This is a genomic window from Micromonospora sp. NPDC049836 (genome assembly GCF_044465125.1).
Taxonomy (GTDB): domain Bacteria; phylum Actinomycetota; class Actinomycetes; order Mycobacteriales; family Micromonosporaceae; genus Micromonospora.
Map to the genome: position 1 here is coordinate 133807 of NZ_JBITLH010000003.1, position 57671 is coordinate 191477.

At 74.3% G+C, this 57671-nt stretch carries 48 protein-coding genes and 1 tRNA gene (2 of these 49 only partly in view); 16 read left to right on the forward strand and 33 right to left on the reverse strand.

Translation table 11 applies throughout. The features are described from left to right. Positions 1-765, forward strand: the 3' portion of a protein-coding gene (locus ACIBPB_RS08545) for an NlpC/P60 family protein (RefSeq protein ID WP_396838941.1). Its footprint begins 159 nt before the window's first position; 765 of the gene's 924 nt are visible here — the last part of the coding sequence; its start codon lies off the left edge, out of view; the stop codon is at positions 763-765. Between the two features lie 237 nt (positions 766-1002). Here the strand turns inward: ACIBPB_RS08545 and ACIBPB_RS08550 are convergent, their stop codons facing one another. The 3 genes from ACIBPB_RS08550 to pnuC all read right to left on the reverse strand — a co-directional run bounded on the left by ACIBPB_RS08550 (position 1003) and on the right by pnuC (position 4101). Continuing rightward, positions 1003-2001: a TerC family protein gene (locus ACIBPB_RS08550; protein ID WP_396838942.1), complete on the reverse strand. Its 999-nt coding sequence runs from the start codon at positions 1999-2001 to the stop codon at positions 1003-1005. 331 nt (positions 2002-2332) lie between these two features. After that, positions 2333-3451 carry an AAA family ATPase gene (locus ACIBPB_RS08555; protein WP_396838943.1) on the reverse strand — a complete coding sequence of 373 codons (1119 nt, stop codon included), beginning with the start codon at positions 3449-3451 and terminating at the stop codon, positions 2333-2335. Beyond that, positions 3448-4101, reverse strand: coding sequence for a nicotinamide riboside transporter PnuC (pnuC, locus tag ACIBPB_RS08560; protein ID WP_396838944.1), 654 nt, complete (start codon positions 4099-4101; stop codon positions 3448-3450). Before pnuC ends, ACIBPB_RS08555 begins: the two co-directional genes overlap by 4 nt. Before the next feature lie 102 nt (positions 4102-4203). Here pnuC and ACIBPB_RS08565 point away from each other — a divergent pair, with 102 nt between their 5' ends. Next, entirely contained in the window at positions 4204-4497 is a 294-nt protein-coding gene (locus ACIBPB_RS08565; RefSeq protein WP_396838945.1) for an antibiotic biosynthesis monooxygenase family protein, read from the forward strand. 406 nt (positions 4498-4903) lie between these two features. On the opposite strand, the gene ACIBPB_RS08570 is transcribed toward ACIBPB_RS08565, so the two are convergent. The 4 genes from ACIBPB_RS08570 to uvrB all read right to left on the reverse strand — a co-directional run bounded on the left by ACIBPB_RS08570 (position 4904) and on the right by uvrB (position 9341). Further along, complete coding sequence (locus tag ACIBPB_RS08570; protein ID WP_396838946.1) at positions 4904-5818, reverse strand: helix-turn-helix domain-containing protein; 915 nt, start codon at positions 5816-5818, stop codon at positions 4904-4906. Between the two features lie 143 nt (positions 5819-5961). Further along, positions 5962-6330, reverse strand: a complete 369-nt coding sequence (locus ACIBPB_RS08575) for a VOC family protein (protein WP_396838947.1) — start codon at positions 6328-6330, stop codon at positions 5962-5964. A gap of 24 nt (positions 6331-6354) precedes the next feature. Further along, complete coding sequence (locus tag ACIBPB_RS08580) at positions 6355-7230, reverse strand: AraC family transcriptional regulator (RefSeq protein ID WP_396838949.1); 876 nt, start codon at positions 7228-7230, stop codon at positions 6355-6357. Continuing rightward, positions 7230-9341 carry an excinuclease ABC subunit UvrB gene (gene uvrB, locus ACIBPB_RS08585; protein ID WP_396838950.1) on the reverse strand — a complete coding sequence of 704 codons (2112 nt, stop codon included), beginning with the start codon at positions 9339-9341 and terminating at the stop codon, positions 7230-7232. The genes ACIBPB_RS08580 and uvrB overlap by 1 nt, the downstream gene beginning before the upstream one ends. A 445-nt stretch (positions 9342-9786) precedes the next feature. Here uvrB and ACIBPB_RS08590 point away from each other — a divergent pair, with 445 nt between their 5' ends. Further along, positions 9787-11412, forward strand: a complete 1626-nt coding sequence (locus ACIBPB_RS08590; RefSeq protein ID WP_396838951.1) for a hypothetical protein — start codon at positions 9787-9789, stop codon at positions 11410-11412. Positions 11413-11483: 71 nt separating this feature from the next. Here ACIBPB_RS08590 and coaE read toward each other — a convergent pair whose 3' ends face one another. Together coaE and rpsA are read right to left on the reverse strand one after the other, a co-directional pair. After that, positions 11484-12662: a dephospho-CoA kinase gene (gene coaE / locus ACIBPB_RS08595; RefSeq protein ID WP_396838952.1), complete on the reverse strand. Its 1179-nt coding sequence runs from the start codon at positions 12660-12662 to the stop codon at positions 11484-11486. Between the two features lie 490 nt (positions 12663-13152). Continuing rightward, positions 13153-14637 (reverse strand): 30S ribosomal protein S1, encoded by a 1485-nt coding sequence (rpsA, locus tag ACIBPB_RS08600; RefSeq protein ID WP_396838953.1) that lies wholly within the window; start codon positions 14635-14637, stop codon positions 13153-13155. A 380-nt stretch (positions 14638-15017) separates the two neighbouring features. Here rpsA and ACIBPB_RS08605 point away from each other — a divergent pair, with 380 nt between their 5' ends. From ACIBPB_RS08605 to ACIBPB_RS08625, 5 genes are all read left to right on the forward strand, one after another. Beyond that, on the forward strand, positions 15018-15821 hold the full coding sequence (locus tag ACIBPB_RS08605; protein WP_396838955.1) for a class I SAM-dependent methyltransferase: 804 nt from the start codon (positions 15018-15020) through the stop codon (positions 15819-15821). A 62-nt stretch (positions 15822-15883) separates the two neighbouring features. After that, positions 15884-16102: a DUF2945 domain-containing protein gene (locus ACIBPB_RS08610; protein WP_396838956.1), complete on the forward strand. Its 219-nt coding sequence runs from the start codon at positions 15884-15886 to the stop codon at positions 16100-16102. Further along, complete coding sequence (locus ACIBPB_RS08615) at positions 16089-16520, forward strand: DUF3140 domain-containing protein (RefSeq protein ID WP_396838957.1); 432 nt, start codon at positions 16089-16091, stop codon at positions 16518-16520. Before ACIBPB_RS08610 ends, ACIBPB_RS08615 begins: the two co-directional genes overlap by 14 nt. Positions 16521-16569: 49 nt before the next feature. Beyond that, positions 16570-17319: an SDR family NAD(P)-dependent oxidoreductase gene (locus tag ACIBPB_RS08620; RefSeq protein WP_396838958.1), complete on the forward strand. Its 750-nt coding sequence runs from the start codon at positions 16570-16572 to the stop codon at positions 17317-17319. 160 nt (positions 17320-17479) lie between these two features. Continuing rightward, positions 17480-17842 carry a MerR family transcriptional regulator gene (locus tag ACIBPB_RS08625; RefSeq protein WP_396838959.1) on the forward strand — a complete coding sequence of 121 codons (363 nt, stop codon included), beginning with the start codon at positions 17480-17482 and terminating at the stop codon, positions 17840-17842. A 15-nt stretch (positions 17843-17857) separates the two neighbouring features. On the opposite strand, the gene polA is transcribed toward ACIBPB_RS08625, so the two are convergent. The 8 genes from polA to ACIBPB_RS08665 all read right to left on the reverse strand — a co-directional run bounded on the left by polA (position 17858) and on the right by ACIBPB_RS08665 (position 27936). After that, the gene (gene polA, locus ACIBPB_RS08630) at positions 17858-20557 is read right to left on the reverse strand and encodes a DNA polymerase I (protein ID WP_396838960.1); all 2700 of its coding nucleotides are present in this window, start codon (positions 20555-20557) and stop codon (positions 17858-17860) included. A 107-nt stretch (positions 20558-20664) separates the two neighbouring features. After that, positions 20665-21375, reverse strand: coding sequence for an ABC transporter ATP-binding protein (locus ACIBPB_RS08635; protein WP_396838962.1), 711 nt, complete (start codon positions 21373-21375; stop codon positions 20665-20667). Then, complete coding sequence (locus ACIBPB_RS08640) at positions 21365-22285, reverse strand: ABC transporter ATP-binding protein (RefSeq protein WP_357329201.1); 921 nt, start codon at positions 22283-22285, stop codon at positions 21365-21367. Before ACIBPB_RS08640 ends, ACIBPB_RS08635 begins: the two co-directional genes overlap by 11 nt. After that, the gene (locus ACIBPB_RS08645) at positions 22278-23435 is read right to left on the reverse strand and encodes a branched-chain amino acid ABC transporter permease (protein WP_396838963.1); all 1158 of its coding nucleotides are present in this window, start codon (positions 23433-23435) and stop codon (positions 22278-22280) included. The genes ACIBPB_RS08640 and ACIBPB_RS08645 overlap by 8 nt, the downstream gene beginning before the upstream one ends. Then, positions 23432-24382 (reverse strand): branched-chain amino acid ABC transporter permease, encoded by a 951-nt coding sequence (locus tag ACIBPB_RS08650; RefSeq protein WP_396838964.1) that lies wholly within the window; start codon positions 24380-24382, stop codon positions 23432-23434. Before ACIBPB_RS08650 ends, ACIBPB_RS08645 begins: the two co-directional genes overlap by 4 nt. 93 nt (positions 24383-24475) lie before the next feature. After that, complete coding sequence (locus tag ACIBPB_RS08655; RefSeq protein WP_396838965.1) at positions 24476-25642, reverse strand: branched-chain amino acid ABC transporter substrate-binding protein; 1167 nt, start codon at positions 25640-25642, stop codon at positions 24476-24478. A 256-nt stretch (positions 25643-25898) separates the two neighbouring features. Then, positions 25899-27074, reverse strand: a complete 1176-nt coding sequence (locus ACIBPB_RS08660) for a hypothetical protein (protein ID WP_396838966.1) — start codon at positions 27072-27074, stop codon at positions 25899-25901. Positions 27075-27315: 241 nt separating this feature from the next. Beyond that, positions 27316-27936, reverse strand: coding sequence for an ANTAR domain-containing response regulator (locus ACIBPB_RS08665; protein WP_396838967.1), 621 nt, complete (start codon positions 27934-27936; stop codon positions 27316-27318). Positions 27937-28040: 104 nt separating this feature from the next. Here ACIBPB_RS08665 and ACIBPB_RS08670 point away from each other — a divergent pair. Next, positions 28041-28114, forward strand: a tRNA-Leu gene (locus tag ACIBPB_RS08670). Positions 28115-28332: 218 nt separating this feature from the next. Next, on the forward strand, positions 28333-28899 hold the full coding sequence (locus ACIBPB_RS08675; protein WP_396838968.1) for a transcriptional regulator: 567 nt from the start codon (positions 28333-28335) through the stop codon (positions 28897-28899). A gap of 34 nt (positions 28900-28933) precedes the next feature. Here ACIBPB_RS08675 and ACIBPB_RS08680 read toward each other — a convergent pair whose 3' ends face one another. Beyond that, positions 28934-30091: a trans-sulfuration enzyme family protein gene (locus ACIBPB_RS08680; RefSeq protein ID WP_396838969.1), complete on the reverse strand. Its 1158-nt coding sequence runs from the start codon at positions 30089-30091 to the stop codon at positions 28934-28936. Positions 30092-30193: 102 nt separating this feature from the next. Between ACIBPB_RS08680 and ACIBPB_RS08685 the strand changes: the two genes are divergently transcribed. Then, positions 30194-30676, forward strand: a complete 483-nt coding sequence (locus tag ACIBPB_RS08685) for an Lrp/AsnC family transcriptional regulator (protein ID WP_046569320.1) — start codon at positions 30194-30196, stop codon at positions 30674-30676. A 46-nt stretch (positions 30677-30722) separates the two neighbouring features. After that, positions 30723-31733, forward strand: a complete 1011-nt coding sequence (locus tag ACIBPB_RS08690) for an LLM class flavin-dependent oxidoreductase (RefSeq protein WP_396838970.1) — start codon at positions 30723-30725, stop codon at positions 31731-31733. 253 nt (positions 31734-31986) lie between these two features. On the opposite strand, the gene ACIBPB_RS08695 is transcribed toward ACIBPB_RS08690, so the two are convergent. Next, the gene (locus tag ACIBPB_RS08695) at positions 31987-34272 is read right to left on the reverse strand and encodes a cellulose binding domain-containing protein (protein WP_396838971.1); all 2286 of its coding nucleotides are present in this window, start codon (positions 34270-34272) and stop codon (positions 31987-31989) included. 436 nt (positions 34273-34708) lie between these two features. Here ACIBPB_RS08695 and ACIBPB_RS08700 point away from each other — a divergent pair, with 436 nt between their 5' ends. Beyond that, a complete protein-coding gene (locus ACIBPB_RS08700) occupies positions 34709-35113 on the forward strand; it encodes a hypothetical protein (RefSeq protein WP_396838972.1) in 405 nt (134 codons plus the stop codon). A gap of 16 nt (positions 35114-35129) precedes the next feature. Here the strand turns inward: ACIBPB_RS08700 and ACIBPB_RS08705 are convergent, their stop codons facing one another. From ACIBPB_RS08705 to ACIBPB_RS08755, 11 genes are all read right to left on the reverse strand, one after another. Further along, positions 35130-36164 (reverse strand): sulfite exporter TauE/SafE family protein, encoded by a 1035-nt coding sequence (locus ACIBPB_RS08705; RefSeq protein WP_396838973.1) that lies wholly within the window; start codon positions 36162-36164, stop codon positions 35130-35132. 101 nt (positions 36165-36265) lie between these two features. Continuing rightward, on the reverse strand, positions 36266-36736 hold the full coding sequence (locus ACIBPB_RS08710) for an Rrf2 family transcriptional regulator (protein WP_357326924.1): 471 nt from the start codon (positions 36734-36736) through the stop codon (positions 36266-36268). An 81-nt stretch (positions 36737-36817) separates the two neighbouring features. Continuing rightward, a complete protein-coding gene (locus ACIBPB_RS08715) occupies positions 36818-37687 on the reverse strand; it encodes an acyl-CoA thioesterase (protein WP_396839477.1) in 870 nt (289 codons plus the stop codon). Positions 37688-37757: 70 nt separating this feature from the next. After that, complete coding sequence (gene pyk, locus ACIBPB_RS08720; protein ID WP_357326918.1) at positions 37758-39206, reverse strand: pyruvate kinase; 1449 nt, start codon at positions 39204-39206, stop codon at positions 37758-37760. A 417-nt stretch (positions 39207-39623) separates the two neighbouring features. Beyond that, positions 39624-39989: a YciI family protein gene (locus tag ACIBPB_RS08725; protein ID WP_046569310.1), complete on the reverse strand. Its 366-nt coding sequence runs from the start codon at positions 39987-39989 to the stop codon at positions 39624-39626. A gap of 235 nt (positions 39990-40224) precedes the next feature. Next, the gene (locus ACIBPB_RS08730; protein ID WP_396838974.1) at positions 40225-41064 is read right to left on the reverse strand and encodes a lipase family alpha/beta hydrolase; all 840 of its coding nucleotides are present in this window, start codon (positions 41062-41064) and stop codon (positions 40225-40227) included. A gap of 221 nt (positions 41065-41285) precedes the next feature. Further along, the gene (locus ACIBPB_RS08735) at positions 41286-41681 is read right to left on the reverse strand and encodes a hypothetical protein (RefSeq protein WP_357326911.1); all 396 of its coding nucleotides are present in this window, start codon (positions 41679-41681) and stop codon (positions 41286-41288) included. A 17-nt stretch (positions 41682-41698) separates the two neighbouring features. Next, positions 41699-43912 (reverse strand): M48 family metalloprotease, encoded by a 2214-nt coding sequence (locus ACIBPB_RS08740; protein WP_396838975.1) that lies wholly within the window; start codon positions 43910-43912, stop codon positions 41699-41701. 271 nt (positions 43913-44183) lie between these two features. Continuing rightward, positions 44184-44447, reverse strand: coding sequence for a DUF6244 family protein (locus ACIBPB_RS08745; protein WP_046569305.1), 264 nt, complete (start codon positions 44445-44447; stop codon positions 44184-44186). Positions 44448-44525: 78 nt separating this feature from the next. Then, the gene (locus ACIBPB_RS08750) at positions 44526-45329 is read right to left on the reverse strand and encodes a hypothetical protein (protein ID WP_396838977.1); all 804 of its coding nucleotides are present in this window, start codon (positions 45327-45329) and stop codon (positions 44526-44528) included. Further along, positions 45326-48034 (reverse strand): FtsK/SpoIIIE domain-containing protein, encoded by a 2709-nt coding sequence (locus ACIBPB_RS08755; protein WP_396838978.1) that lies wholly within the window; start codon positions 48032-48034, stop codon positions 45326-45328. Before ACIBPB_RS08755 ends, ACIBPB_RS08750 begins: the two co-directional genes overlap by 4 nt. A 193-nt stretch (positions 48035-48227) precedes the next feature. On the opposite strand from ACIBPB_RS08755, the gene ACIBPB_RS08760 reads away from it, so the two are divergent. After that, complete coding sequence (locus ACIBPB_RS08760; protein WP_396838979.1) at positions 48228-49640, forward strand: alkaline phosphatase PhoX; 1413 nt, start codon at positions 48228-48230, stop codon at positions 49638-49640. Between the two features lie 240 nt (positions 49641-49880). On the opposite strand, the gene ACIBPB_RS08765 is transcribed toward ACIBPB_RS08760, so the two are convergent. Beyond that, on the reverse strand, positions 49881-52562 hold the full coding sequence (locus ACIBPB_RS08765) for a hypothetical protein (protein ID WP_396838980.1): 2682 nt from the start codon (positions 52560-52562) through the stop codon (positions 49881-49883). 438 nt (positions 52563-53000) lie between these two features. Further along, positions 53001-53594, reverse strand: coding sequence for a TetR/AcrR family transcriptional regulator (locus ACIBPB_RS08770; protein ID WP_396838981.1), 594 nt, complete (start codon positions 53592-53594; stop codon positions 53001-53003). A 381-nt stretch (positions 53595-53975) separates the two neighbouring features. Here ACIBPB_RS08770 and ACIBPB_RS08775 point away from each other — a divergent pair, with 381 nt between their 5' ends. After that, positions 53976-55433, forward strand: a complete 1458-nt coding sequence (locus tag ACIBPB_RS08775) for an MFS transporter (RefSeq protein WP_396838982.1) — start codon at positions 53976-53978, stop codon at positions 55431-55433. A 173-nt stretch (positions 55434-55606) separates the two neighbouring features. On the opposite strand, the gene ACIBPB_RS08780 is transcribed toward ACIBPB_RS08775, so the two are convergent. Beyond that, positions 55607-56392 (reverse strand): SGNH/GDSL hydrolase family protein, encoded by a 786-nt coding sequence (locus tag ACIBPB_RS08780; RefSeq protein WP_396838983.1) that lies wholly within the window; start codon positions 56390-56392, stop codon positions 55607-55609. A 200-nt stretch (positions 56393-56592) separates the two neighbouring features. Between ACIBPB_RS08780 and ACIBPB_RS08785 the strand changes: the two genes are divergently transcribed. Beyond that, positions 56593-57671, forward strand: the 5' portion of a protein-coding gene (locus ACIBPB_RS08785; protein WP_396838985.1) for a M1 family metallopeptidase. 457 nt of this gene lie beyond the right edge of the window; the window shows 1079 of its 1536 coding nt (coding positions 1-1079); its start codon is at positions 56593-56595; its stop codon lies beyond the right edge, outside the window.

A 57671-nucleotide genomic window follows, 5' to 3' on the forward strand; every position in this document is an offset into this window, starting at 1 on the left:
GTCGGCGACTGCGTGCTCAGCCAGCTGCTGCTCGGCGAGCGGGTGCTCGTCACCGAGCTGCGCGCCGACGGCTGGGCACACGTGGTCGCCGCCGAGCAGCCCGCCGCCAAGCTCGACCGTCGCGGCTACCCCGGCTGGCTGCCCGTCGGGCAGCTGAGCGCGCCGGCTCCGGCGGCGCCCTCGGGCGTACCGCTGGTGGTCGACGCCACCCGCACCGCGCTGCGCGCCGCCCCCGAGGGCGCGGTGGTGCTGCGCGACGTCGTGCTCGGCACCCGCCTCGCCCCGGCCGGACGGCCGGCGGACGGCTGGCGTCCGGTCCACGTGCCCGGTCGTCCCGAGCCGCTCTGGGCGCCCGAGGGGGACCTGGTCCCGCTGCCCACCGAGCGGCCGGAGGCCAAGGAGGTCCTGGCCGTCGCGGAGCGGCTGCGCGACCTCCGCTACGTCTGGGGCGGGCTCTCCCCGGACGGCATCGACTGCTCCGGCCTGGTCAACCTCGCCTGGCGGCGGTACGGGGTGACGCTGCCCCGCGACGCCGACGACCAGGCCGAGGCGACCACGCCGCTGGCGCTGGACGAGGAGCGCCCCGGCGACCTCTACTTCTTCGCCCGGCCCGGCCGGCGGATCCACCACGTCGGGATCGTCACCGCCGAGCCGCACGGCGACCGCCGGCGCATGCTGCACGCCTGCTACCGGCAGCGCCGGGTCCTCGAGGAGCAACTCCCCGAGGACCGGCTCGCCACCCTGGTCGGCGCGCACCGGGTCTGACCCCCTGGCCGCACGCTCCCCGTCCCGTCACGGCCCTGCCGGCCGGTCCGCCCTTCCGGTCGACCGGCGCTGAGGGCCGACCCACCCGACCGGCGCTGCCCGCCCGACCCGCGCCACCCGGCAGACCGGTGCCGCCCGCCCGACCCGCGCCGCCCGGCAGACCGGCGCTGCCCGCCCGACCCGCGCCACCCGGCAGACCGGTGCCGCCCGCCCGGCGCCGCGCGCCCGACCGGCCCGTCAGCGCCGGGTGCCGGCCAACTCGCGGCGCCGGTCCCGGGAGGACTTGACCAGGCTCGCCGCGGTGGCGACGGCCAGGGTGCCCAGGATGACCGTGAGCGACAGCCAGATCGGGATGTGCGGGGCCCAGGCCACGTGCCGGCCGCCGTTGACGAACGGCAGGTTGTTGTCGGCGAGCGCCTCCAGGACCAGCTTGACCCCGATGAAGCCGAGCACCACGGCCAGGCCGTAGCTGAGGTAGATCAGCCGGTCCAGTAGGCCGCCGAGCAGGAAGTAGAGCTGCCGGAGCCCCATCAGCGCGAAGACGTTCGCGGTGAAGACCAGGTACGGCTCCTGGGTGATGCCGAAGATCGCCGGGATCGAGTCCAGCGCGAAGATCAGGTCGGTGGTGCCGATCGCGATCATCACGATCAGCATCGGGGTGAACAGCCGGCGGCCGTTCTCGTGGGTGGTCATCCGTGCCCCGTCGAAGTCCCGGGACAGCGGCAGCGCCTTGCGGCTCCACCGGATCAGCAGGTTCTCGCTGAACTCGTCCTCGTCCGGCTCCCCCTGCCGGGCCAGGTTGACCGCGGTGTAGATGAGGAAGGCGCCGAAGATGTAGAAGACCCAGGAGAACTGGGAGATCAGCGCCGCGCCCGCGGCGATGAAGCCGCCCCGCATCACCAACGCCAGCAGGATGCCGATGAGGAGCACCTTCTGCTGGTACTGCCGGGGCACCCCGAAGCGGCCCATGATGATCACGAAGACGAAGAGGTTGTCCACCGAGAGGCTGTACTCGGTGAGCCACCCGGTGTAGAACTGGCCGGCGATGCTCGGTCCCGAGGTGAGCCAGAGCCCGGCGCCGAAGAGCAGGGCCAGGGCCACGTAGAAGCCGACCCAGAGGCTCGACTCACGGACGCTGGGCTCGTGCGGGCGCCGACCGATGATGAGCAGGTCAGCGAGCAGGACCGCGGTCATCACGACCAGGGTTCCGGCCCACACCAGTGCGGACACGTTCAATCCATCCTCCGGCAGACACACAGCGTCGGGCACACCGTACGCCGGGTGGGTGGCCGGGGTGCGTCGACGCTGACTCTGGTGACTGTCGGAGGTCTCTTCCGCCATCGCCCCGAGGTGCCGGGCCGCTGACCGACGGAGCCGGGTCGGGCTGCCGAGGATCCGGCGCTCTTCCGTGCTGACGACTCCGTCGCGAGGGAATACTCCCCTCCTCGGGCGCCATTGTTCACCATCGGCCCCAGGCACCGCATCTCCAGGGGTCGGTATTGGCGAGGAGGTCGGGTTCCGGCGTGGGAAACGCCACGTCGCGTACGGTGTCCTAGGAGGCTAGGTGTTACGGGTGACCGGTCGGCCCGGCGGTGGGGACGGCCTGCTCAGGCGGCAGCAGCGGGTCGGCGAAGGACCAGCCGGCGGCGAGCAGGGCGTCGCAGGCGGCGACCGCGGTGGCCAGCCGCGCCTCGTGCGGCCCGTGCAGCTCCACCACCGGCACCCCGCAGCCGGCCAGCTCCGCCCGGAACCGCCCGGTCATCCAGGCCCGCAGGTGCTCCCCGTCGCGCAGTCCGTCGTCGTCGAACGGCACGCCCACGTGATCGGTCAGCAGGTAGAGCGCGGGCCGGCGGGCGGCCGCCCGGACCGGCGCCGAGGACGAGCCGAGGTAGCGCTCCTCCCAGATCGCGGTGGCCCGGGCGTCGGTGTCGCAGAACAGCAGCGGGCCGCTCACCCGGGCCGCGGCGTCCTCGGCCGCCTGCTGCTCGCGGACCACCTCGGCGAAGTCCGCCCGGTCCCAGACCACGTCGAACACGGTCGCCCCCGGCCGGCCGCGGCGCAGCTCGGCGAGCTTGCGGGCGGTCAGCTCGCGGCCGTACTCGGGGACCCAACTGGTGCCGTAGTGGGCGGCGAGCGCCGCGGCCATCGTCGTGGTGCCGGTGGACTCCGCGCCCACCACCACGACCCGGCGGACCAGCCACGCGCGCACCGCCGGGCTCAGCCAGCGCCAGTGCGCCGCCGGGTCCGCCCGCACCGCGGTTCCGGAAACCGGCACGGTACGCCGCTCCGGGTCCACGCAGACCGGCACCGCGCCGAAGCGGCGGGCCAGTTCGGCGCCGTACGCCTCGGAGGAGAAGACCGCGTCCACCGGCGCCCCGCCGAGCGCGTCGGCGAAGACCGCGCAGTGCAGATCCCACACGGCCGGATCGGCGTAGTCGACGGGGTGGTCGTCGTACCGGCCGACGACCCGGACCCACGGGGTGCCGGCGTGCGCCTCGCGCAGCCACTCGACGCGCTCGGCCAACGGAATCGACTCCCGGCGGGACGGGGCCACCACCACGGTGACGGTCGCGCACCGGGCGGCGGCCGCCTCGATCAGCGCGTGGTGCCCGGCGTGCGGCGGGTAGAACTTGCCGACCACCAGCCCGTGCCGGAACTCCGGCCGGCGTCGGTCCGGCCCGCTCACGCCGCCACCGGGGCGGGACCGGGCGGCAGCAGGGTCGCCGCCGACCGCCGGCGCAGGTCCGCCCGCCAGGCCCGCAGCCCGAGCACGCAGAGCGCCAGGAAGATCAGGTACAGCCCGCCGGTCAGCCAGAGTCCCTTGTACGCGTAGAGCGGGATGTAGATCAGGTCCGCGGCGATCCACAGCCACCAGCTCTCCACCAGCTTGCGGGTCTGGCCGTAGGTGGCCAGCAGCGACAGCGCGGTGGTGAGCGCGTCGGCCAGCGGCACGGTCGAGTCGGTGGCCCGGTCCAGCAGCACCCAGAGCCCGCCGGTGAGCAGCACACCGGCGACGGCCAGCGCCCACCACTCGCGCCGCCCGGTGCGTGCCACGACCAGTCGACTGCGCCGCTGGCCGCCGAAGAGCCAGTGCCACCAGCCGTAGAGGCCGAGCAGGACGTAGACGATCTGCAGGCCGGCGTCGGCGTACAGGCCGGCGGTCCAGAAGAGCACCATCAGCAGCAGCACGTTGGCGATGCCGATCGGCCAGTTGGCGATGTGCTGCCGCGCCACCAGCCAGACGTTGACCACGCCGGTGCCGAAGCCGAGCAGCTCCGCCCAGGTGGTGCCGGTTCCCGCCACGGTGAACGCCGTGGCGGTGAGCCAGTCGAGCATCTGTCCCTCCCCCTGTCCCGCGCGCCCACCCTAGAGGGACGCGGTGGGACGGACCAGCCCCGCGTGGCACCGCCCGGAGGGTGCCGTGCGAGGCTGCCGGACATGGTTCTTGAGGTCGCGCTGATCGATGTGATTCCCGGACACGAGGACGCCTTCGCCGCCGCGTACGCGCAGGCGCGTCCGATCCTCAGCGGCACCGAGGGGTGCCGCTCGGTGCGGATGACCCGCGGCGTGGAGTCGCCGTCCCGGTTCGTGCTGCTGGTGGAGTGGGACGCGGTGGCGGCGCATGAGATCAACTTCCGGCAGACCGAGCGGTTCACCCGGTGGCGGGAACTGATCGGACCGCACTTCGCCAACCCGCCGCTGGTCGAGCACTTCACCGACGTACCGGCCTGAAGTGTCGTACCGCTGACCTAGCGTGTCCCCCGACGCGCCAGCCGCCGGCCCCGACGGGCATCGGGGCTGCCGGGCCCGGCGGCGGCGCGCAGCCGACGTGCCGGCCGCCCGCCCGCCGGGTGGCTGCGGGTGATCTCCGCGCTCCGGCGGCTGGTTGCGGTCCAGCAGCCGATTGCGGCACCGGCCGGCGACGGCCAGGCCAGCGGGCGATTGCCGGCCGCCGGATGGTTGCCCCGCCGCCGGGCGATTGCCGGCCGCCGGATGGTTGCCCCGCCGCCGGGCGATTGCCGGCCGCCGGATGGTTGCCCCGCCGGCGGGCGATTGCCGGCCGGCGGGCGATTGCGGGGCCCGGGCGACTGCGGGCCGGGGCGCCGGTGGGACCGCCGGACGGTTGCGGGCCGGGGCGCTAGCTGGGTTGCGGGAGCGGCGCGTCGGCGGCCTCTCGCGGGCGCGGCACGGGTGCCGCGCCGAGCCGCCCGGCCAGCAGTTCGGCCGACTTGTCGGCCGGCAGCGCCGCCGCCGACAGCCAGTCGATGAGCCGCTCGTACCGGGCGATGTCGATCTCGTCGACCAGGCGCAGGTCGGCGGTGAGCGTCTCCACCAGGACGGTGCGGGGATCGGCCGGATCCGGGTGCGCGAAGTAGGAGAAGGCGGCCAGCGGGTGCACCCCGCCGTGCGGGGCGGCGTCGCGGGGCAGCAGCCGGATCTCGACGTTCGGCAGCTCGGCGGCGGCCAACAGGTGACTCAGCTGCTCCCGCCAGACCTCGTCGGGCAGGCCGCCGGGATCGCAGACCCGCTCGTCGAGCAGGGCCGTGTAGTGCGGCGCGTCCGTCCGGCGCAGCACCTGCTGGCGCACCGCCCGGGCCCGGACGTCGGCCTCCACGTCCACCCCGTCGGCGAGCAGCGACCCGGCGGTGACCCGCAACCGGGCGTACCCGGGCGCCTGGAGCAGGCCGGGCACGACCGCCGGCTGGTACTCGACGATCCGGGCCGCGCTCGCCTCCAGCTCCGCGTACGCCCGCTGCCGCTCCCCCATCTCGCCGAGGGCCTTGGACCAGCCGCGCCCGGTGGCGGCGTCGCGGGCGATGACGATGAGCGCGTCCCGCCGGTCGGGCGGCACCGCGTAGACGTCGAGCAGGTCGAGCACGTCGGCCAGGTCGGGCCGGCTCTGCCCCAGCTCGATGCGGGACAGCTTGGACGTGGACGCCCAACCGAGCCGGCCACAGACCTGCTCCAGGGTGAGCGACTCCCGGTGCCGCAGCCGGCGCAGCTCCACGCCGAGCCGCACCCGCCGCACCACAGGACTTGCTGACGATGGCATGCGCGCCTCCCCACCGAGGGAGCGTACGCAGTACCGTCACGCAGGGCAATACCTTGCTCGCTCACTGCTATCACGGTGTGTGCTCCCCTGCCGGCGGCGGCCCGGCAACGCGCGGTCAGCTCACCCGGCGCACCTGGTCCGACTCAGGGGCGGTACGTGCCGAAGGACCAGATTAGCCCCGCCGGATCCCGGGCCACGTAGTCCCGGGAGCCGTAGTCCGTGTCGAACGGTGGCCGGACGATCTCCGCGCCCGCCGACCGGGCCCGCTCGTGGTGGCCGTCGACGTCGTCCACGGCCACGTAGACGCGGTAGTCGTCGTCGGCGGGCCGGGGGGCCGGGGCGGGCCCGGTGCCGAGCATGACGAGGTCGTCGCCGTACCCGAGCTGGGCGTGCCGCACCTCGCCGTCCGGACCCGCGTGCACCTCGTGCACGGTGAAGCCGAACGCGGAGCGGAGGAACTCGATGGCGGCGGAGGCGTCGGGGTACCGGAGAACCGGGTAGATGCTTCGCATGCCGCCAGTCTGCCGCCCCGGCGGTCAGCCGGGATTGGACGAATGTGACCTCGGGCGGACCAGCGCCGTCGGGGTCCGCCCGGCGAACTGCCGGAAGTCACGGATCAGGTGCGACTGGTCGTAGTAGCCGCAGCGGGCGGCCAGCTCCGCCCACCCGGGCCCGGCACCGGCGACGGTCGCGCCGGCCGCCCCGCCGTCGTCGAGCGGCGCGCTGACCAGTTCCCGGCCGAGCGTCGCGTACGCCCGCTGGAAGCGGACCAGCCGGGCGACCGTCTTCGGCGGCTGGCCGAACTCCCGCCGGAACGCCGCGGCCAGGTGCCGCCGGCTCCAGCCCAGCTCGTGGGCGACCGCTCCCACGCCGACCCCGCCGGCCGCCAGCGACCGCCAGGCGCCCAGCAGCCGCGGGTCGACCGGCCCGTTCCCGGCCAGCCGGGTGGTCAGCGCCGCGTCGAGCCGGGCGAACCGGCCCGGCCAGTCGGGTGCCTCGGCCAGTTCGTCGCGGAGCCGGACCAGCCAGCCACCGATCCGGTCCACCGGCAGGACCCGGTTGGCCAGCTCGCCGAGCGGCAGCCCGAGCAGCCGCCGGGCGGCGGGCGGGGTCAGCAGCACCTGCACCCCGACGCCCTCCCCCTCGGTGCGGGTCGTGCAGCAGCCGTCGAACGGACCGGCCACGAAGGCGTTCACGCCGGACGCGCCCCGCCCGGCCGCCCGCGGATCGGTGACGTCCAGCGCGGCGCCCCAGCCGAGGATCAGCACCACGAAGGCACCGGCCACCTCCTGGCGTACCAGGGGTGCGGGGGTGTGCTCCCGGTAGCCGAGGTAACGGTCCACGTACGGGCGCAGCCGCGGATCCGGCCGACCGACGACCGCCTCGGTCAGCACGCCGGCCTCCGCCGGCATCACTTCACCCCGGCGGCGTCCATTCCGCGCAGCTCCTTCTTGAGGTCGGCGACCTCGTCGCGGATCCGGGCGGCCAACTCGAACTGCAGCTCCCGCGCGGCGGCGAGCATCTGGTCGCTGAGCTCCTGGATGAGGTTGGCCAGGTCGGCCCGGGCCATCCCCTCCCGGGACGGGGTGGCCGCGCCGCCCCGCCCACCGCGGCTGCGGGTCTCCTTGACCGGCGCCTTGCCGCGGGACAGCTGCCGGACGGCCCCGCCGACCCGGTTGGCCTCGGTGTCCTCCGCCTCGCGGTAGATGTCGTCGAGGATGTCGTGGATCTTCTTGCGCAGCGGCTCGGGGCTGATCCCGTTGGCCTCGTTGTGCGCGATCTGCTTGGCCCGCCGCCGGTTGGTCTCGTCGATCGCGGCGGCCATCGACGGGGTGATCTTGTCGGCGTACATGTGGACCTGGCCGGAGACGTTACGGGCGGCCCGGCCGATGGTCTGGATCAGCGACCGGCCGCTGCGCAGGAAGCCCTCCTTGTCGGCGTCGAGGATCGCCACCAGGGACACCTCGGGCAGGTCGAGACCCTCGCGGAGCAGGTTGATGCCGACCAGTACGTCGTAGTCGCCCTTGCGCAGCTCGCGCAGCAGCTCCACCCGGCGCAGCGTGTCGACCTCGGAGTGCAGGTAGCGCACCCGGATGCCGTTCTCCAGCAGGTAGTCCGACAGGTCCTCGGCCATCTTCTTGGTCAGCGTGGTGACCAGCACCCGCTCGTCACGCTCGGTGCGCAGCTTGATCTCGTGCATCAGGTCGTCGATCTGGCCCTTGGTGGGCTTGACGACCACCTCCGGGTCGATCAGGCCGGTCGGGCGGATCACCTGCTCGACGAACTCGCCCTGGGCCTGCTCCAGCTCCCACGGGCCGGGCGTGGCGGAGAGGAAGACCATCTGGCCGACCCGCTCCAGGAACTCGTCGAAGCGCAGCGGCCGGTTGTCCGCCGCGCTGGGCAGCCGGAACCCGTGGTCGATCAGCATCCGCTTGCGGGACGCGTCGCCCTCGTACATGCCGCCGATCTGCGGGATCGTCACGTGCGACTCGTCGACGACGGTGAGGAAGTCGTCGGGGAAGTAGTCGAGCAGACAGTGCGGCGGGCTGCCGGGCAGCCGGCCGTCGATGTGCATGGAGTAGTTCTCGATGCCGGAGCAGAAGCCGACCTGGCGCATCATCTCGATGTCGTAGGTGGTGCGCATCCGCAGCCGCTGCGCCTCCAGCAGCTTGCCCTGCCGCTCCAGCTCGGCCAGGCGCTCGCCCAGCTCGGCCTCGATGTCGCGGATCGCCCGCTCCATCCGCTCCGGGCCGGCGGCGTAGTGCGTGGCCGGGAAGATCATCAGCTGGTCGACCTCACGGACCACGTCCCCGGTCAGCGGGTTGAGGTAGTAGAGCTTCTCGATCTCGTCACCGAAGAGCTCGATCCGGACGGCCAGCTCCTCGTACGCCGGGATGATCTCCAGCGTGTCGCCCCGGACCCGGAAGGTGCCGCGCTGGAACGCCATGTCGTTGCGGGTGTACTGGATGTCGACCAGGCGCCGCAGCAGTTGGTCGCGGTCGAGCTCCTGGCCGACGGCGACCCGGACCGCGCGGTCGAGGTATTCCTCCGGGGTGCCCAGGCCGTAGATCGCCGAGACGGTCGCCACCACGATCACGTCGCGGCGGGTGAGCAGCGACATGGTCGCCGAGTGCCGCAGCCGCTCGACCTCCTCGTTGACCGACGAGTCCTTCTCGATGTAGGTGTCGGTCTGCGGGATGTACGCCTCGGGCTGGTAGTAGTCGTAGTAGGAGACGAAGTATTCCACCGCGTTGTGCGGCAGCAGCTCGCCGAACTCCTTGGCGAGCTGGGCGGCGAGGGTCTTGTTGGGCGCGAGCACCAGGGTGGGCCGTTGCAGCCGCTCGACCAGCCACGCCGTGGTGGCGCTCTTGCCGGTGCCGGTCGCGCCGAGCAGCACCGTGTTGCGGTCGCCGCGCCGCACCCGACGCTCAAGATCGTCGATGGCTGCCGGCTGGTCGCCGGCCGGCTGGAACTCGCTGACCACCTGGAAACGGCCGTCGAGCCGGGGAATGTCGAGCGCCATACCCACAACGGTACGCCGGAGGTCCGACAGTTCCGGGCCAGCACGGAGGGTCCGTGATCGGCTTCGATATTCCCATTGTGTGCCCCATCTCACGCCGCTACGCTCGTACCGTAGGCCGCTCGCGGCGGCCGACCGGGCCGGGTGGCCGCCCTCCGGGGCCAGGCCGCCCCCGGCACCGACGGTCGCAGCACCCGGGACGACCGGCGTGCGCACCCTCGGTGGTCGCGCCGACGGCGCAGACCGGCCGCCGCGAGCGCCCCTGCCCACCCGGGGCATCCCGAGGGCCTCCGTTCCCACCGCGCCACACCGCCGTTTCCGGCCCGCGGCACCCCGGCCGCGCCGCCGTCCCGGCACACCACCCCGGCCGCCGCCGTCCCGGCGCGGCATTCCCGCCGCGCCGCCGTCCCGGCACGTCACCGCAGCCGCGTCGGGGCGTTCTCCACTCGTGGAGACCTCCCCCGGACCCCGCCCCACCCCGCCGCCCGATCCCGCTCCGCACGCCGCCCTCGACGCCCCCACGGACCCGCTGTTCCCCGCCACCACCGGGCACCGCTCCCCCGCCCCGGCCGGCCCCCGGGACCGGCCGCCGGTCCCCGGCCGCGGCCGGCGCCGGGCCCGGCCGGCGACCGATCCGGCCAGCCGGCGACGGACCGGTCCGGCACCGGCCGGACGGGCCGATCCGGCGGGTTCCGCCGCCACCGCACCGGCCCCACCCGCCTCGGACGGCGCCGCTGACCCGGCCGAGCGGTCCCACCGGCGCCGGGCGCTCCTGATCGCCCTCGGGGTCACCGCGGCCGGCTCGGCGGCCGCCCTGGTCGCCGGGCTGCTGAGCTGGTCGCCCCAGCCGGCCGACCCGGCCCGCCCGCTCACTCCCGCCGAGGCCGACCGACTCGCCGCGATGCGGGTCACCAACCACCGCGACGTCCGGGCCGGGGTCCGGGTCACGATCGGTACCGGCGCGGACCGCACCGAACTGGTCGGCTGGGTGGACTGGGCCCGGCCACTGGTCTACCTGGACGTGAGCGGCCCGGGCGCGGGCGCCGAGCGGGGCCTGGTGCAGGCCACCTCGACGGTGGTGGTGCAGCGCCCGCAGCCGGCCACCGGGCCCGTCCCGACGCCACCGCCGCTGGTGCCGCCGGCCGACGGCTGGCGGCTGCGCGAGCCGCCGGCGCGGGGTGGCATCGCGGCCGTACGGGACCTGCTGCTCGGCCTCGGCGCGGCACAGCCCGACCCGGTCCCCGCCGAGGCCCGCTGGCTGACCCGGGAGACCAGGAACGGCACAGCGATGGACGTCCTCCGCGCGCCCCTGCCGGCCGACCCGGACCCGGCCCGGCAGCCACGCCTGTGGCTCGACCGGGACGCCCGGCTGCACCGGATCGACGGGCGGCTGCCGGACCGCCGGCCGGTCACCGTCGAGCTGGCCCGGACCGACCGGCCCACCCTGCGCCCGGTGGACGCGCTGGGCGGACGGCCCGGCCTGCCCCGGGCGCTCACCGACGAGGAGACGGACCGGCTGGCCCGGCTGCCCGGCCGGCTGCGCGCCACCGGCGGGGCGGCGCTGACCCTCGGCGCCCCGCTCGGCCCGGCCGCCAACCTGACCGGCGCGGGCTGGTTGAGCTGGACCGGCGCCGGCGCGTACCTGGGGATCGGCGACGCCGACAACGCCGGACGCCGCACCCTCCGGCGGACGCTGGACGGGCGGGTGGCCCGTGCGGAGCTGCCCGCCGCCGACGCGGCCGACGCGCCGCCACCCCTGCCGCCGCCGGCCGGGATCCGCTGGTCGGCCCCCGGGCCGCCCGGCGACGACGTGGACCGGCTGCTGGCCGCCGCGCTGCGGGCCGGCGCCGGGCCCGTGCCGGGCGGCGCGGCTGTCCGGATCCGCGACGACCGGCTGGCCGACCGCCCGGTGGACGTGATCGAGGTACCGGCCGGACGGGCGACGCTGCGCTACTGGATCGACCGTGGCGGCCTGCTGCGCCGGCTGGAGCTGCGCACCGGGCGGGGCGTCTGGTCCCGGCTGGACCTCCGCCCCGGGCCGGTGCCACGACTGCCCGCGCCGGAGCGCCGCTAGTCACCGCCCGACGTCGAGCGCGCGCCGGCCGCACCGGTTCGCGCCGGGGTGGGGCGGGCGGCCGGCCGGGGTCAGGGCCGCCAACCGGTCCGCGCGGCCCATTCCTCGGCGCGCAGGTGCTCCTCGTCGAACCACGGGTCCGTCAACGTCCCGTACGTGGCGCTGTCCGGTGCGGCGGCCGCCAGCTCCCGCTTCACCTGCAGGTACGCGGCCCGCTGCGCCGGGTCGGCCCGCAGGTGGTCGCGCATGAGCAGCGCGTACCGCCAGCCGGGCGAGCCGTCCACCCGCAGGTGCAGGTGGACCGGGCGGCCGGGGTCGGCGCTGCCGTGCAGTCGCTTCGCCCAGCGGGCGCTGCCGGGCGGCCGCGGGTTGTCCCACCAGTCGCCGGGCAGGCGGGGGAAGCCGGCGTCGGCGAGCCGGTCGGCGAGCGCCCCGTCCGCCTCGGCCAGCGAGGAGACGGTCAGCTGGATGTCGATGACGTCCTTGGCGGCCAGCCCCGGCACGGCGGTCGAGCCGATGTGGTCCACCCGCAGGTCCGCGCCCGCGGCGTGCCGGATCCGGGCGGCCAGCCGCGCGTACTGCTGGGGCCAGGTCGGGTCCGGCTCGGTGAGCACCAGCTCCGCACTGCGCACCGCGCGCCGCTCGCGGACGTTGCGCTCGTAGGGCAGCAGGCGGTCGTGCCAGAGCGCGTCCACCGCCCCGGACAGGTCGTCGAGGGTGCCGTCGTTGTCGAGCAGCACGTCGGCCGCCGCCTCCCGGCGGGCGTCGTCGGCCTGCGCGGCGATCCGCCGCTCGGCCTCCGCGCGCTCCATGCCCCGGTGCCGCGCGAGCCGCTCCAGCCGGGTCGCGACCGCCGCCCGCACCACGACCACCAGGTGGTACGTCGGAGCGAGCCCCACCTCGACCAGCAGCGGCACGTCGTTCACCACCACGGCGTCCGGCGGCGCCCCGGCGATCAGCTCGGCGCTGCGCGCCCGGACCCGGGGATGGGTGATCGCCTCCAGCCTGCGGCGGGCGGCCTCGTCGCCGAAGACCAGCGCGCCCAGCGCCGCCCGGTCCAGGGCACCCCGCTCGTCGAGGACCCGCTCGGAGAAGGCCGCGACGATCTCGGCCAGCCCTTCGGAGCCCGGCGCGACCACCTCGCGGGCGATCCGGTCGGAGTCGACGATCACCGCGCCGAGCGCGGCCAACCGGTCCGCCACGGCGCTCTTGCCCGACCCGATCCCGCCGGTCAACCCCACGATCAGCACCCGACCAGTCAACCCGATCAGCGCACCGCCCGCCAAACCGGTCGCCGGGGGCTGGCACCAGCCGCACCACCCGTCGCGCGGCGCTGTCCACGTGAGTGTTGATCAACACAAGGTGCGGCAAACCGGCCCCTCCCCCAGCCCGGACACCACGACATGCCGCAACCGGAGTCGATCACGGGACGGGACATGGCAGTGGCCGTCCGCCGACGGCCGGGACGGGCCTCCAGGGCCGCCGGGCCGCAGGGCCGCAGGGCCGCCGGGCCGCAGAGCCGCCAGGCCGCAGGACCGCAGGGCCGTCGGGCCGCAGGACCGGCACGGTTCGGTCGGGGTGGGGCGGGGCGGAGACCGGCGGCGGATTCGGGTGGGCGGAGACAGGCGTGGGCCCCGCCTCCGGCGACCCGGTGGAACCGGATCGGCGGGGACGGGGCCCACGGTGGTCGACGACGGCCCTGCGCGGCGTCAGGGACGCCGGGCGGAGGTCGTCACGGGATCACTTGCCGCCGGCGAGCTTCTCCCGCAGGGCGGCGAGCGCCTCGTCGGTGGCCAGGGTGCCGGCCGGCTCCTCGGCCTGCCGGCTCGGGGCCGAGGTCGAGGTGGTGGTGCTGGACGGGGCCGGAGCCGGGTTGGCAGCGGCCTCGGCGTCGGCGGCCCGGGAGGACTGCACCTGCTTGGTGTGCGCCTCCCAGCGCTGACGGGCCTCGGCGTACTGGTTCTCCCAGGTCTCGCGCTGCTTGTCGTAGCCCTCGAGCCACTCGCCCGTCTCCGGGTCGAAGCCCTCCGGGTAGATGTAGTTGCCCTGCTCGTCGTAGGTCGCGGCCATGCCGTAGAGGGTCGGGTCGAAGTGCTCCTCGCCCTCGACGAAGCCCTCGTTGGCCTGCTTGAGCGACAGCGAGATCCGGCGACGCTCGAGGTCGATGTCGATGACCTTGACCATGACCTCGGAGCCGACCTGGACGACCTGCTCCGGGATCTCCACGTGGCGCTCGGCCAGCTCGGAGATGTGGACCAGGCCCTCGATGCCGTCGTCCACCCGGACGAAGGCGCCGAACGGCACGAGCTTGGTGACCTTACCCGGCACGATCTGCTGGATCGCGTGGGTGCGGGCGAACTGACGCCACGGGTCCTCCTGGGTCGCCTTCAGCGACAGCGAGACCCGCTCGCGGTCCAGGTCGACGTCCAGGACCTCGACCTCGACCTCCTGGCCGACCTCGACGACCTCGGACGGGTGGTCGATGTGCTTCCAGGAGAGCTCGGAGACGTGCACCAGGCCGTCCACGCCGCCCAGGTCGACGAACGCGCCGAAGTTGACGATCGAGGAGACGACGCCCTTGCGGACCTGGCCCTTCTGCAGCTTGTTGAGGAACTCGGTACGCACCTCGGACTGCGTCTGCTCCAGCCAGGCCCGGCGGGACAGAACCACGTTGTTGCGGTTCTTGTCCAGCTCGATGATCTTGGCCTCGAGCTCGCGGCCGACGTACGGCTGCAGGTCACGCACCCGCCGCATCTCGACGAGCGACGCGGGCAGGAAGCCGCGCAGGCCGATGTCGAGGATGAGACCACCCTTGACGACCTCGATGACCGAGCCGCGGACGACCCCGTCCTCGTCCTTGATCTTCTCGATGGTGCCCCAGGCCCGCTCGTACTGCGCCCGCTTCTTCGAGAGGATCAGCCGCCCCTCCTTGTCCTCCTTCTGGAGGACGAGGGCCTCGATGTGGTCACCGACGGAAACCACCTCGGCCGGGTCCACGTCGTGCTTGATCGACAACTCCCGAGAGGGGATCACACCCTCGGTCTTGTAGCCGATGTCGAGCAGGACCTCGTCCCGATCGACCTTGACGACGGTGCCTTCGACAATGTCGCCGTCGTTGAAGTACTTGATGGTCTCGTCGATCGCGGCGAGGAAAGCTTCCTCAGAGCCGAGGTCGTCGTGGGTGACCTTGTTGGCGCTCGAGGTGGCCTCGATGCTGCTCGTCATGTGGGCGGTTGCTCCGGTCGGATGGGTTGTCACAGGACGCATGGGTGTCGCGGTGACTCAGTCCGCGCCAGCGGATCCGTCACCGGGCACACCGAACGATCGCCATCAGAAGATCATTAGTGGCTCCGGTGACCGCACACCTGCTCCCTGCCGAGGCACACGATCCGCGAGCGCATCCTCTAGCCTACCCGCTGCATTACCACAGCGTGCAAGCCCTCCCGGGTCCTCGTGACCGCGTAACTTGCGAAAGCGGAGATTTCGCGCGGTAAGGTGCCACAGCTGTCTCGTCCGTCACATCCGTCACGCCGGCCCCACGGCCGTCCCACGGCCGGCCGGTGGCCGCCGGCGGGTCGCGGGCGGCGGGGGCCTAGCGTGAGCGGGTGGACGACGACAGGGTGATCCGGCGCCGGGCAGGCGCGGCCGAGATCCGCCGGGCCAATCGCGGCTGGTGGGACGCCGACGCCGACGGCTACCAGGCCGAACACGGCGCGTTCCTCGGCGACGTGGACTTCGTCTGGTGCCCCGAAGGGCTGCGCGAGGCCGACGCCCGCCTGCTCGGCGACGTCGCCGGCCGCCGGATCCTCGAACTCGGCGGCGGCGCCGCCGCCGCGTCCCGCTGGCTGGCCGCCCAGGGCGCCCGGCCGGTCGCGCTGGATCTCTCCGCGGGCATGCTGCGGCACGCCGCGCAGGCGGCCGAGCGCACCGGGGTACGGGTGCCGCTGGTGCAGGCCGACGCGCTCGCCCTGCCCTTCGGCGACGCGACGTTCGACACGGTCTGCACCGCGTTCGGGGCGATCCCGTTCGTGGACGACTCGGCGGCGGTGATGCGGGAGGTGGCCCGGGTGCTGCGCGCCGGCGGCCGGTGGGTCTTCTCGGTCACCCACCCGATGCGCTGGATCTTCCTGGACGACCCCGGCGAGGGCGGGCTGACCGCCGTGCACTCGTACTTCGACCGCTCCCCCTACGTGGAGCAGGACGAGCACGGGACGGCGACCTACGTCGAACAGCACCGCACCCTCGGCGACCGGGTCCGCGAACTGGTCGGCGCCGGGTTCCGGCTGCTGGACCTGGTGGAGCCGGAGTGGCCGGCGGGGCACGAGGGGATCTGGGGGCAGTGGAGTCCGCTGCGCGGCCGGCTCTTCCCCGGCACCGCGATCTTCGTGACCGAGAAGCCGGCCGGCTGAGCGCCCGGCGCGCCGGGTGGCGGGCGTCGTTTCCGCCGCCCGGCCCCGGGTAACCGGACGCCATGGCCGAGAAGGAGTTCCGCACCGGCGACCACGTCTCCTGGGCCAGCCACAGCGGCCGGGCGTACGGGGTCGTCAAGGAGAAGCTCGTCGACCGCACCCACGTACGCGGGCACACGGTGAACGCCTCGCCGGAGCAGCCGCAGTACCGGATCCGCAACGACGACTCGGGACGGGACGTCGCCCACCGCCCGGAGGTGCTGCGCCATGAGCCCCAGTGACGATCCGCAGCAGACCTACCGCGAGTTCACCGAGGCGGTGAACATGAAGCCGGGTGAGCTGCGCAGCTGGCTGGAGACCGACGAGTCCAAGCACGTCGGCTGGCGGAAGCAGGGCACCAAGGGCGGCGAGTCGGTCGGCCACGAGTCCGGCCGGAAGATCATCGAGTTGTTGCGGCGCAAGCGCGACCAGCTCTCCGAGGCCGACTACAAACACATGCGCAAGGTCGTCGGGTACGTCCGGCGGCACATGGCCCAGCGGCCCAGCGGCGACGTCAGCCGGACCCGGTGGCGGTACTCCTTGATGAACTGGGGCCACGACCCGGTCAAGGGCCCGCTGCCACCGCCGGGTGGCCCGTCCCGCAAGGCCCTGCAACGGCACGGCGCCCCGCCGAAGGAACGCCGGGGGCCGGGCCGCTGACCCGCCCGCTTGACCCTGCCGCTGACGGCAGGGTCGGACCATCGGCGGCATGAACGACGCACAGCAGCGGGTCGTGGTGGTCACCGGCGCGGGAACCGGCATCGGCCGGGCCACCGCCCGCGCCTTCGGGGCCACCGGAGCCCAGGTCCTCGCGGTCGGCCGGCGCGCCGCGCCGCTTGCCGCGACCGCCGCGAACCACCCTCTGATCACCCCGCTCACCGCCGACGTGACCGAGGCCGACGCGCCCGCCCGGGTGGTCGGCGCCGCCCTCGACCGGTACGGCCGGCTCGACGTGCTGGTCAACAACGCCGGGGTCGCCGGCGGCGGCCGCCTGGCCCACCTGGACGAGGCGGCGGCCCGGCGCCAGCTGGAGACGAACCTGATGGCGCCGATCCGGCTGGCGCACGCCGCGCTCGAACCGCTGGCCGCGACCGGCGGTGTGATCGTCAACGTGACCACCGCCGTGGGCCAACGGGCCTGGCCGGGCAGCGCGGTGTACGCGGCCGGCAAGGCCGCCGTCGACTCGCTGACCCGCAGCTGGGCGGTGGAGCTGGCGCCACGCGGCGTCCGGGTGGTGGCGGTCGCTCCCGGAGCCATCGACACGCCCATCGGCGAACACCAGGGGCTCTCCCCCGAGCAGCGCGCCGCGGTACGCCGCTGGCAGCTCGACCACACGCCCCTGGGGCGGATCGGCCGGCCCGAGGACGTAGCCTGGGCGATCCTGCGGCTCTGCGACCCGGCGGCGGCCTTCGTCACCGGCGTGGTGCTGCCGGTGGACGGCGGCGCACTGGTCGCCTGACCGGCCGGGTGTCGCCGGACCGGCGACGTCGGCCACGGCTCGAGCCACGGTCCCGGCTCAAGCTACGGCCGCGGCTCAAGCTACGGCCGCGGCTACGGCTACGGCCGCGGGTCAGGCTACGGCTACGGCTACAGCGCGGCTGCGAACGGAGGGTGGTCGGATGCGGATCGGCGAGTTGGCGAGGACGACCGGCTGCACGCCGCGGGCCCTCAGGCACTACGAGGAGCAGGGTCTGATCACCGCGGCGCGGGCGGCGAACGGCTACCGCGAGTACGACGACGCCACCGTCACCCGGGTCCGCAACATCCGGCACCTGCTCGGCGCCGGGCTGACCCTGGAGGACGTCCAGGTCTTCCTGCCCTGCCTGGACGGGGACGTGGCCGCCGCGCCGCCGTCCCCGGCCGGCCTCCGGGTGGGACTCGAGCGGCTGGCCGTGCTGGACGCCCGGATCGCCGCCCAGGTGGTGGTCCGGGACCGCCTCGCCGCCGCCCTCCACGGTGCCCGGGCCGAGGCCAGCCCGTAGGGCTGGTGGCCGGACTCAGTGGTCGGCGCTGTTCCAGTCCCGCCCTTCGCCCACCGAGACCTCCAGCGGCACCGACAGCGGGTACGCGTCTCCCATCTGCTGGCGGACCAGGGTCTCCAGGGCTTCCCGCTCCCCGGCGGCGACCTCGAAGACCAGTTCGTCGTGCACCTGCAGCAGCATCCGGGAGCGCAGCCCGCCCTCGCGCAGCGCCGTGTCGACGTGCAGCATGGCGACCTTGATGATGTCGGCCGCGGAGCCCTGGATCGGGGCGTTGAGGGCCATCCGCTCGGCGATCTCCCGCCGCTGCCGGTTGTCGCTGACCAGGTCGGGCAGGTAGCGGCGGCGGCCCAGGATGGTGGAGGTGTAGCCGTCCTGGCGGGCCCGGGCGACCACCTCGTGCAGGTAGTCGCGCACCCCGCCGAAGCCGGCGAAGTAGTTCTCCATCAGCCCGCGCGCCTCCTCGGTGCTGATCCCGAGCTGCTGGGACAGGCCGAACGCGCTCAGCCCGTACGCCAGGCCGTAGTTCATCGCCTTGATCTTGCGGCGCTGGTCGGCGGTGACCTGGTCGACCGGGACCCCGAAGACCGACGAGGCGGTGGCGGCGTGGAAGTCGTGCCCGGAGTTGAACGCCTCGATCAGCGCGTCGTCCGAGGACAGGTGCGCCATGATCCGCATCTCGATCTGGCTGTAGTCGGCGGTGAGCAGGCAGTCGTAGCCCGCGCCGACGATGAAGGCGCGGCGGATCCGCCGGCCCTCCTCGGTGCGGATCGGGATGTTCTGCAGGTTGGGCTCGGTCGAGGAGAGCCGGCCGGTGGCCGCGACCGTCTGGTTGAACGTGGTGTGGATCCGGCCGTCGTCGGAGACCGACTTGAGCAGCCCGTCGACGGTCGACTTGAGCTTGGCCACATCGCGGTGGCGCAGCAGGTGGGCCAGCACCGGGTGCGGCTGCTGGGCGTAGAGCCACTGCAGGGCGTCCGCGTCGGTGGTGTAACCGGTCTTGATCTTCTTGGTCTTGGGCAGGCCCAGCTCGCCGAAGAGGATCTCCTGGAGCTGCTTGGGCGAGCCGAGGTTGAACTCCCGCCCGATCTCCGCGTACGCGCCCTGGGCGGCGGCCTTCACCTCGGCGGCGAAGTGCGCCTCCAGCTCGGAGAGGTATTCGGTGTCGGCGGCGATGCCGGTGCGCTCCATGGCGGCCAGCACCCGCATCAGCGGCAGCTCCACGCCGGCCATCAGCCGGGCGGACTGCTCGCCGTCGCGGGACAGCTCGGCGTCGATCGCGTCGGCCAGGTCGAGGGTGGCCCGGGCCTGGAGCATCAGGTTCTGCTCGGCCTCGCCCTCGTCGCCGAGGCCGTCCAGGGTGAGCTGGCCGGTCTCCGGCGCGTCGACCCGCAGCTCCCGGTGCAGGTAGCGCAGCGCCAGGTCGGTCAGGTCGTAGGAGCGCTGGTCGGGGCGGGCCAGGTAGGCGGCGATCTGGGTGTCGCGGGAGATGCCCCGCAGGTCCCAGCCGTGCGCGGCGAAGGCCAGCACGGCCGGCTTGCTGTCGTGCAGCACCTTGGGCCGCGTGTCGTCGGCCAGCCAGCCGGCCAGCGCCGAATCGTCGGCCGGGTCGAGGGTGGCCGGATCGCACCAGGCCGCCGCGCCGCCCGCCGTGGCCAGCGCCAGCCCGGTCACCGAGGCGGTGTGCCGGCGGTTCGGGCCGGTGTCGAGCTTGACCGCCAGCCCGACCGGGGTGCCGGCCGGGGCGTGCGTGCCCAGCCAGCCGGCGAGCGCGCCCGGCTCGGTCAGCTTCTGGCCGGCCAGGTCGAAGCCGGCCTCGGCCTCCGGCTCGACCGCCTCGAGGTACTGGTAGAGCCGGTCGCGCAGGATCCGGAACTGGAGGGTGTCGAAGACCTGGTGCACGGCCTCCCGGTCCCAGCCCTGCCAGCGGGCGTCCTCGGGGCGCAGCGGCAGCTCCAGGTCGGTGACCAGGCAGTTGATCTCGTAGTTGCGGATCACGTCGGCGAGCCGCTCACGCAGGCTGTCGCCGGCCTTGCCCTTGATCTCGTCGGCGTGGGCCACCACGCCCTCGACCCCGCCGTACAGGTTGATCCACTTGGCCGCGGTCTTCGGGCCGACGCCCGGCACGCCCGGCAGGTTGTCGCTGGTCTCGCCGACCAGGGCGGCCAGGTCCCGGTAGCGCTCGGGACCGACGCCGTACTTCGCGTCGACCGCGGCCGGATCCATCCGGGCCAGGTCGGAGACGCCCTTGCGCGGGTAGAGCACGGTCACCCGGTCGCCGATCAGCTGGAACGCGTCCCGGTCGCCGGTGGTGATCAGCACGTCCATGCCCTGGTCGCGGGCCTGGCAGGCGAGGGTGGCGATGACGTCGTCGGCCTCGTAGCCCTCCTTCTCCACCACCGGTACGCGCAGCGCGGCGAGGACCTCCTTGACCAGGCTGACCTGGCCCTTGAAGTCGGTCGGGGTCTCGCTGCGGCCGGCCTTGTACTCCGCGTAACGGTCGGTGCGGAAGGAGCGCCGGGAGACGTCGAAGGCCACCACGAGGTGGGTGGGCTGCTCGTCACGGAGCACGTTGATCAGCATCGAGGTGAAGCCGTAGACGGCGTTGGTCGGCTGCCCCGTGGTGGTGGAGAAGTTCTCCACCGGCAGGGCGAAGAAGGCCCGGTATGCCAGGGAGTGTCCGTCGACGAGGAGCAGGCGCGGCGTCGTAGCTGTCACGGCAGCGACTCTAGCCCGTACGCCCGACAACCCGGCGGACGGCGGCGCCGGGAACGGCGGCGGCCGGCCGCCCCGCGAAGGGACGGCCGGCCGCCGCCGGTACGACCTCAGGCCACGCCGAGGTACGCCTCCTTGACCGCCGGGTCGTGCAGCAGGTCCCGGCCGGTGCCCTCCTTGACGATCCGGCCGGTCTCCAGCACGTAGCCCCGGTGGGCGCGGGAGAGCGCCTGCTGGGCGTTCTGCTCCACCAGCAGGATCGTGGTGCCCTGCTCGTTGATCCGGGTGATGATCTCGAAGATCTGCTGGATCAGCATCGGCGCGAGCCCCATCGAGGGCTCGTCGAGCAGCAGCAGCCGCGGGCGGGCCATCAGCGCCCGGCCCACCGCCAGCATCTGCTGCTCACCGCCGGAGAGCGTGCCGCCGGGCTGCTTGCGCCGCTCGGCCAGCCGGGGGAAGAGGTCCATGACCATCTTCATGTCCTCGGCGATGCCCGAGCGGTCCCGCCGGGTGTACGCCCCCATCTCGAGGTTCTCCAGCACGCTCATGCCGGGGAAGACGCCCCGGCCCTCGGGCGCCTGCCCGATGCCCCGGACCACCCGCAGGTCGGCCCGCATCCGGGTGACGTCGGTGCCGTCGAAGATGATCGAGCCGGACGCCACCGGGCGCAGCCCGGAGATGGCCCGCATGGTGGTGGTCTTGCCGGCGCCGTTCGCGCCGATCAGGGCCACCACCTCACCCTCGTTGACCGTCAGGCTGATCCCGTGCAGGGCCTGGATCCGCCCGTACAGCAGGGTCACGTCCTTGATCTCAAGCAGCATCGGTCGGCACCCCCAGGTACGCGGCGATCACCTTCGGGTCGTCCCGGACCTCGGCCGGCAGGCCCTCGGCGATCTTCTTGCCGAACTCCAGCACCACGATCCGGTCGGTGACGCCCATGACCAGTCGCATGTCGTGCTCGATGAGCAGCACGGTCGTGCCGTTGTCCCGGATCTTACGGATCAGCCCGAGCAGTTCCTCCTTCTCCGCCGGGGTGAAGCCGGCGGCCGGCTCGTCCAGGCAGAGCAGGGTGGGGTCGGTGGCCAGGGCCCGGGCGATCTCCAGCCGGCGCTGCTCGCCGTACGAGAGGTTGCGGGCCAGGTCCCCGGCGCGGCGCTCGATGCCGACGAAGCGCAGCAGCTCGTACGCCTTGTCGCGGCCCTGCCGCTCCTCCCGCCAGTGCCGCGGCAGCCGCAGCATCGCGGAGATCACGCTGGTCTTGTGGTGGGCGTCCGCGCCCACCATCACGTTCTCCAGCGCGGTCATCTCCGGGAAGAGCCGGATGTTCTGGAACGTCCGGGCGATGCCCGCCTTGGTGATCCAGGACCGGCGCTTGCCGTTGGTCCGCTGCCCCTTGAACCGGATCTCGCCCTCGGTGGGCCGGTAGACCCCCGTCATCGCGTTGAAGCAGGTGGTCTTGCCGGCGCCGTTCGGGCCGATCAGGCCGAGGATCTCCCCCTGGTAGAGGGTGAACGCGACGTCGTTCAGGGCGACCACGCCGCCGAAGCGGAGGGTGACGTGGTCGACCTCCAGCAGCGGCTCCCGCCCGGCCGGCGCGGTCGCGCCGGGGGTGGGCTCCACCGGCGTGTCCGCGCCGGACTCCGGCGGGGTGCCGACGGTGCTGCGACCGTCGTCGGCGATGTCCCGCTCGCTGGTCTCGTCCCGCTCGCTGTGCATCTGCGGCTCACTCATTGGGCACCGTCTCCTGGGGAACCACTTCCTTGCGCCGGTCGGCGAACTCCGCCGCGCGGCGCCGGTTGGGCACCAGACCCTGCGGCCGGAAGATCATCATCACGATGACCACCAGGCCGAAGACCAGGATCCGGTATTCCGCCGCGTCGAACTCGACACCGATCAGGTCGCCCACGCCACGCAGCCACTCCGGCAGGTACCAGGTGATCGCGCCACCGGCGATCGCGCCCTTGATGTTGCCCGCGCCGCCGAGGATGACCGCGGCGAGCACCAGGATCGAGTTCTCCAGCAGGAAGCTGTCCGAGTTGATGAACGTCTGCTTGCCGGCGAAGATCGCGCCGGTCAGACCGCCGACCGCCGCGCCGATGGCGAACGCCCACAGCTTGTACTTGAACGTCGGCACGCCCATGATCTCGGCGGCGTCCTCGTCCTCGCGGATCGCCACCCAGGCCCGGCCGACCCGGCTGTTGACCAGGTTCCGCATCGCGAAGATGATCACGATGATCACCGTGAGGATCAGCCAGTAGTAGGGCTTCGAGCTCTCCACGCCGAACAGCGGGTGACCGTCCGAGCCGGTGCCCGGCGGGTGCGGGATCTGCGGGATGCCCCGCTGCCCCTGCGCGATGCCCTCGTTGCGGGCCGCGTAGAGGCGGATCATCTCGGCGAAGCCGAGGGTCACGATGGCCAGGTAGTCACCGCGCAGCCGCAGCGTCGGACCACCGAGGATCACCCCGGAGACCATGGCCACCAGGATCGCCACCGGCACCGCCGCCAGCCACGGCCAGTTGGTGCCGAACCGGCTCTCCGGCGAGGTCAGCAGCGCCACCGTGTACGCGCCGACCGCGTAGAAGCCGAAGTAGCCCAGGTCGAGCAGGCCGGCGAAGCCGACCACGACGTTCAGGCCCACCGCCAGCAGCACGAAGACCGAGGTGTCGAAGAGCACCGTCGCGAAGTCGGAGCGGGTGGTGTAGAAGGCGAAGTAGTCGCTGCCGATCGGGAAGCCGAGGTACTCGTAGAACCACCGGTTGGGCAGGACGTAGAGGAAGACCACCAGGGCGGCCAGGCCGACCCAGCGGACCTGCCTCGGCATCGCGCCCCAGCGGGTACGGAACGCCGCCAGACGCCCCTTCTTGTCCGAGGTGGCGGTCATGCGCGCGCCCTCCCGAGAGATTCGCCGAGCAGGCCGGTCGGCCGGAACATCAGCAGCACGATCAACAGCACGAACCCGGTGAAGTCCTTCCAGTCTCCACCGAAGAGCCCGGCGGCGTAGTTCTCCACCACGCCGAGCAGCAGGCCGCCGAGCAGCGCGCCGCGCAGGTTGCCGATGCCGCCGAGCACCGCGGCCGAGAAGGCCTTGAGCCCGATCAGGAAGCCGACGTTGAACTTGGTGAAGCCGAACCGGATGTCCCACAGCAGCGCGGCCACGCCGGCCATCAGGCCGCCGAGGATGAACACCAGCAGGATGACCCGGTTCTTGTTGACGCCCATCAGCGCGGCGGTGTCCGCGTCCTGGGCCACGGCGCGGATGCCCCGGCCGAGCCGGCTGCGGCTCACGAACTGGTCCAGGCTGATCATCATGATCAACGTGACGCCGAGGATCAGCAGCTGGAGGTTGGTCACCTCGGCCCCGAAGAGGGTGAAGACCGTCTTCTGCGGGATCAGGTCCGGCATGCCGAACGGCGCCCGCTCGGTGCCGATGCCGAAGGACTCGGAGAGCACGAACGAGGCGCCGATCGCCGTGATGAGGAAGGCCAGCGGCGGCGCGTTGCGGCGCCGCAGTGGCCGGTAGGCGACCAGCTCCACCACCACGGCGGTGGACGCCGAGGCGACCATCGCGACGGCGAGGCCGGCGAGGACCGCCAGGATCAGCGGGCCGAACGCGGGGGCAGGGGTGTTCTGGTTGTGACCCAGCGCCTCCCAGGTCCACAGGGCGGTGAAGGTACCGACCATGAAGACCTCGGAGTGGGCAAAGTTGATCAGACGCAGGACGCCGTACACCAGGGTGTAGCCGAGCGCGACGAGCGCGTAGATCGCGCCCTGTTCCAGCCCGGTGATGGTCAGCGCCGGGAAGTTCCCGAAGAGCTCATCGAAGTTCAAGTGGGGGCTCCAACTGTGCGGCCAAGCGGTGCGGCCGGGAGGAAACTCCCGGCCGCACGCCTGGCGTCCCGTGGCGGGACCGGACGAACCCGGTCAGGCCTTGGGGATCTCGATCTCGGGGACGACCTGGCCCGCGTTCACCTTGAACGCCCAGACGATGACCTGGGCCGGGTCCAGCTCGCCGTTGGACTCGAACTTGTAGGTCACACCGGTGGCGCCACCGGTGCCGCTGTAGCTGTTGATGAAGGCGTTCAGGTCGGCCCGGCTGGACTTGCCGGCCTTGATGCCCTCGAGCATGATCTTGGTGATGTCGAAGGACACGTCGGCGTAGGTGCCCGGGTCCACGTTGAACTTCGTCTTGTAGTCGGTCGGGAAGGTGCCCTTGGCCTTGGTGGCCGGGGCGCACGGGCAGGTCAGGATGGTGCCCTCGGCGACCTGCTGACCGGCGACCTTGATGAAGTTGGCGTCGTTCACGCCGTCACCGGCGATCATGGTGCCCTTCCAGCCCGCGCCCTTGAGCTGCTTGAGCAGCAGGCCGGCCTCGGTGTAGTAGCCACCGAAGAAGAGGGCGGTCGCGCCGCTGCTGGTGATCTTGGTGACCACGGCGGAGAAGTTGGTCTGCTTGACCTGGATCTTGTCGTAGCCGGCCGGGGTGCCGATGACCTTCTTGACCTCGTCGGCCAGGCCGGCGCCGTACGCCGACTGGTCGTCGACGACGTACACCTTCTCGGCCTTCAGCACGTCCTTGATGTAGCGACCGGCGGCCGGGCCCTGGGAGGTGTCGTTACCCACGCCGCGGTGGAAGACCTTCCAGCCCTTGCTGCTCAGGCTCGGGCGGGTCGCCGACGGGGTGATGGTCGGCAGGCCGGCCGCGTCGAAGATCGGGTCCGCCACCTCGGACTCGCCGGAGAAGCCGGGGCCGATGATGCCGACGATCTTGCTGTCGCCGACCGCCTGCTGGGCCAGGGCCGGGGCCTTGGCCGGGTCGCCCTGGGAGTCGTACTGCTCCAGCTTGACCTGGCAGTCCTTGTTCTCGTTGTTGTACTGCTCGATGGCCAGCTGGGTGCCGTTGCGCATGTGGATACCGAGACCCGCGGCGTCGCCCGTCAGCGCGCCGAAGAAGCCGATCTTCAGATCGCAGGCGGCCTTCCCGCCGCCGCCGGCCTCACTGTCGCCGCTGTCGGCCTTACAGGCCGCGCCACTGAAAACGAGCGCGCCGATGGCCACGCCACCGAGCACCCGAGCGAGCTTCTGCCTCACGGCTCGTACCCTCCTCCGTCCGATGCCCGGACCACCCACCGCGAATTGGACCTTGCGAGGCTGGCCGGACCGACCGCGATCCCGGTCTGGGGCGGGACGTTATCCCACTTCCCGGGCACGCCGGAATAGCTAGGAGGAGGGGTTGACCTAACCGTTACGTTGAGTGGCCGATTTCATGGATGTGCTGTAACACACGCTGGCCCGTCACAGGACAAATCGTACAGTTAATGACGGCCAAGCACTTGTCGGAAAGCAATCAGTTCGGCTGCCACGGCCCCCGCGCCGACCACAGCCGCGCTCGCGTGCCGTCATCCACCACCAGCAGAGCAACGTCGCTCGATCCCGTCACCGCCACCGCCCGCTCGGCCCCGCCCGGCACGGCCACCGGCAGGCCGACCGGTGACCAAGAGTCACCATCGCGGGAGAGCCAGCCGGTCGGACCGGCGGCCGGCAGCACCAGCACCCCGCCGGCGACCGCCGCCAGCCCCGAGACCGCGCCGCCCCCCGCGCCGAACGCGCCACCGGACCGCCAGCGCCCGCCCTCCTCCACCCAGGCGCCCAGCCGGTCGCCCCGGCGACCCACGGCCACCGTCCGCTCCCCCGCCCCGGCCACCCGTTGCAGATCCGCGCCGCCGTCCGCGGCCGGCAGCACCGCGCGCCGCCAGCTCCGCCCGTCCGTCGAGGTCCACGCCACCGGCTGAGTGCCGGTACGCCCCGGCGGCAGCACCGAGCCCACCAGCAGCCACCCCGACGGGGTGCCGATGCCGTCCGCCACCCACGGCCGCCCCGCCGCGTCGGCGGCCAGCCCCGGCACCGCGCTGACCAGCGCGAAGTCCGTCCCGTCCGGGGACACCCAGGCCGCCGCCCCGGTGGCCCGGTTGCCCGAGATCAACCACCCGCGCGGCCCGCCCGCGATCCGCCCCACGTTGACCGCGTCCGGCCCGCCGAAGACCTCGAACTCGGCCGGCACCTCCACCAGGGAGCCGTCGTCGGCCGCCCGCCAGGTGCTGATCCGGGGATTGCCGTGCACCCCGCCGCTCTTGCCCCCCACCGCGGCCAGCCGACCGTCCCGGCAGCCCGCCGCCGTCAGCAGGTTCTCCTCGCCGTACGGGCTGCGCGGCACCGGGCGCAGCGCCGTCCAGGTGACCGCGTCGGGGCTGCTCCAGGCGGCCGGCCGGGTGCCACCGGCGGCGTCCACCACCGCACCGACCACGAACCAGCGGCCGGCACACGCCGTGGCGTCGCGCAGCGCCAGCCGGCCCGGGGCACCGGGCGGGACCGGAAGGGTGACCGGCTGCCAGCCCGGCCGGACCGGTGCGGGCGTGGGCACGGGCGCGGCCCGGCCCATCGGGCGACAGGCGGCGAGCAGCAGCACGAGCAGGCCGAACACCGCCACGCCGCGCCGCATGGCCGCGATCGTATCGACCTCCACCGACCCAGGGAACCCGCCGCTCGCCCGGTCCGCCGCCGCCGCGGGCGCCCCGCCCGCGCGGCCGCGGACCCGCCCATCCCGCGATCATGGATTTGTGGCACCGGATAAAGCCGTCAAAGGCGCAAGCTGGGCACCACAAGTCCATGATCGACGCCGGCGGGGGTGGGGGGCGGCGGGGGTGGGCCGGGCCGCCTCGCGGGCGCCACTACGCAACCCGGCCCGCCGCGCGGGCCGGGGGGGGTTAGGAGGCGGGGTGGGTGAGTTCGCCGCCGGCGGTTTCCGCGAGGATCCGCTCGGCGACCTCCTTCATGGTCATCCGGTGGTCCATCGCGGTGCGCTGGATCCACTTGAACGCCTGCGGCTCGGTCATCCCGTACGTGGTCATCAGCGCGCCCTTGGCCCGCTCGACGGTCTTGCGGATCTCCAGCCGGTCGGTCAGGCCGGCCACCTCCGACTCCAGCGCGGCGATCTCGGAGTAGCGCGACAGCGCGATCTCCACGGCCGGCACCAGGTCGCTCTTCTGGAACGGCTTGACCAGGTACGCCATCGCACCGGCCGCCCGCGCCCGCTCCACCAGGTCGCGCTGGCTGAACGCGGTCAGGATGATCACCGGGGCGATGCGCGCGCCGGCGATCCGCTCGGCGGCGGCCAGCCCGTCCATGATCGGCATCTTGATGTCGAGGATGACCAGATCCGGCTTGAGCTCCTCGGCGAGCTTGACGGCGGTCTCACCGTCACCGGCCTCGCCGACCACCTCGTAGCCCTCTTCGACCAGCATCTCGGCCAGGTCCAGCCGGATGAGCGCCTCGTCCTCGGCGATCAGAACGCGCTTGCGCTCGGCGTCCGCCTGCATCTCGCCCACGAGCCACTCCCACCGGTTCGAACTCGACACCCGCCGTGCCGGGTGTCGCCGCCCCTAGCGTAGTAGGTAACCTATGGCACGACGCGAGAGCGTCGCGCGAGCCTGTCCCCGTATTCCAACCGGTAGAGAAGCGGAGCTCAAACCTCCGACAGTGTGGGTTCGAATCCCACCGGGGACACCGGGAATGTCGTACGGGCGTTCGAAGATGTCCTCGTGCACCCACCCGAGATACGCGCCCGAGCACGTCAGGCCTTTCTGTCCGGGGCCACGGTCGCGGAGGCGGCCCGCGCTGTCGGCCTCAACTACCGCACCGTGTGGCACTGGTGCAAAGACCGCCCGACCCCTGCGGTTCTAGGCACCGCACTGCGGTGTTTCCGCTGCCGTGAGGGTGTCCGCGTGCCGACAGATCCGGCCGCCTACGCCTATCTCCTCGGCCTCTATCTGGGCGACGGGCATCTCGTGACCAACGCGCGGGTGCCGGTGCTCCGGATCTCTTGCAGCGACAGTTGGCCGGGACTGATCGAGGCATGCGACGAGGCCATGCGCAGGGTCCTGGCGGAAAAGGTCCAGCGCGTCCAGCATCCAGGCTGCGTCGCCGTGCAGAGCTACGGCAAGCACTGGCCGTGCCTGTTCCCGCAGCACGGGCCGGGCAAGAAGCACCAGCGTCCGATCGTCCTGGCGGACTGGCAGCGCACCCTCGTCGAGGCGCACCCGGGCGACTTCCTGCGCGGTCTCTTCCACTCCGACGGGTGCCGCTTCGCCAACCAGGTCGTCGTCCGAGGGAAGAAGTACGTCTATCCCCGTTACATGTTCCACAACGAGTCGACCGACATCATGGGTCTCTGCCAGTGGGCGCTCGACCTGCTCGGTATCGCCTGGCGGATGAACCGCCGCAACTCGCTGTCCGTGGCCCGCCGGGCGGCGGTCGCCGCGCTGGACCGGCACGTCGGCCCGAAGTCCTGACCGGACCCGCACCCACCGGCCGGCAGGCCGCGCGTCAGATCCGCGACAGCGCCCGCGCCAGATCCGCCCGCAGGTCCTCCGGGTCCTCCAGCCCGACGGAGATCCGCAGCAGTCCGCCGCCGGGCTTCGCGTCGCCCTCGACCGGCCGGTGGGTGAGCGAGGCCGGGTGCTGGATCAGCGTGTCCACGCCGCCGAGCGACACCGCGTGGGTGATCAGCTCGCAGGCGCCGGCGACCTCGGCCGCGGCGGGCGCGCCGCCGCGTACCTCGAAGGCGAGCAGGCTGCCGGTGCCGGCCAGCTGGCGGCCGACCAGGCCGGCCGGGTCGTGCAGCGACGGGTGGTGGACCCGCTCGACGGCCGGGTGGCCGGCGAGCCAGCCGGCGAGCTTCTCGGCGCCGGCCTGCTGGGCGCGGACCCGCAGCGGCAGGGTCTGCAGGCCGCGGTGCAGCAGGTAGGCGCCGAGCGGGTGCAGGATGGCGCCGGTGACCGCGCGGACCTGGCGCAGCCGGGTGGCCCAGCTGGGGTCGCAGGCGACGACGCCGGCGAGGACGTCGCCGTGTCCGCCGATGCTCTTGGTGGCGCTGTGCAGGATGAGTGCGGCGCCGTGCCGGGCGGGCTGCTGGAGCACCGGGGTGGCGACGGTGTTGTCGACCAGCAGCGGGACGTCGCCGGCGGCGGTGGCCAGGGCGGCGATGTCGACCAGGTCGAGGGTGGGGTTGGCCGGGGTCTCGACCACGACCAGCGCGGTGTCCGGTCGGATCGCGGCGGCCACCTCGCCGGGTCGGGCCCAGCTGACCTCGGTGCCGAGCAGGCCGGTGGCGAGGACGTGGTCGGTGCCGCCGTAGAGGGGGCGGACGGCGACGACGTGCCGCTTCCCGTCGCGGGTGGCGGCGAGCAGGGTGGCGGTGAGGGCGGCCATGCCGCTGGCGAAGGCGACGGCCTCGGCGGTGCCCTCGAGTTCGGCGAGGGCGGTCTCGAAGCGGGCCACGGTGGGGTTCCAGAGCCGCTGGTAGACGGCGCTGGCGTCGGCCGGGAGGAGGCCACCGGTGGCGAGCGCCTCGTACGCGTCGCCGCCGCCCTCGACCGAGGGCAGCGGGTTGGTGGTGGAGAGGTCGATCGGCGGCACGTGGACGCCGAGGCCGGCGAGATCCTCGCGCCCGGCGTGCACGGCTCTGGTGTCCACGGCGGTCATGGCCGGAAGCGTCGAACATCAGCAGCGCCGAGAGCAAGAGCGGCGAAGAAGATTCTGCGAAATGCTCTTCCGATGCGGCGAAGTTCGACGGATGATCCTCGCATGCCCCTCGCACCGAATGATGTACGGCCGCCGTTCGCGGCCCTGGACGACGTGGACCGCGCGATCCTGACCGAGTTGGCGGCGGACGGCCGGCTGCCGAACAACGCCCTGGCCGAGCGGGTCGGGGTGGCCCCGTCGACGTGCCTGACCCGGACCCGGGCGCTGCGCGAGTGCGGGGCGATCCGCGGGTTCCACGCGGAGGTCGACCCGGCCGCGGTGGGCCTGCCGTTGCAGGCGCTGGTGTCGGTGCGGCTGACCGCGCACGAACGGGCGGCGGTGGACGCGTTCCGGGCCCGCTCGGTACGCCTGCCGGGCGTGGTGTCGGTGTTCCACGTGGCCGGCGCGGAGGACTACGTGCTGCACGTGCGGGCGGCCTCGGGGGACGCGCTGCGGGACTTCGTGCTGGACCACCTGGCGGTGGATCCCGCCGTGCAGCACACCCAGACGAGTTTGATCTTCGAGCAGGCGCGCGGCATGGGTTAGGCCACCGGCCGGAACAAATCCGGCGGCCCGGGCGTTGACCCGAGCCGTGATCGACGTACCCCTGTCTGTTCTTGATCTTGCCCCGGTGGCCGCGAGCGGCAGCGCCGGCGAGGCCCTGCGGCACACCACCGAGCTGGCCCGCCGCACCGAGGAGCTGGGCTACCGCCGGTTCTGGGTGGCCGAGCACCACAACATGCCGGCGATCGCCAGCTCCGCCCCGGCGGTGCTGCTCGCCCACCTCGCGGCGCACACCTCGACGATCCGGCTCGGTTCCGGCGGGGTGATGCTGCCCAACCACGCGCCGCTGGTGGTGGCGGAGCAGTTCGGCACCCTGGAGGCGCTGCATCCGGGCCGGATCGACCTGGGCATCGGTCGGGCGCCCGGCACCGACCAGGTGACCGCGCTGGCGCTGCGCCGCACCATGGAGGGCCTGTCCGCCGAGCACTTCCCGCGCGAGCTGGCCGACCTGATGAACTACTTCAGCGGCGCGGAGCCCGGCCCGATCACCGCCACTCCCGGAAAGGGGCAGTCACCGCAGGTCTGGCTGCTCGGCTCCAGCGGGTTCAGCGCGCAGCTCGCCGGCCTGCTCGGGCTGCCGTTCTCGTTCGCGCACCACTTCAGCGCGCAGAACACCATCCCCGCGCTGCAGCTCTACCGGCAGCACTTCCGGCCGTCGCAGTGGCTCGATCGGCCGTACGCCATGGTGGCCGTCAACGCGGTCTGCGCGGACACCGACGAGCGGGCCGAGTGGCTGGCCGGGCCGGCCGGGCTGTCGTTCCTGAAGCTGCGCTCGGGGCGCCCGGAGCCGCTCGTCTCGCCCGAGGAGGCGGCGGCCTACCCGTACTCGGAGTTCGAGCGGGAGTTCGTCGCGCAGCGGCGGGAGGGGCAGGCGACCGGCTCGCCGGAGACGGTGGCCCGGCAGCTCGGGGCACTGCTGGAGCGCACCGGCGCGGACGAGTTGATGCTCACCACGATGGTGTACGACGTCGCCGACCGGGTCCGCTCGTTCGAGCTGATCGCCGAGCAGGTCGCCGGTGGCCTGCGCCAGGGCCGCTGAAACACGCTCTTCATAGCCACGTCACCCCAGCGTCGCGGAGCCGGCCTAACGTGGTGTCCGGTGGTGGTACGGCATTCCCGGTCGGGACGGGTCGGGAATGCCGCGGTGTGGTGCACCGGGCCGCCGGTCGCGGATTCCGCGGCTGGCGGCCCGGTGCCTGCCGTTGTGGCCCGGCGCCGCCGAGGTGGGCCGGGCCGTCAGGCCGGTTGCGGCCCGGCGCCGTCAATCCGGGCCGGGCCGTCGAGCCGGACGCTCAGCGCAGGTAGATGTTCGGCGCGGGCGGGGTGGCCATGCCGTCGCCGAGGTGGAACCCGGGGTGCGGCGGCTGGTTGTAGGCGGTGTTCTGCCAGGCGATGGCGACCCGGTACTGCGGGTCGTGCATGAGGGTGGGCAGCCGTACGCCGGTCGGGGTGGGCGTGCTGTAGATGCGGAGCGCGCTGCTGTCGCTGGTGCGCCAGATGACCTCCTCGCGCCAGTCGCCGAGGATGTCGCCGGAGAGCGCCGGGGTGGACTTGGTGCCGTTGTTGGACGCCACCCCGCTGCCGGTGAGCAGCCGGGTCTCGCCGCCGGTGCCGTACTTGTCGATCTTGGTGGCGTCGAGCAGTTCGCGGACCGGGTCGCCGTCCCACCAGACCAGGAAGTTGGCCGAGGAGGGCTTGCGGGCGACGTTCTGACCCCGGGTGTTGAGCAGGCCGTCGACGGCGGAGGACCAGGACTCGGCCCCCGGGCTGCCGGCCCAGACGTCGTCGGAGACGCCCCGGCCGTTGTCGCCGTTCGGCGCGGTCTGCCAGAGGATCTGGCCGGTACGCGCGTCGGCCATCCACGAGCTGGGCTTGCTGCCGTCCTCGTCGACCTTGAAGACCTCCAGCCCGGCGCGGGCCGGGTCGAGGTCGCCGACGTGCATGGCGTCGCCGTGGCCGTTGCCGGTCGACCAGAGGATCCGGCCGGTGTCGTCGATGGTGACCGCCCCGTACACGATCTCCTGCCGGCCGTCGTTGTCGACGTCGGCGACGGACAGGTTGTGGTTGCCCTGGCCGGCGGCGGCGCCGTTGCCGCTGGCGTTGGAGTCGAACGTCCACCGCTTGCGCAGCGTGCCGTCGCGGAAGTCCCAGGCGGCGATGACCGCGCGGGTGTAGTAGCCGCGCGCCATGATCAGCGAGGGGCGCTGCCCGTCCAGGTACGCGGTGGCGGCCAGGAACCGGTCGACCCGGTTGCCGTACGAGTCGCCCCAGGACGAGACGGTGCCGCGCGGCGGGTCGTAGTCGACGGTGGAGAGGGCCGCGCCGGTGCGGCCGTCGAACATGGTCAGGTACTCCGGGCCGGCGAGCACGTAGCCGCTGGAGTTGCGGTAGTCGGCGGAGGAGGAGCCGATCACCTGGCCGGTGCCGGAGCGGGTGCCGTCGGCGGTCTTCATGGCCACCTCGGCGTCGCCGTCGCCGTCGTAGTCGTACACCTGGAACTGGGTGTAGTGGGCGCCGGCGCGGATGTTGCGGCCGAGGTCGATCCGCCACAGCCGGGCGCCGGTGAGGGTGTACGCGTCGACGTAGACGTTGCCGGTGTAGCCGGACTGGGAGTTGTCCTTGGCGTTGGACGGGTCCCACTTGAGCACGATCTCGTAGCGCCCGTCGCCGTCGAGGTCGCCGACGCTGGCGTCGTTCGCCGAGTAGCTGTAACCCTCCCCGGCCGGTGTGGTGCCCCCGGGCGGGGCCTGGATCGGCACGTCCAGGTAGCCGTTGGTGAACTGCAACGCCGGCGCGGACGCCGCCTGCTCGGCGCCGTCGACCACCGGCCGGACGGTGTACGCCGTGCCGGCGGCGGCGCCGCTGTCGAGGTAGCTGGTGGCGCCGGTGATCGGGCTGCTGTTGACCTTCGTGGCGCCGCGGTAGAGGTTGAACGACACCCCGGCGGTCTCCGTGCCGAGCAGCCGCCAGGAGACCAGGTTGCCGCTGCCGGAGCGGACGCTGATCAGCCCCCGGTCGAGCTTCTCCATCTGCTTGGCGCCCGCCGGCGGGGTGGTCGGCGGCGGCGTGGTGGGTGGCGGGGTGGTCGGTGGCGGGGTGGTGGGTGGCGGGGTGGTCGGCGGGGCGGAGGTGGGCGGCGCGCTGGTCGGTGTGGTCCCGCCGGTGCAGGTGGTGCCGTTGAGCGCGAAGCTCGCCGGGGCCGGGTTGCTGGCGTCGTTCCAGGAGGCGTTGAAGCCGAAGTTCGCGGTGCCGCCGGTGCCGATCGTGGCGTTGTAGCCGGCGTCGCGGGCCGAGACCTGGCCGCCGGACTGGCTGACGGTGGCGTTCCAGGCCTGGCCGATCTGCTGGCCGGCGGTGAAGGACCAGGTGAGCGTCCAGCCGTTCACCGGGTCGCCGAGGTTGGTGATGGTGACGTCGGCGCCGAAGCCGCCGCCCCACTGGTTGGTGACCCGGTAGTCGACCCGGCAACCGGCGGCGGCGGCCGAGGCGGCCACCGTGGTGAGAGCGCCGGTGACGAGGGCGGTCGCCGCGGCCGCGGCGAGCAGCGCGGTCCGGCGACGGGGTGTGATGGGGTGCACGGGGATGCCTTTCGCGGAGATCGAGCCCGCGACGCAGCGCGCCGGCCTGCCCGGGCCGGCGGGAGCGGTGCGTCGCGCTGACGGGACGCCACTGATCGACGTCGGTGATTCGACTCCGCGCGGGGACAGCCTAGGACAACGCTTTCCGGCCGCACAACCGGCCCGGCCCGGTCCCCGCGACCGAGCGGGGCCCGGATGCGGCGCATGATCGCCGGCGGATCAGGGTAGAAGGACATCACTACGTACGGGGCCGCCGGGGCGACGTCGCCCCCCGACCGGCCGGGACGCGAACGCCGCGCCGCCGCCGGCGCGGACCCGCCAGCCGAGCCGGAGGGAGGCCGGTCATGCTGTTCCGGAATGGAGTCGATCGTCGACGGGCGGCCGGCCCTGAGCCCGGCGTCCGGGCCCGCGCCGCGGTTCGGGTCGGGTGATCGCCATGCCTGTGCTCCCGGCACCCCGCACCGCGCCCGCCGACCCGCCGCCGCTCCCCCGCGAGTACGTGCGCTACCTGCGCAACCGGCTGCTGGAGGCGGAGGCCGGCCTGACCGCGATGACCGACCGGTACGAGCGGACCAAGGCGAGGTTCGACCGCTGCTACGCGCGGCAGGGCATCACCCCGGACACCGACATCGTCAACTACCTCAACGCCAAGGCGATGAACCCGGAGCTGAGGTTCTGGTACGCCAAGGTGGAGCACTTCCAGCGCGAGCTCAGCGCCTACGGCGCCGCGCTGACCGGGCTGGAGGCGGCGCACCGGATGCTCGCCCCGGACGGCCGCCCGACGCCGGTGGAGCCGCAGCGGGTCCGCACCGCCCGGCGCGGCCTGAACCGCGCCGGCTGACCGCGCACCGCGCCGGTCAGCCCTCGACGGCGGCGGCCAGTGACCGCGACCCGACGCCCCCCGCCGCCGGATCGTCGACGGCCGGCTCGCGCGCGGCGCTCACTGCGGCCGGGCCGGCGCCGGTCGAGTCGGCGGGAGCCGGCGCGGCGTCCGGATCCGCGGACGCGGGCGCGGCGGCGACGACGGCTCGGGCCCGGCGGGTCCGGCGCAGTGCCCGGACCGCCAGCGCCAGCGCGGTCAGCCAGCCGGCGCCGAGCACCGCGTAGACCAGCGCCGGCACGGGACCGCCCAGCTCGCCGGCGCGCAGCAGGGTCCGGGCGTTGGTCAGCACGATCACCCCGCCGATGGTGGCGCCGAGCAGCTGGGCGGGGACGATGCGGACCAGCCAGGCGGCGATCGGGGCGGCGATCAGGCCGCCGATCAGCAGCGCCGCCACGGTGGGCAGCAGGAAGCCCTCGGCGCCGAGACCGATGAGGAACCCGGCGCTGGCCGCACCGGCGACCACGAACTCCGCGGTGTCCACCGAGCCGATCACCGTGCGCGGGGCCAGCCGGCCGGAGACCAGCAACGCCGGGGTGGCGACCGGACCCCAGCCCCCGCCGCCGGTGGCGTCGACGAAGCCGGCGACCAGCCCGAGCGGGGCGAGGAAGCGGCCCCGCAGCCGGCCGGCGGCCCGGTGCGGCCGTAGCGGCCGGGCGAAGCGGATCAGCAGGTAGCCGCCGAGCGTGCACAGGACGGCGGCCATCCAGGGCGCGGCGGCCTCGGTCGAGACGGAGCTGAGCACGGTGGCGCCGGCGAACGCGCCGGCCGCTCCGGGCAGCGCGATCCGGGCGACCACCCGCCAGTCGACGTTGCCGAACCGCCAGTGCGCGATTCCGGCCGCGAGGGTGGTGCCGATCTCGGCCAGGTGCACCGAGGCGGACGCGGCTGCCGGCGCGACCCCGGCGAAGAGCAGCAGCGTCGAGGAGGTCAGCCCGTACGCCATGCCGAGCGCGCCGTCGACCAGCTGCGCGGCGAGCCCGACCAGGGCGAGGATCAGCAGCTTACGCACCGGTGTCCCCCGAACTTTTCGGTATCTCCTATCGACTTGGTCGACAATGCGGCACGGGGGCGCTCCGGTCAAGTACCCGATCGGTGGGTGGGACGGGCCGGTCAGCTCCAGGCGGCCGGGTCGGCGGCCAGCTCGGTCACCCGGGCCGGCAGCGTGCCGGCGGCCACGTCAGCGAGGGTGACCAGCTCCAGGATCTCCCGCTCGCTGGCCCGCAGCGCGATCCACACGTCCTGCAGCGAACGGGCCGCGCCGTGATAGCCGAGCTGCTCCGGGCGCTGGCCGCGGATGTGCGCGAGCGGGCCGTCGATCACCCGGATCACCTCGGCCAGGGAGATCTCCGCCGCCGGCCGGGCCAGCCAGTAGCCGCCCTCGGGGCCGCGCTGCGCGTGCACGATCCCGCCGCGGCGCAGCTGCAACAGGATGCTCTCGAGGAACTTCGGGGGGATGTCCTGGGCGCGGGCGATCTGCTCGGCCGTCACGGGTCGGCGTCGTCCGGTCGCCGCCCCCTCGGCCGTCGAGGCCAGCTCGGCAGCCGCGCGGAGGGCGTAGTCGACCCGAGCGGAGAGACGCATGCCGGACAGGTTAGTCGGCTGATCGTCCGGCCGGTGCCGCGGCCCTCGACCGAACGGCCACGGCCCGACCGGGCCGGCCGGTCAGGCGCCCACCCGGCGCAGCAGCCCTTCCTGCACGGCGCTGGCGATGTGCCGGCCGTCGGTGGTGAACATCCGGCCGGTGGCCAGGCCACGCGCGCCGGAGGCGGACGGGCTCCAGCAGTCGTAGAGGAACCACTCGTCGGCGCGGAAGGGCCGGTGGAACCAGAGCGCGTGGTCCAGGCTCGCGCCGACCACCCCGCCGGGGCCCCAGACCTCGCCGTGCACCGACAGCACCGAGTCGAGCAGGGTGAGGTCGGAGGCGTACGCCAGGGCGCAGGCGTGCAGCAGCGGATCGTCGGGCAGCTTGCCGTCGAGGCGCATCCAGACCCGCTGGTGCGGCTCGGCGGGCCGGTCGCCGGGACGTACCCAGCCGGGCTCGCCGACGTAGCGCACGTCGATCGGGCGCGGGATCTGGCCCCAGATGCCGAGCCGCTCCGGATAGCGGGCCAGCCGGTCGGCCATGGTGGGGACCTCGTCCGGGGCCGGCACGTCCGGCGGCACCGGCGCGTGGTGGTCCAGCCCTTCCTCCTGCCGCTGGAACGAGGCCGACATGAAGAAGATCGGCTTGTCGTGCTGGAGGGCGACCGAGCGGCGCACCGAGAAGGAGCGGCCGTCCCGGACGTTCTCCACCTGGTACTCGATCGGCTCGGCGGGGTCGCCGGGGCGGACGAAGTAGCCGTGCAGGGAGTGCACGAAGCGCTCCGGCTCGACGGTCCGCCCGGCGGCGACCAGGGCCTGGCCGGCGACCTGACCGCCGTACACCCGCTGCGGACCGACCGGGGGGCTCATCCCCCGGAAGGTCATCTCACCGGTGTTCGCGAGGTCCAGCACCTCCAGCAGCTGGTCGACCGCGGCCTGGCCGGTCGCCACCCGGCGTTCGCTCACCGCGCCACCCCGGGTCGCGGGCGCGCGACCCGCCCGGCCGGCCGGCCGCCCGCGCTCACTGCAGCGCCCGCGCGGAGGCGGCGTCGACCAGCGAGCCGAGCTGGTGCACGCGCAGCGTGTTGGTGGAGCCGGGAGTGCCGGGCGGGCTGCCCGCCACGATCACCACGTAGTCACCGGGGTTGGCCCGGTTGAGCCCGAGCAGCGCCTGGTCGACCTGGCGGAACATGTCGTCGGTGTGCTCGACGAACGGCATCAGGAACGTCTCGACGCCCCAGGAGAGAGCGAGCTGGCTACGCACCTCGGGCACCGGGGTGAAGGCCAGCAGCGGCAGGTCGCAGTGCAGCCGGGCGAGCCGCTTGACGGTGTCACCGGTCTGCGAGAAGGCGACCATGGCCTTCGCGCCGATGGCCCGGGCGATCGAGGAGGCGGCGACGGTGAGCGCGCCGCCGTGCGTACGCGGGTCGTGCTGCAGCCGGGGCACGCCGATCGAACCGGACTCGGTGGTCTGGATGATCTTCGCCATGGTGCTGACGGTGAGCACCGGGTACTTGCCGACGCTGGTCTCGCCGGAGAGCATCAGGGCGTCGGCGCCGTCGAGCACCGCGTTGGCCACGTCGGAGGCCTCGGCGCGGGTCGGCCGCGAGTTCTCGATCATCGAGTCGAGCATCTGGGTGGCCACGATGACCGGCTTGGCGTTCTCCCGGCACAGCTGCACGGCGCGCTTCTGCACCAGCGGCACCTGGTCCAGCGGCAGCTCGACGCCGAGGTCGCCGCGGGCGACCATGACCCCGTCGAAGGCGAGCACGATCGCCTCCAGGTGGTCGACCGCCTCGGGCTTCTCGACCTTGGCCAGCACCGGGCGCTGCACGCCCTCCTCGGCCATGATCGAGTGCACCAGCTTGATGTCTTCGGCCGAGCGGACGAAGGACAGGGCGATCAGGTCCACTCCCAGGCCGAGGGCGAAGCGCAGGTCCTCGGCGTCCTTGTCCGACATCGCCGGGACGCTGACCGCCACGTTCGGCAGCGAGACGCCCTTGTTGTTGGAGACCGGGCCGCCCTCGGTGACCAGGACCCGGATGTCGTTGCCGGTGACGTCGCTGACCTCGACGGCCACCCGGCCGTCGTCGATCAGCAGCCGGTCACCCGGCTTCACCTCCTGCGGCAGCTTCCGGTAGGTGCAGGAGACCCGCTCCTTGCTGCCCAGGATGTCGTCGCCGGTGATCACCACGGAGTCGCCGGTACGCCACTCGTGCGGGCCGTCGGCGAACCGGCCGAGACGGATCTTGGGGCCCTGCAGGTCGGCGAGCACCGCCACCGGCTGCCCGGCGGCGTCGGCCGCCTCGCGCACCAGCCGGTACACCGCCTCGTGGTCGGCGTGACTGCCGTGGCTGAAGTTGAGCCTCGCTACGTTCATGCCCGCCTCGACCAGGCCCCGGATGCGCTCCGGGGACGAGGTGGCGGGACCGAGGGTGCAGACGATCTTCGCGCGGCGTGTCACGCCCATCAGGCTAGTCTCTCCTCCGGATCGACCCGGCGGCCGACCCCTTTCGGACTGCGGAACAGTTGTCCGACGACGCGCGAATCGCGCGCGGTGGGCGGTGAACAACCGCACCGGAACGTCGAGTGGGTGGCGGGCATCGGCGACCGCGCGGCGGAAATCGTACCGCCCGCCGTCAGGTCCCCGGCCGGGTGCTCCCGCTGATCGCCCCGCGGCCGGGAGGCTGGGTCCGGGCTGGCGGCGCGGACGGGCCGGCCGGCTGTCGAGCCAGCTGGTCGGGCGGGCCGGGCCGAGCCGGCGGGTTGAGCCGAGCCCAGCGGGCCGAGCGGGTCGGGCGGGCCGGGCCGAGCCGGCGGGTTGAGCCGAGCCCAGCGAGCCGAGCCGGCCGGGCGAGCGGGCCGTGGGCGGGCCGGCGCCCGGCGCTCAGCGTTGCTTCGCCGCCAGCGGGAACTCCAGCGAGCCGGCCGGGCAGAGGAAGGTCAGCACGTCCACCCGGTAGAGCCCGGCCTGCACGGCCGGGTCGGCCTCCATCACGCTGCGGACGTCGTCCACCGAGCCGGTGCGGGCCAGGCCGAAGCCGATCGGCGGGTCCGGCTCGCGGGCCGGCCCGTCGACTGAGCCGTCGACCAGGATGAAGCCGCGCCGTTGCAGCGCCTGCATGTGGTGCAGGTGCTCGGCCTGCAGCCGCTGCACGGTCTCCTCGGGCAGCGCCCGCCCGGACGGCCCCGGATAGAGCACGATGCACTCGTAGGTGTCGAGCGCGAAGTCGACCTGCGGCGTCGCGGCCATGGCGCACCTCCTTCACGTCCGTCCCGCCTCCGGCACAGCGTCGCACGGCACGCGCCGCCCCCGGGGTCGCTCGGCCCAACTGCCCCGCCGCCGGCCCGACCGGCCGGACCGCCGACCCGCCGGCACGCCGGACCGCCGGCACGCCGGACCGCCGGCACGCCGGACCGCCGACCCGCCGGACCGCCGGCGCGCGGACCGGCGGGCGTACGCGGGCCGCCCGCCGGTCCGGGATCGATCAGAGGGCGAAGCAGTTGGGGCGGATCGCGGCGCCGGCGAGCGCCTGCCGGACGATCGAGTACGTGGTGCCGTCGAGGACCAGGCCGAGGTGGCCGACGACCCGCAGCGGGCACCAGCCCTGCACCAGCACGTTGGTCGCGCCGTCGACGAGGGTGGCGTTGTTGATCGGCACCACCAGTTCGTCCTGCCAGGTCCGCACGGTGGTCCAGCGGACCGCGCCCGGGGTGTCGTCACCGGCGTTCAGCTCGGCCAGGAACGACGACCCGGCGCTCATCTGCTGGCAGGCGACGATGCCGACGCAGCTGCCCAGGCCGAGGAAGTTGATGATGTTGGCGACGTAGGTGCCCCGCTGCGGGCTGCCCAGGCTGATGTAGCGGTCGACCTTGTCGGCGCCGCCGAGGAACCTGATGTACCAGCGGCTGACCAGGCCGCCCTCCGAGTGGGTCACCAGGTCCACCTTGGCCGCCCCGGTGGCGGCCCGGACCTGGTCCAGGTAGGACGACAGGGCGCGGGCGGACTCGCGGATGTCGCCGAAGCCGAGGTTCGGCAACTGGTAGATCGACACCCGGTAGCCGTCGGCGCGCAGCCGGGCGGCGATCGGCTCGTACGCGATGGAGACCCCGATCAGGCCGCCGACCACGACAACCGGATTGGCGCCGGCCGCGGCGACCGGATTGGCGCCGGCCGCGGCGAGCGGCAGGTCGGCGGGATCGGCCGCGGCGGCGGCGGTCGTGGCGGCGGCGGTGCGCTGGGGTGCCGCGGCGGCCTGGGCGGCGGCGGCCGGGACCAGCAGGGCGGTGACGGCGGTGGTGGCGGCGAGGATCGTTCGGAGCAGCATGGCTGCACCTCCGGTGGGAGGCACCCGGGTTGGCCGGGAGGGGACGGGTGGGATCCGATCGATCGTGGGAACGATGATGCGTGTCCGATTTCACACACGTCAATGAAAAGTTACGCGCTGGTAACCCGTTGTCGCACGGGAGGCACAAACCGGCGAATCGGCACGGCGCCCGGCGTGCCCCAGCACCGCGGCACCGCGGGCCCGCCGGTCCCGGCGGGTGGTCAGGCGGGCGGGTCGTCCCCGTCCTGGCCGGCCCGGGGCAGCGCGCGGGTCGCCTGCTCCAGCAGCTTCCCGGCATCGGTGCGGCCGTTGACCTGCAGCTCCACCTCGGCGTCGCCCACCCGCAGGCGCACGCTGACCTCGGTGCGCTGCTGGTCGACCCAGGACTGGAGCAGGTTGAACAGCCCCGGCAGCAGGCCCTGGGCCACCACCGCGATGATCACCGCATCGCTGAACCCGGGGCGGCCGCCCCGGCCCGCCCCCGCGTCCCGTACCGCCGCGCGGAACTCCGGGCGGCGGTGCAGCCAGGCCAGCAGCGGCACCGTCGGCGGGCGGCCGGCGCGGGGCGCCAGCAGCAGGCGGACCGGCTCTCCGGGGCGGGGCGACGATCCGGTCACCGGTCTCCTCTCCTCGGTCATCCGGCGTCCGGACGGAACGTCGGTTTTCCGTCCACCAGGGTCAGCACGCCCCGGACCCGGAAGGTCACCGTCTCGGCGAAGGGGCGGTTGCTGGTGAAGTAGTCCTCCTCCACCCCGGTCGCCCGGGCCGAGCCCTGCCCGCCGTCCACCGTGGATACCACGGCCACCGGCGCACCGCTCTCGTCGGAGAGCTCGATCTGGAGCTCCGGCACCTTCTCGATCTTCCAGGCGATCCGCTTCACGGTGCTGCCGCTGTAGTACGTGAAGGGGCAGCCGGTCGGGTTGGCCACCCGCTGCGCGGCGCAGCCGTCCAGCCAGGTCCGCACGCCCTCCTCGGCGGCCGCCTGCGCGCCCGGCGCGAGGGTCGGCCGCAGCAGGTCCGCGCCGGCCACCTGCTCCGTACCGGGCAGCGCCAGGACGACCTGCGGCGGGATCTCGGTCAGCGGGTTACGCGGGCCGGCGACCGAGTAGCTCCCGGGCAGCAGCGCCACTCCGCCGTCCTCCGGGCCGCCGGCCGCCGGCACCCCGCCGACGGTCAGCCCGGCCGGTCCGCCCGGCACCGAGAGCCGGGCCGGTGCGGCGGCGACCCGCCAGCGGTGGAACAGCCCGAGGGTGGCCCGGTCGTCGCGGCGCAGCGGCAGTTCCGCGGTCGCCCGCGTGCCGGCCAGGACATAGGAGACCGTGGCGGTCGCCTCGTCGCCGTCGCGCTCGACCGCGGTCACCCGGACGTCGGTCGGTGGCTGGTAGTCCTTCGCCCCGACCATCCGGGCCAGCTGCTCCTCGTCGCCGACCCCCGCGCGGGCGTCCTCGGTCAGCAACCCCAGGGCGTCCCGGGCATCGCGGTCGCCGAGCGCGTCGAAGTAGCCGTCGACCGCCGCTTCCGGCCGGTAGAACATCCACTGGGCGGCCGTGAGCGCGCCACCGCCGAGGCAGCTCACCACCACCAGCGCCGCCGCCACCAGCCAGGCCCGCCGCGGTCCCGGCGACGCCGGCGCCCCGAACAGCTCGCGGCGTCGGGCCGCGGCGTCGTCGGCCGCCGCCTCGCCGGCCGCGTCCGGGCCGGTGAGCTGCTCCAGCCGGTCCAGGCGCAGCTCTGCCGGGGGGTGGGTGGCACAGACCGCCTCGTCCCAGCCGCTGCGTCCGGTCTCGAAGGAGCGGCGCCGCTCCAGCAGGGCCCGCATGCCGGTGGCGTGGCCGGCGAGCACGGCGCCCTCGTCGGCGCGGTACTCGGCCGCCCGGACGTCGCGCCGGTGGGCGGGCAGCACCAGGAACCGCATGGTCACCAGGACCGGCCAGAAGACCAGGAAGACCACGAAGTCGGTGGCCGGGTGCGGGAACCGCCGCATCAACCAACTGGGGATCGCGTGCACCAGCACCAGCGGCAGCCCGACTCCCCGGATGAACGCGCCGGTCACCTCGTCTCCGGTCCGCCAGTGCACCAGTTCGTGGCTGAGCAGCGCCGCGATGTTCTCGTCCGGTTCGTCGAGCAGGGCGGTGCTCACCACCACGTGCCGGGCGTACGCCCGGGCGTTGGTCAGCACCGGGTCGTCCTCGATCAGCAGGCGGGGCACGTTGGGCAGGTCGAGCCGGCGGGCGCAGTCCGCGAGGAGGGGCCGCAGCCGGTCGGCCTCCCGCCGGCTGAGCCGGCGGGCGCCGGAAACGGCCAGGAACCGCGGCTCGAGGACCACCCGGGCCAGGGTGTAGAGGAGGCCGACCAGCGCGGCGGCCAGCACCACCCCGGCCAGCCCGGTCAGCAGGTTGGCCGGCTCGTCGAACGCGCCGCGCCAGGGCAGCACCAGCACGGCCAGGAAACCGACCAGGAAGCCCAGCAGGAAGCAGAGGAAACCGCCGGTCAGCCCGCCCGAGCGGGTGAGGAAGGCGTCGAGCAGCGGACCGACCAGCGGCGCGTCGCGCAGCACGGCCGGCACCTGGTCGCCGGCCTGACCGCCGCCGACGAAGAGCCCCGCCAGGCCGCCCGCGATGCCGAGCCAGACGGCGGCGAGCAGGGCCAGCGGCACGTAGAACCAGGTGGCCACGAACGCGCCGAGCACCCCGCGCCAGTCCCGCAGCATGCCGGCGCGCAGCCAGACCAGCGCGTTGGGATAGCCGAGCGGACGGTCGGCGAACCGCCTCTCCCACCCGGGGGTCTCCGGTTCGCCGGCGTCCGGCACATCCGGCGGCCGGTTCTGCGGCGCGTCCTCTGTGGACACTGCGGCTCCTCTCGTACCGCTGGCGCGGTGCGGCGGGCGTGGTGCGGGAAGGGTGGATCCGACAGACGGCGGGCCGCCCCGTCGGGAGGATGCGATCGCGACAGCGGCGCCGAACAGCGAACGGCGGTTTCGACGACGCAGCACATTACCGTCCGCGAATGTGTGCCGCCACCACGTTCCCCTCCGGGTGGCGCGTCGCGGCAGGTCCGACCGGACGGGTGTCGGATTGTTGTCAGCCGGTCACCGGGCGCGTCGCCGGCGCCCGGCGACGTCAGCTGCCCAGCGCGCGCACCCGGGCGATGGTCTCCTGGAGATGCTGGCGGGCCGGCTCGCCGCCCTGCGCGGCCTGCGCGAGCGCCTGCCGGTAGGCGTCGATGACGCCGATCAGCGGCCCGGCCGCCACCCCTTCCAGGGCCCCGGCGACCAGCGCCCGCGCCTCGGCGGCGTCCTGCGCCGCCGCGGCGGCCTTGGCCTTCGCCTCGTCCAGCTTCTGGGCGGCCGCCGCCAGCCGGGTGATGATCTGCGCCGCGCTCACGGGCCCTCCCCTGCTCGCCTGCCCCGCAGCCTACGCGAGCCGGCCGGCGGCCCCTCGACCCGAGCGGACCGGCACGGGTCAGCCCAACACGCGGAAGGCCACCAGGTAGAGGCAGAACAGGCCGGAGGAGAGCAGGGCACAGAGGACGAAACCGAGCGGCACGTACCGCGCCGGCGGGGAGTCACCGCCGAGCACCGGCCGGCCCCACCGGGCCAGCACGAGCTGTCCGACCAGGAAGGACAGCAGCGGCACCCCGGCGCACGCGCCGGCGGCCACCAGGTCCAGCCCGCTCACCGGCAGCGGCGAGCCGACCAGGGTGGCGAGCATCAGCACCGAGCCGGTCAGCGCGCAGGCGACGTACACCCCGACGGCCCGGCCGAGCGGCGACCAGGTGGGCAGCAGCACGGGCCGGTGCGCCAGGGCCTCGGCCTGCTGGCCGTACCGGTCGGCCTCGTCGGCGAGCTGCCGGGCCGCCGCCAGCTCCGTCGCCGCGTCACCCGCCCGGGGCCCGGGCACCGACCCCTGGGGGTACGCCCCGACCCCCGGCCGCCCCGGCGCGGCGGCTGCGCCGCCGGTCGCCCCCGCCCCGGTCGCGGGCGGTTCGGCGGGGAGCCCGGGCGCGCCGGCCGGCCCCGCGGGCGGGGCGGCCACCGGGGCGGGCCGGTCCACCGGCTCCGGCGCGCCGGCCGGCGGCGGAGCCGCCCCGATGGCCCGGCCGAGCTGGTCGAGGCGCTGGCCCTGGGCGGCGAGCCGGTGGCCGAGCTGGTCGAGGCCGGCCCGCAGGGTGCGCCGCTGCTCCGCCTCGGCGGCGATCGCCTGTTCCCCGCCGCGCTGCCGGGCTGCCAGCTCCCGGGCCAGGGCCGCGTACTCCGGGTAGCTCACCGCTCGTCCCCGTCCCCGTCCCCGGTGAACGGCACGATCAGGGCGGTGCGCTGGTCGTGCCGGTCGACCAGCAGCGCCCGCCCGTCCCGGTGCGCGTACGCGAGATCGTGCACGCCGAGGTGGAGTCCGAGGTCGGCGCCGGGCACGTTCAGCGCGACCAGGCAGGCCACGTCGTCGCGGTGCTGGCTGCCGCCCAGGTCCTCGCCGAGCCGGCGCAGCCCGCGCCACCAGCCGAGCAGGTGCACGCCGTGCGCCGGCCCGTCGCGCAGCACGGCCCGCAGGTCGTCGTGCCCGGTCCGGAAGGTCGCCGGGTCACCGGCGGTCAGCACACCCGCGGCGGCGTCCACTCCGAACACCACCAGGTAGGTCCGGATCCCGGCCGGCGCGCCCGGGTCACCACCGGCCGCCGCGCCCTTGTCCCCGGCCGTCGCGCCCGGGGGGCCAGCCGTCGCGCCCGGGTCGCCGGCCGCCGCTGCCGAGGGGCCGGCCGCCGCGGCCGGGTCGCCGGCCGCCGCTCCCGGGGGGCCGGACAGCTCGGCGAGCTGGGCGCGGAGCGCCGCGGCGTCCAGCCGGCGGACCGGGTGACCGGCCGCGGCCAGGGTCATCGCCAGGTCGTCGGCGGTGTCGGCGGTGCCCGGCGCCAGCGGTGCGAACAGGAAGCGCGCCGTGTTCGGGGCGTGCTGGCGGGCCAGGCTGAGGGTGGCCGAGCGGAGCACCTGCGCGCCGGTCGCGGCGGTGCCCACCACGGCGAGGTGCCGGCCGGGGGTGGCGTCCAGCCGGAACCCGGCGGGGCTGCCGGCCACGTCCACGGTCCGGCCCACCAGGGCCAGCGGCGCCCCGGCGTCCGGGCGCAGCGCCGCCCAGGCAGGGTCGTCGGCGAGCCGCGGCGACTCGTACCCCCGGAAGACCGTGGGTGGCGCCGAGCCGGCCGGGCGGGCCTGGAACAGCTCGTGCCGCAGCGCGGCGAGGTCGGCCGCGGCGGCGTGCGCGTCGGGGAACCGGACCTGGGTGTTCGCGCCGGCCGCGCCACCGGCGGTGTTGACCACGGCGGTGCCGATCGGGAGCGCCCCGGCCGGGTCGCCCGTCCGGTCCAGCACGGCCGCCCCGCCGGGCAGCGCCACCCGCAGCGGGAACTGGCCGAAGATCGCCTCGGCGCGGCCGTAGAGCGCCTCGATGCCGGTGATGCTCTGGCTCGCCAGCACCAGGTGCAGGCCGTACGAGCGGCCCTTGCGGGCCACCTCCTCGAGCAGGTCGACGGCCTGCCGGGCGAGCGCGTCGTGGCCGGCGACGAGCACCTGGAACTCGTCGATCACGGTGACGATCCGGGGTGGCCGGTGCGCGGCGGGCAGGTCGGCGAGCTTGCTGACACCGAGCCGCTTCAGCAGGTCGGCCCGCCGGGTCAGCTCGTCGCCCAGCTCGCGCAGCACGGCCACGCCGTACTCGCGGTCGGACTCGATGCCGACCGCCCGGGCGTGCGGCAGCCAGGACGGGTCGTGCCCGGTCGGCACGAACTCGGCGAAGCTGACCCCCTCCTTGAAGTCGAGCAGGAACAGTTGCAGCTCGGTGGGGGCGTAGCGGGCGGCCAGCCCGTAGAGCACGTCGAGCAGCAGCACCGTCTTGCCCGCGCCGGTACGCCCGCCGACCAGCCAGTGCGGGGTGGCGTCGTCGAAGGCCACGACGACCGGTTCCCCGCCGGCCCCCGGTGCCGCCACCGCCGGGCCGGCGGGCCCGGGCAGCCGCACCGCCCGGCCGAGCACGGTACGCAGCCCCGGGCCGGACGACTCGGCCCAGCGCCGCGCCGGCAGCAGGTCGGCGAAGGTGACCGCCTCGGCCGCCCGGGTGGCCGCCGCGAGCCGGCGGGCCAGCGCCGTGACGGTGGCGTGCGACGGGTCGCCGTCGATCACCACCGGGGCGGCCAGGCCGGTGCCGTCCACACTGAACGGCGCGCCGGGCGGGTCGCCGACCCGCGCGTACCGCTCGCCCAGCCGCAGCTGGGTGGTGGCGCCCAGCGGCGGCGGCGCGTCGGCCGCTCCGGCGGCCGGGTACCCGGCGAGCAGCACGCAGACGGCGGCGGCCGGCCCGGCGTGGGTGAGCGCGGCGAGCCGGGCCAGCTCGCGCGGCGGCGGCACCGACGCGGCGACCACGAGCAGCAGTTCCTGGTCGTCCCGGACGGCCTGCTGGGCGGCGCGGGCGTGCCGCTCCGCCTCGTCGAGCAGGGCGGCCATCTCGGTGACGGTGGTGGCGGTGGGGGCGAGCGCACCGGCGTCCAGCAGCGGGCGCAGCGGCAGGAAGGCGGCGCCGAACGCGGCCGGGTCGATGCCGGCGACCCGGACCGTGCCGGGCGGCGTGGCGGCGAGCAGCCGGGTCACCACGGCCCGCAGCAGCTCGCCGACGCGCGGGTCGCGGGCGTCGGCGTCGACCGCCAGGTGGGTGCCGCCGCCCAGCGGGACCAGCACCGGGAAGCCACCGTCGAAGGTGGTCGCCTCGCCGACCCGTACCGGCACCGGGATGGCGGCGGGCCGGGCGGTGGCGGGCTCGGCGGCGGCCAGGTCGGCGCCGAGCCGGGCCAGCCGGGCCACCAGCTCGGGGCTGCCGGGCGCCACCGGCGCGGCGCCGGTGACCAGCCGTCGGGCGGCCTCCCAGCGGCGCACGGCCTGCCGGTGCAGGGCCAGCGCCTGCCCGTACGCCGTCGCGAGCCTGCCCACGCCTCCGCCCTCCGACGCCGTCGCGCTTGTCGATCGAGGGGAACCCTAACGGACGCCCGCCGGCCCGGCACAGTACGCGCCCGCACGCAGCGTTGGCCCACTGTTCACCCAACGGCGGCCGTTCCCGCCGACCGCCGTTCCCCCGGCCCGGCTTGCCTGCTCAACACAGGCAAGCGAACAGGAAGGCAAGGACGTGACCTCCTCCCCCATCTCCCGCCGCGCGGTGCTGCGCGGGGGTGCCGCCGGTGGCCTCGGCATCATGGTGGCCGGCAGCCTGGACGCGATCGCGGGGCCGGCTGCGGCGCGCGCCGCGGTCCGCCCGGCGGTCGGCTACGGCGACCTCGTACCGGACCCGGCCGGCCTGCTGGCCCTGCCGCCCGGCTTCTCGTACACCATCGTGGCCCAGGCGGGCGTGACCCTGCTCGAGTCCGGGCAGGCGACCCCGAGCGACGCCGACGGCACCGGCTGCTTCCGCGGCCCGCACGGCTCGGTGCTGGTGAACAACCACGAGATCGGCGGCAGCGAGCCGTACCCGGTGCCGGCGCTGGCCGGGCTGACCTACGACCCGGGTGCCCGGGGCGGCACCACCACCATCGAGGTGGACGGGCAGGGCCGGCGGCTGCGCGAGTACGTCAGCGTGGCCGGCACGCACAACAACTGCGCGGGCGGCATCACCCCGTGGGGCACCTGGCTGACCTGCGAGGAGACCGAGCAGCGGGCCGGCGGCAGCTACCTGAAGGACCACGGGTACGTCTTCGAGGTGGACCCGCACGACCGGTCCGCCAACCAGAACCCGGTGCCGCTGACGTTCCTCGGCCGCTACTCGCACGAGGCGGTGGCGGTCGACCCGTACACCCACGCGATCTATCTGACCGAGGACGCCGGCGGCCCGAACGGCCTCTACTTCCGGTGGACCCCGCCGGCCGGTTTCCGGGGCGGCAAGGGCGCGCTGCGCGCCCTGGCCGAGCGGCCCGACGGCGACACCGCGGGCAGCCTCCAGGCGATGCGCTGCCGGCGCGGCAGCCAGCACGTCGCGGACCTGTCCGAGGCCACCACCCCGGGCACCCGGTACCAGGTGGAGTGGGTGGACGTGCCCGACCGGGACGCGCGCACCGTCTCGGTACGCAAGCAGTTCACCGACGCGCAGGTGACCCGCAGCCGCAAGCTGGAGGGCGCCTGGTGGGCCGACGGCGGGGCCTACTTCGTGGCCAGCTTCGCCCGGCACGACGACGGCAGCGTCCACGAGCACGACGGCCAGGTCTGGTTCTACGACCCGCGCACCGAGACGGTGACGCTGAAGACCATCTTCGGGGTGAACGCCGACCCGGACGCCGACCACGGCAACTTCGACGGCCCGGACAACATCACCGTGTCGCCGTACGGCGGGGTGATCCTGGCCGAGGACGGCGAGGGCGTGTCGCACCTGGTCGGCGTGACCGAGCAGGGCAAGGCGTACCCGCTGGCCCGCAACGAACTCAACGACAGCGAGTTCACCGGCCCGACGTTCAGCGCGGACGGGAAGATCCTGTTCGCCAACATCCAGTCGCCGGGCTACGTGTTCGCGATCACCGGCCCGTGGGGCCGTCCCAGCAACGCGCACAGCTGATCAGACGGCGAGCGGCCGGCGGTTCCCGCACGGGGAGCCGCCGGCCGCCGCGCGACGCCCGCGGTCCCGCCCCCAGCCCTGCGTCTGGAGCACGAGGATGGCCTGGCGCTCGGCGAAACGCGGCGTGGGTGACCCGAGCGCCGGGACCGTCGGTTGGCTCAGGCCAGGGCCGAACCGCCGCCACGGATCTGCTGGTGGCAGCACTCGGCCCGGCGACTGAGCTGACCCGCTGCGCGGCCGTCAGCCGGGACGGCGGCAGCCGGGGTCGGGGCCGCCGTCGGCCACCCCGCAGTGGAAGACCTCGACCGGCGCGGCCGCGACGTCGGGCACCCGGGCCACGGTGAGCAGGGCGATCCGCTTGGCCAGCGGCTCGCCGGAGTCCGGGGCGTACCGGATCAGGCCGGCCACCCCCGGGTAGCCGCCGGCGGCGTTCTGCCGCAGCACCTCGGCGTGCACCCCGGCCGGATTGACCGAGCGGGGTTGCCAGCGGCGGCCGGTGTCGGCGTGCCGGAGCCGGGCGGCGAGGCTCTCCAGCGCCCGCACCAGCATCATCGACGCGTCGTAGGCGAGGCTCACCCGCTCGCCCACCGCCGGGCCGGCGCCGTCCCGGCAGCGCGGCGGGTCGAGCAGGTCCTCGGCGCCGATCCAGGTGAGGAAGCTGCCCCGGGCGTCGTCGCGGCGGGCCTGCGCGGCCCGCAGCGCGGCGCAGGTGGCCAGGGACGCCTTCGACACGTACGTGACCGGCAGGTTGCCGGGCGCGCTGGCCCGCAGCCCCGGATTGGCCAGGTAGCGGTTGAACGAGTCGTCGGCGAGCAGGTGCCGGGGCGGATCGGCACCGCACTCGCGCAGCGCGCGCAGGAAGCCGTCGACCTCCGACCAGCGGCCGGCGAAGATGAGCACGCCCCGGTAGCCGCACTCCTGGACCAGGCGGCGGCCGGTACGCCACTCCTCGAGCCGGGTCAGCCGGGCGCCGAATCGCTCCCGCAACCGGTCGACCAGGGTGGACACGTAGAGGTCCTCGGCCAGCGAACTGCCCTCGCCGGTGGTCCAGTAGACGTGCGCCTCGGTCACCCGCAACACCTGCCGGGCGTACGCCTCGAGCATCCGGGCCTGGTCCCGGTTGGGCGCGGAGATCTGCAGGTAGAGGCTGGAGTTGGTGTCCATCCGGTCGGCCGACAGGGTGGGCGCGAGCACCGGCAGACCGACCCGGTTGAGCTCGCGCAGCGCCGCCGCGGTGCTGGTCCGGCTGTCCACCATCCCGACCACGCCGAGCAGGGTCGGGTCGTCACGGGCCAACCCTTCGAGCATCCGGACCGCCTCGCCGGCGTGCCGCATCTGCCGGCCGGCGTTGGCCACCACGATGTGCAGCAGCGCCGCGCCGTCCGCCGCGGCGGACTCCTGGAGCAGGGCGTACTGGGCGGTCGCCATGCCCTCCAGCTCCTCGCGCTCGGAGACGTACGACTCCTCGTCGGCGCGGGTCCGGTTGCCGGTGAGGCTGCCCAGGTAGACCAGGGTCAGGTAGGGGCGGCGCCGATCGCTGCGCCGCCACACCTCCTGCGCGGCCCGGTTCTGCGCGAAGATCCGCCGCTGCACGGCGCGCAGCCGCTGCTGACCGGGTTCGCTGTTGAACACCTGGCCCGCGGTGTCGCTGTAGCCGACGCACTCCCCCGCGACCACCCGCACCCGCACCTGGTCGGTGGGCCAGGGACGGCAGTCCGCCGCCCAGCGCCCGTGCGCCCACAGGCCGAGCCCGGCGAGCAGGAGCAGCGCCACCGCCGCCGGCAGGAACCGCCGGGACCACCACGGCGGGTCCGGCGCCACCAGCGCCGGCGGGGCGATGCCCGGCGGGGACGCGACGTCCTCGCCGTCGCTGCGCAGCACGACGAGCCAGGCGCCGGCCCGGCGCAGCCGGCGGATCTCCGGCAGCGCCTCGGCCCAGTCGTCGTACGCCTCCTCGGCCTCGCGCACCGGGTGCACGGCCGCCGGTTCCGGCGGCGGGACGGCGGCCACCGCCACCACCAGCAGCGGGTCGTTGCGGCCGGTCTCGTTGCGTACCTCGTCGAGCAGCCGGACCAGGGTGTGCCCGACGCCGTCGCCGGTCACCCCGTCCAGCAGCAGCACCGGGTAGGCGGTCCGCCGCCAGTCGCCGGGCCGCCAGAACCGGCGCCGGTACGCCACCCGCAGGTCCTCCAGGAAGGCGTGCAGCAGCAGCTTCTCCACCTGCGCCGGATGCTCGCCGTCGCGCCAGCCGGCGGTGAGCCGCTCGGCGAAGCCGAGGAAGGTCACCGACTGCCGGGGGGCGAGATACTGCTGCCGCATGAACCAGCGGTACTGCCGGCCGACCAGCGGCACCCGGCCGGAGACCGCGATCCGGAACACCACGCTCGGCATCGCCCGGCGCAGCAGCCAGAGCAGCACCTGCAGCGCGGTGCCCAGCCCGGAGTCGCCACCCACCTGCGGGTCCTCGGTGACGCCCCGACCCCGCCAGTCGCGCAGCCGGCGGACCAGCGCGGCCCGGCCGCTCTGCTGCGCGTCCAGCCCGACCGCCAGGCTCTGGTGCATCAGCCAGTCCGCCAGCGGATAGTGCCGGAACCGCAGGCGGGCCGCGCCGAAGGCCTCCACGGAGAGCTGCCGGTGCAGCTCGCGCAGCGCCGCCGGCACGTCGTCGTTGGCGGGGCGGGTGCTCAGGTCGAGCACGGCGTGCGGCACCCGCCGCCCGGCGCCCCGGCCGACGAAGCGGCGCAGCAGGGCACCCAGCGCGCCGCTGCCGTCCGGGTGGACCAGCCAGAGCAGGGGCAGCCGGCGGTCGCCGCGGCGGGGCCGCCGCAGCAGCCGGGCCAGCAGGGCGAGCAGGTCGAGGCTGCCGGCCGGCAGCCGCTCGCCCGCCGGCCGGGGCCGGGACCGGGCAGCTGGTTCGCGCATGGTCACCTCCTCGTCACGCCGCGTACCGCTCCATTGTCCGCGCCGCCGCAACGGCCGGCCGGCCCGCGACGATCCAGGCTGGATGGCGGGCACCCTCCGCGGCGGCCGCGGGCCGGCGGTGGGGCCGCACGGGGACCGGCGGAGTGCCGCCGCATCCGGGCCGGCGGGGTTGCGACCGCACATGGCCGGCGAGGGTACGGCTGCGGGCCGGCGGCGCACGGCCGCGAAGCGGCCGGGATCGGCGGGGCACAGCCGTCAAGCGGCTGGGATCAGCGGGGGCACGGCCGGGATCAGGGCACGGCCGGGATCAGCGGGGCACGGCCGGGATCAGCGGGGCACGGCCGGGATCAGCGGGGCACGGCCGGGGTCTGGCGGCGCACGGCCGGGACGCGGCCGGGGGCCGAGCCGGCCCGCTGGTAGATCACCCGGGTCGGGTTGTCAGCGGGGGGCGGCGGGGTGGCGCAGCCCGTCCAGGGCGATGGCCAGCACCCGATCGCGCTGGGCCGGCTCCGGGAATTGATACGCCATGATTCCGCTGACCAGCCGGACCACGTCGTCGAAGCTGGCGTCCGGCCGGGCCGCCCCGGCCTGCTGGGCGCGGCGCAGCAGCGGCTCGCCCGCGGCGTAGATCTCGGTGCGGCAGCTGCGGAACACCTCGGAGTCGTGGACCAACTCCTCGGCGAGGGCCCGCTTGGTGCCGACGTAGGCGACGAAGCGGTGCAGCCAGCCGACCAGGGCGTCCCACGGGGACAGGTCGGCCAGGTCGGCGGCGGAGGCGCTGAGCGCGCGGACCTCCTCGACGTAGACCGCCTCGAACAGGTCCCGCCGGGTCGGGAAGTTGCGGTAGAGGGTGCCGATGCCGACCCCGGCACGCCGGGCGATCTCCTCCAGCGACGCGCCGGCGCCGCAGTCGCCGAAGACCTGCCGGGCGGCGGCGATCAGGGCGTCGTAGTTGCGCCGGGCGTCGGCCCGCTTCGGGCGGCGCGCGAAGACCTCTCCGAGCTGGTCGGCGCTGGCCATGACGGGCGTCACCCCTCTCCCCTTGCAAGCGGAGGCGCCCCTCCGCTACGTTAGTGGAGGCACCCCTCCGGAACTGACCGGAGCCCTGCCTCCGGATAGCGTACCCCGGATTCCGGCCGGTCCCACCCGACGGATCGGCGCACCAGACACCGGACCCAGGAGGTCCCACCATGCCCGTCATTCGCTGATCACCGGCGATTCCGGGCCGCCACCGTCGCCAGTTCGTCCACCGCGCCACGCACGGCGCGGCGGATCCGCGCGAGCGGCCCCGGCGTCCCGCTCCGGCCGCACCCCGACGGGTGCCCGCCACCGCGCTCGCCGCGTCCTCCGCCAACCGGGTCGCACACGCCGCCCGCCAGGCACCTTTCCTCGTACCCGAACGGGAGCTTCTCCGTGTCCGAAACCGCCCGGCGCGACTCGCGCCGGTTGACCTTCCTCGTCCTCGCCGCCGGCGCCGGCTTCTTCGCCATGCTCCAGTCGCTGATCACGCCGGTGCTGCCCACCATCCAGCACGACCTGCACACCTCCCAGAACACCGTGACCTGGGTGCTGACCGCGTACCTGCTCTCCGCCTCGATCTTCACCCCGGTCCTCGGCCGGGTCGGCGACATGGTCGGCAAGGAGCGGACCCTGGTCGTCTCCCTCGCCGCGCTGGCGGTGGGCTGCCTGCTGGCCGCCGTGGCGCCGAGCATCGGCGTGCTCATCGCGGCCCGGGTCGTGCAGGGCATCGGCGGCGCCGTCTTCCCGCTCTCCTTCGGGATCATCCGCGACGAGTTCCCCGCCGCGCGGGTCAGCTCGGCGGTCGCCGCGATCTCGGCGATCGTCGCCGCCGGCGGCGGCCTCGGGGTCGTCCTGGCCGGTCCGATCGTCGCCACCCTCGGGTACCGCTGGCTGTTCTGGATCCCGATGGTCGTCGTCGGCCTCACCGCGCTCGCGGCCCACCGTTTCGTGCCGGAGTCGCCGGTCCGTACGCCCGGCCGGATCAACTGGCTCGGCACCCTGCTGCTCTCCGGCTGGCTGGTGGCGCTGCTGCTGCCGATCAGCAAGGGCGCGGCGTGGGGCTGGACGTCGGGCCGGGTCACCGGCCTGCTGCTGCTCGCCGCCGTCATCCTGGTCGGCTGGCTGGTCACCGAGACCCGCTCGGCGAACCCGCTGATCGACATGCGGATGATGCGCCTGCCCGCCGTCTGGACGACCAACCTGGTCGCCCTGCTCTACGGCGCCTCGATGTTCTCCGTCTACGCCTTCCTGCCGCAGTTCGTGCAGATCCCGCCCACCGCCGGGTACGGCTTCGGCGCCAGCGTCACCCAGGCCGGGCTGCTGATGCTGCCCATGCTGGTCGGCATGTTCGTCGCCGGGCTCGTCGCCGGCCGGCTGGCCAGCCGGTTCAGCGCCAAGGCGCAGCTGGCCACCGGGGCGGTGTTCAACGTGCTCGCCGCGGCCATGCTGACCGTCGCGCACGACACCCGCTGGGAGATCGGCGTGGCCGGCGGCCTGGTGGGACTCGGCATCGGGCTGGCGTTCGCCTCGATGGCCAACCTGATCGTGGCCAACGTGCCGGCCGGCCAGACCGGCGTGGCGACCGGCATGAACGCCAACATCCGCACCATCGGCGGCGCGCTCGGCGCGGCGGTGGCCAGCAGCGTGATCACGGCGCACCCGCAGGCCGGCGGCCTGCCCCGGGAGGCCGGCTTCACCACGGGCTTCCTGCTGCTCACCGGCATCTCGCTGGCCGCCGCTTTGGCCGCCCTGGCGGTCCCCGCCAAGTCGACCCCGACCCGGGACGCCGAACCAACCGCCCCACCCACCGAGCCCACCCGCCCCCGCAACCTCGCCCCCGCCACCCCCTAACCCCCACCCAGCGACCCCCGCCCCGCCCTCGCCCGCGCCCGCGCCCGCGCCCCCGCCCGCGTCGATCATGGAGTTGTGGCGCCCAACTTGTGGCATTGACGGCTGTTGTCCGGTGCCACAACTCCATGATCGGCAAGGCGGGGGGTGGGGGGTGGGGTGGGCGCGGGGTGGGGTTAGCCGAGGGTGGCGGTTAGGGCGGGGAGGTAGCCGTAGCGGTAGCCGTCGGCGTCCGGGTGGTAGGCCTCGATGACGCCGCTGATGTCGTGGATCCACGGGTCGGCCGCGCAGACGCCGTGCCCGGCGAAGAACGGCCGGGCGTCGACGAAGGTGGCGCCCGCCGCGCGGGCCCGGTCGGCGATGACCCCGTTGAGCACGTCGGCCGCCTCGTTGAGGATGGTCCGCTTGTAGGTGCTCATGGCCAGCAGGCCGCAGTAGCCGGTCTCGAACAGCCGCGGGTAGCCGAGCACCACGAGCCGGGCGGCCGGGGCCCGGTTGCGGATCGCCGCGTACGTGCTGTCGAGCCGGCCGGGCAGCGTCGCGGTGGCGAACGACCGGGAGTCGTTGACCGCGCTCTCGCAACCGCTGGTGCTGCCGAAGCGGCAACTGGTCATGACGTCGGCGAAGCCGGCGTCGTTGCCACCGATGGTGATGGTGACCAGGGTCGTGCTGCTGCTCAACGAGCCGACCTGATTGTTGATCACGTCGGCGGTGACCGCGCCGCCGCAGGCCGGGAAGCGGAAGCTGGTGACCTGGTGGGCCGCGGCCCAGAGCGGGGCGTACGACTTCTGGCTGCGCAGGCAGGTGGAGAGGTCGTACGGGCCGGCGCCGACGCCGGAGGAGTACGAGTCGCCGAGGGCGACGTAGTTGACGGTGGCCGCCTGGGCGACCCCCGGGACGACGACGGCGCCGAGGACGGCCGCGGTCAGGGCGGCCAGGGCGGTACGGACGCGACGGGACATCACAGGACCTCCACGGGACAGGTGTGGTGGAGCCCGTTGACCGCGCGCGTGGCCAGAGGGTCGAGGCTTGTTACTAGTCGGTAATGCTATCGAAACATTCGCACGAATTGAATAGCCCGGCCCGTGTCGGGAGACCAGCATGTTCACAACCATCGATTAGGTTTACCGGTGCGTACACCCCGATGGAGGGAGTCCACCTCGTGCGACGCGTACTCGCGGCGGCCATCGCCGCCCTGACCGTCACCACCGCCGGCACGGTCGCGACCGGCGCCCCCGGCCAGGCCGCCCTACCGGGCTGGGGCCGGCCCACGCGCCCGACGGCCGCCCCGACCCCGGGCAGCGCCGGGCTCGGCGACAGCTACTACCCCGACTACGGCAACGGCGGCTACGACGTCGGCCACTACGACCTGCGACTGCGCTACGAGCCGGCCACCGACCGGCTCAGCGGGACCACCACGATCCTGGCCACCGCCACCCAGGACCTGTCCCGGTTCAACCTGGACTTCGCCCTCGACGTCGAGTCGGTACGGGTCAACGGCTGGTCGGCCGGCTTCGCCCGGGCCGGCGCGCACGAACTCGTGATCACCGCCCCCCGGCCGATCACCCGCGGCCAGCAGCTCACCGTCGTGGTCAGGTACGCCGGCGTACCGTCGGAGACGCTGGTGAGCGGCTACACCGGCTGGACCCGTACCGCCGACGGCGCGCTCGCGGTCAACGAGCCGGAGTCGGCGTGGTGGTGGTTCCCCAGCAACGACCACCCGCTCGACAAGGCCACCTTCGACATCTCCGTCTCGGTGCCCACCGGCGTCGAGGTGATCAGCAACGGCGTGCAGCCGCGGGCCCCGCTGCCCGAGGCCGGCGACCGTACCCGGTGGAGCTGGCGCAGCGCCAAGCCGGGCGCCACCTATCAGGCGTTCCTCGCCATCGGGCAGTACGACATCGTCACCGACACCGCGCCCAACGGCCAGCCGGTGGTCAACGCGTACAGCACCACGCTCGGGGACCGGGACGGCGCCGCGCGGGCCAGCATCGAACGCACCGCCGAGGTGATCGACTGGGAGAGCGGGGTGTTCGGGCCGTACCCGTTCGAGGCGCAGGGCGGCGTGGCCGGCCCGATCGACGGCATCACCTTCGCCCTGGAGACCCAGACCCGCCCGGTCTACGGTCCGGGCTTCTGGCGACGCGGCTCGAACCCGTACGTCGTCGTGCACGAGAACGCGCACCAGTGGTTCGGCGACTCGGTCTCGGTGGCGGACTGGAGCGCGATCTGGCTCAACGA

Coding starts and splice junctions, on each gene's coding strand:
- ACIBPB_RS08620 (WP_396838958.1), top strand. CDS start 16,570: ATGAACGACGCACAGCAGCGGGTCGTGGTGGTCACCGGCGCGGGAACC.
- ACIBPB_RS08645 (WP_396838963.1), bottom strand. CDS start 23,435: ATGACCGCCACCTCGGACAAGAAGGGGCGTCTGGCGGCGTTCCGTACC.
- ACIBPB_RS08570 (WP_396838946.1), bottom strand. CDS start 5,818: ATGCCATCGTCAGCAAGTCCTGTGGTGCGGCGGGTGCGGCTCGGCGTG.
- ACIBPB_RS08565 (WP_396838945.1), top strand. CDS start 4,204: ATGGTTCTTGAGGTCGCGCTGATCGATGTGATTCCCGGACACGAGGAC.
- ACIBPB_RS08780 (WP_396838983.1), bottom strand. CDS start 56,392: ATGTCCCGTCGCGTCCGTACCGCCCTGGCCGCCCTGACCGCGGCCGTC.
- ACIBPB_RS08640 (WP_357329201.1), bottom strand. CDS start 22,285: ATGAGTGAGCCGCAGATGCACAGCGAGCGGGACGAGACCAGCGAGCGG.
- ACIBPB_RS08730 (WP_396838974.1), bottom strand. CDS start 41,064: ATGCTGCTCCGAACGATCCTCGCCGCCACCACCGCCGTCACCGCCCTG.
- ACIBPB_RS08625 (WP_396838959.1), top strand. CDS start 17,480: ATGCGGATCGGCGAGTTGGCGAGGACGACCGGCTGCACGCCGCGGGCC.
- ACIBPB_RS08725 (WP_046569310.1), bottom strand. CDS start 39,989: ATGGCCGCGACGCCGCAGGTCGACTTCGCGCTCGACACCTACGAGTGC.
- ACIBPB_RS08635 (WP_396838962.1), bottom strand. CDS start 21,375: ATGCTGCTTGAGATCAAGGACGTGACCCTGCTGTACGGGCGGATCCAG.
- ACIBPB_RS08685 (WP_046569320.1), top strand. CDS start 30,194: ATGCCCCTCGCACCGAATGATGTACGGCCGCCGTTCGCGGCCCTGGAC.
- pnuC (WP_396838944.1), bottom strand. CDS start 4,101: ATGCTCGACTGGCTCACCGCCACGGCGTTCACCGTGGCGGGAACCGGC.
- ACIBPB_RS08710 (WP_357326924.1), bottom strand. CDS start 36,736: ATGCGTCTCTCCGCTCGGGTCGACTACGCCCTCCGCGCGGCTGCCGAG.
- uvrB (WP_396838950.1), bottom strand. CDS start 9,341: ATGGCGCTCGACATTCCCCGGCTCGACGGCCGTTTCCAGGTGGTCAGC.
- ACIBPB_RS08700 (WP_396838972.1), top strand. CDS start 34,709: ATGCCTGTGCTCCCGGCACCCCGCACCGCGCCCGCCGACCCGCCGCCG.
- ACIBPB_RS08610 (WP_396838956.1), top strand. CDS start 15,884: ATGGCCGAGAAGGAGTTCCGCACCGGCGACCACGTCTCCTGGGCCAGC.
- pyk (WP_357326918.1), bottom strand. CDS start 39,206: ATGGGCGTGACACGCCGCGCGAAGATCGTCTGCACCCTCGGTCCCGCC.
- ACIBPB_RS08680 (WP_396838969.1), bottom strand. CDS start 30,091: ATGACCGCCGTGGACACCAGAGCCGTGCACGCCGGGCGCGAGGATCTC.
- ACIBPB_RS08765 (WP_396838980.1), bottom strand. CDS start 52,562: ATGCGCGAACCAGCTGCCCGGTCCCGGCCCCGGCCGGCGGGCGAGCGG.
- ACIBPB_RS08580 (WP_396838949.1), bottom strand. CDS start 7,230: ATGCCGGCGGAGGCCGGCGTGCTGACCGAGGCGGTCGTCGGTCGGCCG.
- rpsA (WP_396838953.1), bottom strand. CDS start 14,637: ATGACGAGCAGCATCGAGGCCACCTCGAGCGCCAACAAGGTCACCCAC.
- ACIBPB_RS08575 (WP_396838947.1), bottom strand. CDS start 6,330: ATGCGAAGCATCTACCCGGTTCTCCGGTACCCCGACGCCTCCGCCGCC.
- ACIBPB_RS08615 (WP_396838957.1), top strand. CDS start 16,089: ATGAGCCCCAGTGACGATCCGCAGCAGACCTACCGCGAGTTCACCGAG.